Raw genomic sequence first — 57,179 nt, 5'->3', positions numbered from 1 at the left:
TCCTCTTCCAGGCACAACACCGACGGCATGAGGGGTGAGCCGGCGCTCAGCGGGACGGCCTCGGGACGGGTCCAGGTCGCGCCGCGTCGTCGTGCGACGGCGGCGGCCGTGTTGCTGCTTCCGATGTCTATCCCCAGGACGTACGGCATCGTCTCTGTCTCTCCCCGTGAGTCGGCCGGTCGGTGGCGATGGCGTCGGCTGCCCGACGACCCACCCCCGGCGAACCCCGCGGGCTCCTACGTTCGTACCAGAGATCAGTCCCTGGTCGGGACCCTAATCTCGCCGGGACGGTTTCCCCCTGTCCCCCTAACGTACGAGGTGGCGGTGCCCCTAGTTCAACCGGCCCGGATGCGGGCTCAGCCCCGATGCCCGGGGGCGGGCCCCCGCAATAGCGTCGTCACTGTCGACGTACGACACCCGCCAATGCCACATCCGAGGAGAACCGGCACATGGACTCGCAGCAGACGCTCCACGACTTCGTGCTCGACCTACTGACGAACCCGGACGCGCGGTCGGCCTTCGACCTCGACCCCGAGGGCGCGTTGCGGGGCGCCGGGCTCACCGACATCACCGCCGCGGACGTGCAGGACGTCGTGCCGCTGGTCGTCGACTACGCGCCGGGGGCGGGCCTCGCGCCGTTGGCCTCGCCGGTCGGGCAGCTCGGGTTGGACCCGCTGCTCACCGACACCACCGACGTGGTGAGTCAGTTGCAGAGCGTGGCGCAGCAGATCAGCGTCACCAGCTCGCCAAGCGGCGTGGACGTCAAGGCCGGCGTGCTCGGCGCCATCGCTGTCGACCCGTCGACCGCCGCCGCCGGGGTCACCGTGCTGCCGGGCATCGGTCTGGGTGTCGGCCCGTCCGGCCTCGACACCGACCTGGCCGGCGTTTCCGACGTGGCGCACACCCTCGACGCCGATGTGGTGCAGCCGGTGGACGCGATCGCGGACCCGGTGCTCGGTGACGTGACCGGTACCGTCGGCGACCCGAGCGGTCTGCTCGGCGTCACTGACTCGAACCTGATCGGCGGCGACCTGACCGGTGGTGTCCTCTCCGGCACCCACGGTCAGCTCGGCGGGGTCGTCAGCTCGCTGGGTGTCGACGACACCCTCAACGGGCTGGGCCTCGGGCACGGCGACGGTGTCGTCGGCGGGGTCCCGCCGCTCGACGTGCCGTCGACGGTGGGCGGCGTGACGCACCAGGTGGACAGCCTCCTCCCCGGTGTCACCGACACTGTCGGTGACGTGACCGGTGGGGTCACCGATGGTGTGCTCGGCGACTCACACGCCTCGTCCGATCACGGGCTGCTGGGTATCACCGGCGGTCTGCTCTGACCCGGATCTCCGGTCGGAGCGGAGGGTCGGATCGTCTCGGGCGATCCGGCCCTTCCCGGTTCCACATCCGGTCCCTCTTGATAATTGAGCCGAAATCCGCACACTTGGTGCGGTGATGGCCGGGATCTGGTTGGACGTGCTGGACGAGATCGCTCGCACGTGCACTGCACACGGTCGCGGTGACCTACTTCAGACGGTGCGGCAGAAGCGCGCGCAACTGCTGGACCCGACGCTGCGTGTCCTGGTCATCGGTGAGCCGAACCAGGGCAAGAGTCAGCTGATCAACGCGATCATCAACGCTCCGGCCTGCCCGGTCGGCGACGGCCGGACGACAGTCCTGCCGACCGTGGTGCGGCACGCCGAGGCCCCCACCGCGGCGGTGGCGCAGGCGCCCCCACCAGCGCCGGGGCACCCCACCGGCACCGCCGACGCGGTGGCCGTCGAGCGGACCCCGGTGGCGCTCAACCAGGTCGCGGCGGGCGTGGCCGGCCTGGTCGGACGTCGGCCGGGCGGCGGCCCGGCGTACGTCGAGATCGGACTGCCCCGTGCCCTGCTCGGTGCCGGGCTGGTGCTGGTGGACACTCCCGGCACCGACGAGGTCACCGGCATCGGCGCCGCCGCTCCGGTCGCCGTGCCGGCCCGCGCGGACACCGTGCTCCTGGTCTCCGACTCCACTCGGGAGTTGTCGGTCGCCGAGCTGAACATGCTGCTGCACATCACGCGTTCGCATCCGAACGTGGTGGTGGTGCAGAGCAAGACCGATCTGGTCGCGGACTGGCGTACGGTCGCCGAGCGCAACCGGCAGCACCTGGCCGAGGCGGGCGTTCCGGCGACGCTGATCCCGGTCTCGGCGGCGCTGCGACTGCGCGCGGCCGCGGCCGACGACCGTGGGCTCAACGCCGAGTCGGGTTTCCCCGCGCTGATCGCCCGCCTGCAACGCGACCTAGCCGGCAAGGCCGACCACCTGGCCCGGGCGGCGGTGCAGACGGTGGCCCGGACGGTGGTCGAGCAGTTGGCTGCGCCGCTGCGCGCCGAGTTGGCGACCCAGGAGGCCGAGGAGCAGTCCGGGCCGATCTCCCGGTTGCACGCGGCGCAGCGCGAGGTCGACGAGCTGCGCCGGTGCTCCACCCGGTGGCAGAACACGTTGACCGACGAGATCACCGACCTGCTCGCCGACCTTGAGTACGACCTGCGTGACCGGACCCGACAGATCCTGCGCGCGGTCGACGAGGCGTTCGACACCGCCGACCCTCTGGTCGCCTGGGACACCTTCCAGGACTGGCTGGAGCGGAGCCTGGTGGAGGCGGCGGAGGCGAACCACGAGTGGCTGATCCAGCGCTGTGACTGGATCGCCCGGCGGGTGGCCGCCAACTTCGACCGGTACGGATACGACGTACTGCCGCCCTGGTCGATGACGATGCCGGACGACATCGGCGAGCGACTGCCCGAGCTGCAACGGCCGACGATCGACCGGTTCACCACCGGCCAGAAGCTGTTCACCGGCATGAAGGGCTCGTACGGCGGCATGCTGATGTTCGGTCTGGCGACCACGCTGGCAGGCATGCCGATGATCAATCCGGTCTCGGTCGGCATCGGGGCGCTCTTCGGCGGCAAGAGCATCCGTGACGAGAGCAAGCAGTTGCTCCGTCGTCGCCAGGCGACGGTCAAGACGGCCATCCAGCGGCATGTCGACGACTTCTTCGTCCGGATCATCCGAGACTGTCGCGACGCCGCCCGGCAGGTGCAGCGGATGCTGCGGGACCACTTCACGGGGCTGACCGAGGAACTCCAGGAGGCCATCGTGCAGTCGTTCCGCAGCGCGAAGCAGGAGGCCGACACCGACGCCTCCCTGCGCGAGCAGCGGCAGCGCGAGATCCGTTTGAAGATGACCAGGTTGGCGGCGGTGTACGAGCAGGCTCAGCAGTTGACCGGTGCCCGTTCCGCTCCGCTGCTGCTGGAGCCGCAGGGATGACGGTGGGAGTGCGCCTGGACGAGGCGGCGTGGGGGTTGCTGCACCAGGCCATCGAGCTGTACCAGGACAATCCCCGGGCCGTCGCTGAGCTTCGGCAACAGGTGGCCCGGTTGGAGCAGCCGCTGCGGATCGCCATCGTCGGCCCGTGGCGATCGGGTAAGTCGACGGTGCTCAACGCGTTGATGGGTGAGGAGGTCGCGCCGGTCGAGCGGGCGGACGGGGCCTTCACCTGGTACGAGGACGGTGCCGCGCCGCGTGCCACCGCCTACCCAATCGGGCAGCCACCGCAGGAGTTGGCAGTGGTGAAGTCGGCGACCGGGCTGCGGGTGGATCTGGGCTGGGGTGCGGGGGAGGTGCGGGACATCGTGGTGCGGTGGCCGACGCGGGCGCTGCGCCAGATCACGCTGATCGACACCCCGGCGGTCACCGGCGGCGTCGAGCAGGGCCGGGCGCCGGTGTTGGAGCGGGTGCTGCGCGACTCGGACGCGGTGTTGTACCTGACCCGCGACGGTCGCGACAGTGACCTGCGGGTACTGGAGTCCGCACGGGACAGTGCCGTCGGACAGTCCGCTCCGGTCAACGTGATCATGGTGTTGTCCCGCGCGGACGAGACCGGCGGCGGCCGGATCGACGGTCTGCTCACGGCCCGCCAGCTCGCTCGTCGGCACTACCGCGACCCGAGGGTGAACGCGCTCAGTGTCAACGTCGTGGCGTGCAGCGGCATGATCGGCCTGGCCGGCCGGATGCTCGGTGAATCGGATTTCGCCGCGCTCGCGACCCTGGCTCAGGTGCCCCGGGCCGAACTGGACGCGCACCTCATCTCCGCCGACCGTTTCCTCCGTGGTGAGCTGCCGGTACGGCTGGACACCGAGGTGCGCGCCGCGCTGCTGGGCCGGTTCGGGGTCTTCGGTGTCCGGCTGGCGGCCACGCTGGTGCGCAGCGGGTTCGACAGCCGGGTGAAGCTCTCCGCGGAGTTGATTCGGCGGAGCGGCCTCACCGAGCTGCGCGAGTCGGTGACGCGTTGTTTCATCGATCGCCGCGACGCCCTGAAGGCGCGGGCCGCGCTGGCCGCGGTGGAGGCGCTGCTGCGGGCCGAGCCCGCCCGGGGGTCCACCGAGCTGGTCGGTGCGGTGGAGCAGATCCTCGCCGGTGCGCACGAGTTCCGGGAGCTGCGCCTGCTGGTGGCGCTGCGGAATACCCGGCTGGGGTTCGACGCGGAGTTGGCCGCTGAGGCGCAACGGCTGGTCGGCGGCGACGGGGTGGGCCTCGCGGCTCGGCTCGGTGTCGAGCATGAGGCCGACGTGCGGCAGCTCTGGGAGGTCGCCTCCGAGGCACAGTGGCGGTGGCGGGACCGGGCGGAGGATCCTCTGCTTCCGCTGGCGCAGCGGCGCGGCGCTCAGGTCGTGGTCCGCAGTTGCGAGGGGATGATCGCCGAGCTGGCCGCAGGCGGGCGCTGAGCGCCGACGACCGCCGCTGGCACAACGGTGGTTGGTGGCCCGAAAACCGTTATTCGATCTTACTCCACACGGTCGCCGCTGACCTGCGGAGATAACGCTCTCACGGATGGTGGGAGAGTGCTTGACGCGCCCGTGATCCGAACGCAACGATGCATTCACATGTCTCGTTCCACCACCGCCAGGCGTGATCGGCGCACGCCGTCCCTCGCACCGCGAAAGGACCCCACTGTGCGCAGATCCCTGAGATCGTGGCTCGGCCTCGCGCTGAGCACGATCCTCGTGGCGGGCGGCATCGTCGCCTCGCCACCCACGGCCAGCGCCGCACCGTTCACCGTGCTGATCTTCAGCAAGACCGCCGGGTTCCGGCACGGCTCCATCACCCCCGGCATCGCCGCGATCCAGCAACTCGGTGCGGCCAACGGCTTCACCGTCGAGGCCACCGAGGACGCCGCCCAGTTCACCGACGCCAACCTGGACCGGTTCGCCGCGGTGATCTGGCTCTCCACCACCGGCGACGTGCTCAACGCCGCCCAGCAGGCCGCGTTCGAGCGTTACATCACCGGCGGCGGCGGGTACGTGGGCGTGCACTCCGCCTCCGACACCGAGTACGACTGGCCCTGGTACGGCGGACTGGTCGGGGCGTACTTCGCCTCGCACCCGGCCGAGCAGAACGTCACAGTGAAGGTCGCCGACCAGGTGCACCCGTCCACCGCGACACTGCCGCAGCGGTGGAACCGGTTCGACGAGTTGTACAACTACCGCACCAACCCCCGCGGCAACGCGCACGTGCTGGCCACCCTGGACGAGAGCACCTACACCGGCGGGAGCATGGGCGCCGACCACCCGATCTCCTGGTGCCAGAACTACTCCGGCGGCCGAGCCTGGTACACGGGCCTGGGGCACACCGACGCGTCGTACACCGAGGCGAACTTCCGTCAGCACCTGCTCGGCGGCATCCGGACGGCCGCCGGCGCTGTCGACGCCGACTGTGGCCCCACCGTCACCAGCAGCTTCCAGCAGGTGGAGCTGGCCAAGGGCGCGGCCGAGACCGGTGAGCCGATGAGCCTCACCGTCCTGCCGGACCGGGGCGTGCTGCACACCTCGCGCAACGGCGTGATCCGGCACACCGACGCCGCCGGCAACACCAAGATCGCCGCAACCCTGCCGGTCTACACCGGCGACGAGGAGGGTTTGCAGGGCATCAAGGCCGACCCGAACTTCGCCACCAACCGCTGGGTGTACGCGTACTTCGCGCCACCACTGAGCACCCCCGGTGGCGGTGCGCCGGCCACCGGCACCCCGGCCGACTTCGCCGTCTGGGAGGGCGTCAACCGGCTGGCCCGGTTCACAGTCAACGCGGACAACACCATCAACCTGGCCAGCGAGACGTTGATCCTGAACGTGCCGACCAGCCGGGGCATGTGCTGCCACGTCGGCGGTGACATGGACTTCGACGCGGCCGGCAACCTCTACCTGTCCACCGGTGACGACACCAACCCGTTCGACTCGGCCGGCTTCACCCCGATCGACGAGCGGGCCGGGCGTAACCCGGCCTTCGACGCGCAGCGCACCTCGGCGAACAGCAACGACCTGCGCGGCAAGGTCCTCCGGATCAAGCCGAGCGCGGCCGGCGGCTACACCATCCCGGCCGGCAACATGTTCGCCCCGGGCACCGCGCGGACCCGCCCGGAGGTCTACGCGATGGGCTTCCGCAACCCCTTCCGGATGAGCGTGGACAAGGCCACCGGCATCGTCTACCTCGGCGACTACGGCCCCGACGCGGGCACCGCCGACCCGAACCGGGGGCCGGCGGGCAACGTCGAGTTCGCCCGCATCGACCGGCCCGGCTTCTACGGCTGGCCGTACTGCACCGCCCGCAACGACGCCTACAACGACTACACCTTCCCGTCCGGGCCGTCCGGGGCGAAGTTCAACTGCGCCGGTGGGCCGGTGAACAACTCGCCAAACAACACCGGCATCACCCAGCTGCCGCCGGCCGTCTCGGCCTGGTTGCCGTACGGCGGCTCCGGCTCGCCGCCGGAGTTCACCGGCGGTGGCCTGTCGCCGATGGGCGGGCCGGTCTACCGGTACGACCCGAACAACACCTCGCCCGTGGCGTTCCCCGAGTACTACGACGGGACCTACTTCGCCGGTGAGTTCGGTCGCCGCTGGATCAAGAACATCAAGCTCGACGCGTCCGGCCAACCACTGAAGATCAACCCGTTCCCGTGGACCGGCACCCAGGTCATGGACATGGAGTTCGGCCCGGACGGCGCGCTCTACGTGCTTGACTACGGCACCGGCTGGTTCAACGGCGACGCCAACTCGGCGCTCTACCGCATCGAGTACGCCCGCGAGGGCAGAGCACCCATCGCCAAGGTGTCCGCTACGCCGACCAGTGGCAACGCGCCGCTGACAGTGGCCTTCTCCTCGGCCGGCACCCTCGACCCGGACGGTGACCCGTTCACCTACGCCTGGGACTTCGACAACAACGGCACCACCGACTCGACAGCGGCGAACCCGAGCTTCACGTACACCACCAACGGGACCCGCAGCCCGACGCTGACGGTCCGGGACACCACCGGCAAGACGGCCACCGCGAGCGTGGTCGTCACGGTCGGCAACAGCGCACCGGTGGTCACCGTCAACACCCCGTTGAACGGGCAGACCTTCAATTTCGGGGACGCGGTGCCGTTCTCCGTCACCGTCACCGACGCCCAGGACGGCGCGATCAACTGCGCCCGGGTCAAGGTGAACTACGTCCTCGGCCACGACTCGCACGGCCACCAGCTCGGCAGTGTGCAGGGCTGCACCGGGGTCATCCAGACCTCGGCCGACGGCGAGCACGACTCGGCGGCGAACATCTTCGGCATCATCGACGCCGAGTACACCGACCTGGGTGGGGGCGGCCAGCCGGCGCTGACCACGCACACCCAGGCGGTGCTGCAACCTCGGGTACGCCAGGCCGAGCACTTCGGTGACTCGTCCGGCATCCAGATCGTCGCCGGGGCAGCCGGGCACGGCGGCGCGGCGGTCGGCTACGTCGACAACAACGACTGGATCTCGTTCCGCCCGTACAACCTGACCGGCGTCCAGTCGTTCAGCGCCCGGGTCGGTGCACCGGCCGGCGGTGGCGGCACGTTGGAGTTGCGGGTCGACTCGCCCACCGGGCCGCTGGTCGGTTCGGCCACCGTGGTGCCCACCGGCGGGTACGCCAATTTCGCCAGTGTCACCGGTGGGGTCACCGCCCCGACCGGCACGCGGACCCTGTTCCTGGTCTTCAAGGGCACCGGCCCGTACTTCGACATCGACGAGTTCACCCTCTCCACCAGCCCTGGCGGCCCCGGACCGGACCCCGACCCGGATCCCGAGCCGGGTGCCAACCTGGCCCGGGGCAAGCCGGCGCGCGCGTCCAGCTTCGAGGGCGCGTTCACCGCGGCCAACGCGTTCGACGGCGTGGCCGGCACCCGGTGGGGCAGCGCCTTCGGTGACCCACAGTGGATCGATGTGGACCTCGGCGCCACGTACGCCATCAACCGGGTCAAGCTGACCTGGGAGGCGGCGTACGGCAGTGGCTACCAGGTCCAGACCTCGCCGGACGGAGTCAACTTCACCACGATCCGTACGGTGACCGGTGGTGACGGCGGGGTGGACGACCTGACCGGGCTCAGCGGGTCCGGCCGGTACGTCCGGCTGCTCGGCACGACCCGGGGGACCGCCTGGGGCTACTCGCTGTTCGAGTTCGAGGTGTACGGCGGCACGGGAAGCCCGACCGGCGGCAACCTGCTGCTGAACAAGCCCACGTCGACGTCCAGCAACGAGGGGCCTGACGTGTCCGGCGCCCAGGCCGTCGACGGCAGCCTCACCACCCGCTGGTCGAGCACGTTCTCCGACCCGCAGTGGATTCGGGTCGACCTCGGCAGTCCCACCGCGATCGGTCGGGTCAAGCTGAGCTGGGAGGCGGCGTACAGCAGCGCGTACCAGATCCAGACCTCGAACGACGGCACCACCTGGACCACAGTGAAGACGGTGACCGGGGCCGACGGCGGCGTGGACGAGCACACCGCCCTCGGCGCCAACGGCCGCTACCTGCGGATCAACGGCACTGCCCGGGGCACCGGATATGGCCACTCGCTCTGGGAGTTGGAGGCGTACGCCAGCTGAACCACCACCTGAGTCCGCCCCCACCCCCGATCGGGCGGTGGGGGCGGACTCGCCTCGATCACGTGATGCCCAGTAGCTCCGGTGGCCCCCTGACAACTACTCCTCATCAAGTGATCACGGTGCCGCCCTGCGCGTGGTCCGCCCTGGTGGGCCGCTGATTCTGAGCAGCGCGCGGCTTAGTCGTCGGCGACGGCCACTGGCTCCGAGCCGATGCAGCGCACCTTCAACTCGTACTCCCGGGTCGCCCCCTGGAACGTGACCTCGACGTCGTCGTCCGGGCCCCGGTCCACGTCGCGGACCCGGTAACCCTGCGCGGGTGCCCAGGAGACGAGGCGTACGCCGCCGACGCCGCACTCGGCGACGGCCGTGCCGCCGTCGGTGGCGAACCCCCGGCGGACCCCGGAGCTGGCGCTCGGTGCGGTGCCTGTGGTGCCCGGCGCGGCCGAGGTGGTGCTCGTGGTGGGTGCCGGCTCCGGTGCGGCGAGCGCCCGCTCGATCTCGGCCTCGCTGCGCACCCCGCCCGGGGTGCCGGTGAGGCTCTCGCCCACCAACCGGATCGCGCCCAGGCCGATCACTGTGGCGATGGCGGCGGTGGCCACCCAACCGGTGGCGACGAGGATCGAACGACGGCCCATCTCCTGACTATCCCCGATCCGTCCTTGTCGTTTGCACATCCGAACGCTAAGGCGTGGTTAACGTGCGCCGCGCTGCCAGCCGCAGCGGTTAGCCTGCCAGCTGTGGCCCGCCTGTTGCTCATCGAGGACGACCTGACGATCCGTACCCCGTTGATCCGGGCCCTGCGCGAACGCGGCCACGCGGTGGCGGCGGCCTCGACCGCGATGGCCGGGCTCCGCGACGCGCTGGAGGACCGACCCGACCTCGTCGTGCTCGACCTGGGCCTGCCCGACCTGGACGGCCGCGAGCTGCTGCGGATGCTGCGCGCGGTCAGCTCGGTGCCCGTCATCGTGGCCACGGCGCGTGACGACGAGACCGAGATCGTCCGGGTGCTCGACGCGGGCGCCGACGACTACGTGGTCAAACCGTTCACCGCGGCGCAGCTCGACGCCCGCGTCCGGGCGGTACTGCGGCGTGGCCCCGCCGGCGCCGACGGGCAGGTCCCGGCGCTCGTCGTCGGCGGGCTCCGCGTCGACCCCCGGGCCCGGCAGGTGACCCTGGACGGGGTGGCGGTCGAGCTGACGCCCCGCGAGTTCGACCTGCTGCACCACCTCGCCGGCCGACCGGGCCAGGTGGTCACCAAACGTGAGCTGCTCACGGAGGTGTGGCAGATCCCGTACGGCGGTGCCGACAAGACCGTCGACGTGCACCTGTCCTGGTTGCGTCGCAAGTTGGGGGAGAACGCCCAACAGCCCCGCTACCTGCACACCGTGCGTGGTGTCGGGGTGCGTCTCGAAGCCCCGGCGGCGCAGCCGTGAGAGCGCGTCTCGCGCTGCTGGTCGCCGCGGTCAGCGTCCTCACCCTCATCGCGTTCCTGGTGCCGTTGGCGCTGCTGGTCCGCACCGTCGCCGAGGACCGGGCCACCGTTCGGGCCACCGCCGACGCGCAGAGCCTGGTGCCGGTGGTCGGCACCGCCGACGCGGCGACCATCCGGCTCACCGTCGAGCAACTCGCCGCGGAGTCCGGTCGACCGGTGAGCGTCTTCCTGCCCGACGGCACGGTGCTCGGCGCCCAGACACCGCGTACGCCAGCGGTGGCCCTCGCCGCGCGCGGACAGAGCCTCACCGGCGAGTCGGCGGCTGGCCGGGAGGTCGTCATCGCCGTGCAGGGTCGGGCGGACGGCACCGGGGTGATTCGGATCGCGGTGCCGCAGCACGAGCTGACCGCCGGGGTCACCCGCGCCTGGCTGGTGCTGGCGCTGCTCGGCGTGATCCTCGTGTTGATCGGGCTGCTGGTCGCCGACCGGCTGGCGCGCACCCTGGTCCGGCCGATCAGCGACCTCTCGGCCGTCTCACACCGGCTGGCCAACGCCGAGCTGGACGCCCGGGTCACGCCGGCCGGCCCGCCCGAGCTGCGTGAGGTGGCCGGCGCGCTCAACCATCTCGCCACCCGGATCCAGGTGCTGCTGGTGCAGGAGCGCGAGCAGGTCGCCGACCTGTCCCACCAGCTGCGTACTCCGCTGACGGCGTTGCGGCTGGAGGCCGAGTCGTTGCGTGACCCGGACGACGCCGCCCGGATCACGGCCGCCGCCGACGGGCTCGAACGCGCGGTCACCGGGCTGATCCGGCAGGCCCGGTGGCGGCACGCACCGGCGCAGCCGGCCTCCTCGGACGCGGCGGCGATCGTCGCCGACCGGGTCGCGTTCTGGTCGGTGCTGGCCGAGGACACCGGCCGGGCCGTCACCCTCGACCTGACGCCCGGCCCTCTTCCCGTCGGTGTGGCCGCCGACAACCTGACGGCGGCCGTGGACGCCCTGCTCGGCAACGTCTTCGCGCACACCCCCGACGGGACGCCGTTCGCCGTCCGGCTCGCCCGTGAGGCGGGCGAGGCGGGCGAGGTGGTCCTCACGGTCGCCGACGAGGGCCCGGGCATGCCCGCCGGGGCGATCCGGCGGGGCGCCAGCGCGGCCGGGTCCACCGGCCTCGGCCTGGACATCGCCCGGCGCGCCGCGCAGGCCGCCGGCGGTCGACTGGAGGTGCGGGCCGGCCCGCAGGGCGGTGCGCAGGTGCTGCTCCGGCTCGGGCCTCCGACGTCGCCGCGGGACGCATAGCCGCTGCGGTGCCGGGTAGCTGCCAGTCATGGCGCGGTATACGAAACCCGAGCTCAGAGAGCAGATCAAGGAAGAGGTCAAAGCTTCCGACAAGGGCGGCCGGCCGGGGCAGTGGTCGGCGCGCAAGTCGCAGCTGGTCACTCAGGAGTACAAGAAGCGCGGCGGCGGATTCCTGGGCGAAAAGGACGAGCGGCAGAAGTCCCTCCAGCGCTGGGGCAACGAGAAATGGCAGACGAAGGAGGGCGACACCCGTGCGCGCAAGGGCGCCACGACGAGTCGCTACCTGCCCAAGAAGGCCTGGGAGGAGATGTCGGAGAACCAGAAGCGCGCGACCGACACGAAGAAGCGCGAAGCGTCCCGATCCGGCAAGCAGTACGTCGCCAACACCGGGCCGGCCAAACGGGCGCGTCGGGACGCCACCACGGCCGGACGGATGACGGAGATGTCGGTCGCGGAGGCGGCCAAGCTGGTCCGTGGCCTCGACACGCGACAACTCAGGACCGCGCTGCGTAACGAGCGCGCCAGCAAGGACCGCAAGACGCTCGTCCAACGGCTGGAAGCGGAACTCAACCGGCGCGGCTGACCCGCCCCTGGACCGCCTTAACCCGCCCTTAGCGTCCGGACAGCGCGGTGCTATCCCGATCTGGCCGATCCTCGAAGTCGACAACCGAGGAAAGGTGGACACCACGATGAAGCGCACCAATCTGCTTCTGGCGTCGGTCGGCGGGTCGGCGGTGCTGGCGGTGGCCGGGGTCGCGCTCGGCGTCAACGCCGCGAACGACTCGCGGACCGGCGGCACGGCACTCGCCGCGGCAACCGTCGCGCCGACGGCCACCGACGCGCCGGTGGTCACCGGTTCGCCGTCGGCCGGCACCCCATCGGGTACGCCGTCGAGCGGAACGCCGTCCGGTACGCCGTCGACCGGCAGCGCGCCCGCGGGCAGCGCGGTCGACGAGAAGCGCGCCGGTGAGATCGCGCTCGCCAAGGCCGGTGGGGGTCAGATCGTCGAGGTCGAAGCCGAGCAGGAGAACGGCCGACCGGTGTGGAGCGTCGAGATCGTCGCCGGCGACACCGAGCACGAGGTGGACGTCGACCGGGACAACGGCTCGGTGGTCAAGGCCGAGCAGGAGCCGGTCGACGACGATGACAACGACGCCGACGACGCCGACGACAAGGACGACAAGGACGACGACGACAACGACGACGACTGACAGCGGTCGCCGCTCACCCCGGGTGCTTCCATGAGGTGAGCGGCGGCGCGCTGTTACGCGGTGGTCGGACTGTCCCTCGTGGGCGGACCGACCACCGCGTGCGTCATATGGCGACGCGTTGCTCCTGGACCGTCGGCTGGTCCTGGGCGAACTGGGTGCGGTACAACTCGTGGTAGCGGCCACCAGCCGCGAGCAGATCACTGTGTCGCCCGCGTTCGACGATGCGTCCCGCCTCCACGACGAGGATCTGGTCGGCCGCCCGAATGGTGGAGAGCCGGTGCGCGATGACCACGCTCGTCCGGCCGGTCAGCGCCTCGGCGAGGGCATCCTGAACCGCCGCCTCCGAGGTGGAGTCGAGATGCGCGGTGGCTTCGTCGAGGATGACCACGCGCGGACGAGCCAGCAGCAGTCGCGCGATGGTGAGTCGTTGCCGTTCCCCGCCGGACAGGCGGTATCCACGCTCGCCGACGACGGTGTCCAGCCCATCGGGAAGTGAGCGGATCAGGTCGTCGAGGCGGGCCCGCCGGAGCACCTCCCACATCTCGTCCTCGGTCGCGTCCGGCTGGGCGAACGCCAGGTTGGCGCGGATGCTCTCGTGGAAGAGGTGTCCGTCCTGGGTCACCACGCCCAACGCCGTCCGGATCGACTCGGCCGACAGCTCACGTACGTCGACCTCGGCCAACTTCACCGCGCCGTCCTCGACGTCGTACAGGCGAGGCACGAGCTGCGCGATCGTCGACTTGCCCGCCCCGGAGGAGCCGACGAGCGCCACCATCTGCCCCGCCTCGGCGCGGAACGACACCCCGTGCAGCACCTCCTCGCCGCCGCGGGTGTCGAGCTTCGCCACGTCTTCCAGGGACGCGAGCGACACCTTGTCCGCCGACGGGTAGCCGAACCTGACCCCGTCGAACTCGACCGCGACCGGCCCTTCCGGAAGGGGCCGGGCGTCGGACCTGTCGAGGATCAGCGGCTTGAGGTCGAGGACCTCGAACACCCGCTCGAAGCTCACCAGCGCGCTCATCACCTCGACCCGAGCACTGGCCAGTGAGGTCAACGGTGCGTAGAGCCGCGACAGGAGCAGCGCGAGGGCGACCACCGTCCCGGCGTCGAGGCTGCCCCGTAGGGCGTAGAGACCACCCAGCCCGTAGACCAGGGCCAGTGCCAGCGAGCCGACGACGGTGAGCGCGGTGATGAAGACCCACTGGAGCATCGCGGCGCGGATGCCGATGTCCCGGACCCGACGTGCCCGCGCCGCGAACTCGGCGGACTCCTCGGCGGGCCGCCCGTACAGCTTGACCAGCGTGGCGCCGGGTGCGGAGAAACGTTCCGTCATCCTGGTGCTCATGGCCGCGTTGTGCTCGGCCGCTTCACGCTGCAACTGAGCGAGCCTCGAACCCATCCGGCGAGCCGGGAGAACGAAAATGGGCAGCAGGACGAGCGCCAGCAGCGTGATCTGCCAGGAGAAGGTGAGCATCACGGCCAACGTCAGCATCAGCGTGACGGCGTTGCCGACCACACTCGACAGGGTGTCGCTGAAGGCCCGCTGCGCGCCGATCACGTCGTTGTTCAGGCGGCTGACCAGTGCACCCGTGCGGGTCCGTGTGAAGAACGCCACCGGCATGCGCTGAACGTGGTCGAAGACAGCCGTCCGCAGTTGGACGATGAGCCCCTCACCGATGCTGGCGGAGAGAAATCGCGTCACCAGACCCAGCCCGGCCTCGGCGAGGGCGATCACGGCGATCAGTACGGCCAGCCGGATCACCACGCCGCTGTCGGCGCCGTCGACGATCGCGTCGACCACCCGACCGGCGAGTACGGGCGCCGCCACCGTGAGGACCGCCGTCACCACACTCAACAACAGGAACCTGACGATCAGGGCCCGGTGCGGCCGCGCGAACTTCGCGATCCGCTTCAAGGTGTCGCGGGACAGCGGCCGCTCATCCTGCGCGTTCATCGCGTGGTGCAGGGACATCCACGCGGTAACTTCCATGCTCATGCGTAACCTCCGATACCGGAGGCTAGGACCTCACCCGAGCTTGAGGTCAAGTCGCCACGCGAGGCTGTACCTACGGGTTGTTCACGGTGCTCGTAGCCAAGGACCGCATCGATGCCGTCGACGGCATGCGGTACCGCGCTCAACGACGACGAGTCGCGTCCGTGAAGCACTGGCGCGGGGAGGTTGGTCGGCCCGGCGCAGGCCGTCGTGAGCTGCTGTGGGTCGCTGCGAGCAGCTCTTATCGCGACCCGGCCGGCATGCGCCCAAGACGTGCCGCTCAACGCTTCGGCCTTCGCGGTGGGTGCCTGGCCAACCAGCCTCCTAGGATGGCTTAGGCGGTGTGGGGTGGGCGACGGTGTCGACCCGACAGGTGGTGATCGTCTCGGCTGCCTGCCGCTATGTTCGTCTGTGGTAGTGGTTGCGGCGGGGGAGTTGTTCGGGGTCGAGCCAGGCGGGTGGCACGAATTCGGGGTGGCCGTCGCGGCCGAGTTGGACGGTCCAGTCGCTGTGGTGCAGGTGTCGGTGGTGGTGGCCGCAGAGGAGGACGGCGTTGCTGAGGCTGGTTGGGCCGCCGTCGGCCCAATGGTGGATGTGGTGGGCGTGGCACCAGCGCGGTGGTCGGTCGCAGCCGGGGAACGCGCAGCCGCGGTCGCGGAGTACGAGGGCGCGGCGCAGTGGCCCGGTGATGAGGCGGCGTTGTCGCCCGACGTCGAGGATCTGGCCGGTGCCGCCGAGGACGGTGGGCAGGATGGTGGCGTCGCAGGCGAGTCGGCGCACCGTTTCCGGGCTAAGGCTGAGGCCGGTGTCGAGGGTGCCACTGCTCAGCTGTCGAGTCAGCGCGTCGTAGGTGGTGGTGACGACGAGCTGAGCGGAATCGCCGCCGCTGTCGGGCAGTTCGCCGGTTCGGAGGGCGAGTCGGCACACCTCGGCGAGGGCGTCGTGGCGGCGTTGCCCGGGGGACCGGGAGTCGTCTGGTCCGGACGGGGCGGTCAGTGGGTCGATGGCGGCGCGGAGCAGGCCGGCGGTTTCGGTGTCGAGGGTGCCGGTGAGTCGCAGTCGGCCGTCGGTCTGCTCGGACAGGGTGAGGTGCCGGTCGCGGGCGGCGCGGCGTGCTTCGGCGTCGAGGGCGGCTTGAGCGGCGGCGTCGGCGATGTCAGGGGCGACGTGGTCGAGGATGCGGGTGCCGAGTTTGCGCAGGTGGGTGGGGTCGAACTGGCTGGCCCAGTCGGTGAGCAGGCTGACGGCCTTGTCGGCGGCCTGCGTGCCGGCGGTGGCCTGGACGGTGGCGGCGGTGTCGGTGATGACGCGGGCCTGGTCGAGGCTGAGGTGCCCGTCGGCTAGGGCTTGTCGTATCCCGGGGTTGCCGGTGTCGAGAACCGTGGCGAGGTCGACGAGGCGGCGGGCGGCCGGGACGGTGAGTCGCAGGCGTTCGCGCAGCCACACTGCGGTGCAGGAGGCGCCTTGGGTGCGGGCGGTGCCGCGGCCGTCGACCTCACGGATCAGGGTGAGGGTGACGGCGGCGAGGCGTTGCTGAAGACGGTGCGCGGCGTCGAGCGCGGCGATCAGCTCGTGCTCCGGCAGGGCCCAGGCGGCGGCGTCGACGCAGGCAGAGATCGCATCGTCTGCCTGCGCCAACTCCTCGACCATGACCCGACACTAGGACAGGTGTACGACACCTTCAGTTGCCATGATCGATGTGCCGGCTGGTCACCGGAGACTTGTCGGCACCCGCCCGGCGAGGACCCGTGCCGCCACCGTGAGGACCACCGTCGCCACGCTCAACAGCAGGAGGCGGCAGTCGACCGGCGGTGACGGTCACAGGCCGGCGTGCATGGTCAGGCTCTGCCGCAGGTGGAGTTTCGGCCTGGACCCGACGACCGAGCCGACGACCTCGCCCGCACGGAACACCAGCAGCGTCGGCAGGGACATGACTGCGTAGCGCCGCGTGGCCTGCGGGTTGTCGTCGGAGTTGAGCTTGGCGATGGTCATCCGGTCGCCGAATTCCCCTGCCAGCTCGACAAGGCTCTTCTCGATCATCTTGCACGGCGGGCACCACTCCGCCCAGAAGTCGACGACCACGGGCCGGTCGCTGGCCAGCACCAACTCGGCGAACGTTTCGTCGGTGACGGTGATCAGGGAGCTGACGCTCGTCTCCTGGGGCATGTTTCCTCCCGGTGCGCGATTGCGTGGGTGAGCTGGGTGTGCAACTGCTGACGGACCGCTCCGAGCCGATCGAGGTAGTCGTCGACCTCGGCGAGCTTGCGTCGCAGCACCAGCACTGAATCCGGACAGACGTTGCCGGACTCGTTGCCCGCTCGCAGGCAGGCGACGAACGGACGGACGTCGTCGAGGCCGAAGCCGACGTCGAGCAGCGCCCGGATCTCCTGGACGACCCGCAGCTCCGCCTCGTCGTAGACGCGGTAGCCGTTCGCCGAGCGCTGCGGGTGTACCAACCCGTGGGCCTCGTAGTAGCGCAGCGTTCGAGTGCTCGTGCCTGCTCGTTCCGCCAGCTCGCCGATCAGCATCAGACCTCCTCGACCAGCCTGTCGCGACCAGGCTAAACCTTGTCGTCAGCGTCAAGGCAAGGCTGCTCCCGGTCCCGAGCACGGCTCAGGGCGCCGCGAGGCGGCGCCCTGAGCGTCTGCGGGCTCCGAATTAGCCGATGCGGAACTGGTCGCCGTACACGGCGAACACCAGTGGCGTGTTCAGGTTGAAGTTGCCGTTGTTGAGGAACACCCGCTGGGCGGTGTCGACGCGGGAGGTGTCCGAGTGGGCCACCTCCTTCTTCATCTCGACCACCCGCTCGTCGAGGAACGCGTTGAGCCAGGTCCGCTCGTCACCGCCCTGGGCTGGCGGCTTGGCCCGGTTCAGGGCGCGGTTGCGGATCTGGCGCATGCCCTCGTACCCGTGCATGACCGCCGCGTCGTAGTAGGCGAACTGGCCGAGCGCCCGGACCTGGTCGTTCTTGCCGTCGCGTACGGATGGGTTGAAGTAGACCCGGTCGCGTTCAGCCTCCTGGGCGGCCTGGAACACCGAGTCGGTGGCTGCGGTCCGCCAGTCGCGGGGGAAGTTGGGGTCGAGGCCGGCGTGCGAAGAGGTGCCGTTGACGTTGCGCAGCGCCGGCAGGTAACCGGCGAGCACGTTGCCCGGCTTGGTGCGGGTGTACGCCTCGACCAGTTCGAGCATGTCGCCGGTGCCGGAGCAGAAGCCGATGATGCCGGCGGTGTAGCCGCGCCCGTCGCCGATGTCCTCGATGTAGGAGAACTGCGCGCGCCAGTCGAGCGAGGAGTTCTCCGCGGCCGAGACGAGTTGCATGGCGACGTTCTTCTTCGCCGGGTCGTCGAGGTTGGTCCCGCTCGGGTTGGTGGGGGTGGGCGTGGGGGTGCTGCCGCCGCCCGGCAGGGTCCACCGCTGGTTCGTGGTGCCGCCGCAGGTCCAGATCTGCAGCCGGGCGCCGTTCGCGGTGCTCCGGTCGGTGACGTCGAGGCACTTGCCGGAGCCGGAGTTGACGAGCGCGCCGTTGCTGGCGGTCCACTTCTGCGCGCCGGTGTTGTTGCAGTCGTACAGCTGCACCTTGGCGCCGTTGGCGGTCGACGCGGCGGTGACGTCGAGGCACTTGCCGAGTGCCCGGATCGAGTTGTCGGTGTTGCCGACGGTCCACGTCTGGGCCGCGCTGCCGTTGCAGTCGTAGAGCTGGACGGGCGCGCCGTTGGCCGAGCTGGCGCCGGCCACGTCGATGCACTTACCACCGAGGCCGGTGATCGGGCCGGCGGTCGCGGCGCTCGCCGACGGCAGGCCGTAGCCGACGGCGGCGACGCCGACCAGCAGGGTGCCCACGACGTAGGCGGCTGTTCTCTTGTGAACCATGGGTGTTCCTCGGGGAAGGGGCGGCGTGCCGCCAGCCGGTCGGTGGCCCGGCGCGGCGGTTCAGCCCCGGCGGGCACCGCGAGCATCAGGAAACTGTATTAACAGATACCAGTACGTCGATTCCTCGTCAATCGACGACCGCGAGGCGTGACGGCGTCTGTTCATCCCGTCGTTGGCGGGACGTACCCGCCGGTGGCTATCGTCGGGCCGTAACTGATCAAGGGGCCGGTCCGTCGGAACCAGCACCGTCCGACGGACAGAAGATGGTCATGGAGTCGAGTCTGCGCGCCCGGGTGCGCGCCGGGGACCCCGGCGCGTTCGCCGAGCTGTTCGACACGTACGCGCGCTCGGTGTACAACCACGCGTTCCGGCTGACCGCCGACTGGGCCACGGCGGAGGACGTCATGGCCGCCACGTACCTGCAGGCCTGGCGTTCCCGGGAGCGGGTCACCGAGGAGGGCGGGTCGTTGCGTCCCTGGCTGCTCGGCATCGCCACCAACGAGGCCCGCAACCACGCCCGCAGCAACCGTCGCTACCGCAGGGTGGCCGCCGCGCTGCTCGCCTCCGACTTCACAGTGCCCGACCACGCCGACGAGGTCGCCGGCCGACTCGACGACAGCCGACGCATCGCTGCCGCCATTGACGCGTTGGCCCGGCTGCGCCGAAACGAGCGCGAGGTGCTGACCCTGTGCTTGTGGGAGGGCCTCGACTACGAGTCCGCGGCGGAGGCGCTCGGTGTTCCGGTCGGCACGGTGCGCTCCCGTCTGTCGCGAGCCCGCGCCCGGCTCCGTACCCTCGTCGACGCCCCGCCGCGCGCCGCACGGCCGCCGGTCGTGGACGCCTCACTCGTGCGGGAGGGCGGCCAGTGAGCGCGCCGGACCCGGTCGAGTGGGCGAAGATCGCCCCCCACCCCGGTGACCACGACCTGCCGGCGGGTCGGCATGAGCTGCACCGCGGCCGCCTGCTGGCGGCGATCGCGCAGGAGCCGCGTACCCGAAGAAGGGCTTTCGTGTCGGTGCGGCCCGCGCTCGCGGCGGCTGCGTTGGTAGTGGTCGTGGCGGGGATCGGCGGAGGATTCGCGACCCGGTTCGGCGACGCGCCCCCGGCCGCGCTCCCGTCACCCGAGGCGTCCCGTCCGGCCGCTCGGCCGGCGCCGCCGGGCACGGCCGCCAAGAATCGTGGGTACGGCACGGTGCGCCAACTCACCGACACGGCCGACCTGGTGGTCCGCGGCGAGATGACGTCGGTGACGGATGGGCGGGCGGTCTACCGGGTGGCGGAGGTGCTCTACCGCGCTCCGGGCGCCTCGGTGCCCACCGAGATCATGGTGGCCGCGGAGCCAGCCGGGGCGGCAGCCCGCCCGACTGTCCTCTACCTGGGCCTCGTCGACCCGGGTGCGGGCGTCTACCACCCGCTCGGCGGCGAGTTCGGGATCTTCGACCTCGCCGGGGAGACGGCCACCAGCCGGTCACCGGCGATGTCGGTGACCGGTCTGCGTACCGAGGACGCCACCGCGGCGGGTCGCGCGTTCGTCACCACGTTGGCCGAGCTTCGTCAGCTCGCGCGCGAGCGGCGCTGAACCCGGAGAAGCTGAGCCCGGAAGAGCTGAGGCGCCCGGGGAAAAAGAATGGAACTCGGCGCTCGGGACGCACAGATAGAAGGCGTAAGCAGTGCCGCGTTCCGAGCGAGACGGCCCGGGACGGCACCGAGACGCGAGGAGCGTTCCATGGCAGTCGACAGTCGTCGTACCCGGGCTATGTGGGCCACGGCCGCCGCCGTGCTGTCCGCCGCGGCGTTGTCCGCCTGCGGCAGCGGCAGCGCGGACCCGGCGGCCGCGCCCGCCCCGAGCAGCGCCGCCCCGAGCAGCGCGGCCACGCCGACTGACGTCGCGGCACCACCGATCAAGGGCAAGCTGCGCGGGTACGCCACAGTGCGGCAGCTCAGCGACGCCGCGGACCTGGTCGTACGCGGTGAGGTCGAGGCGGCCGGATTCCGGGTCGACGAGGTGCTGCGCGCGACGACCGGATCGACAGTGCGGGCCGGGGCGCGGATCACGCTCGCCCCGCTGCCCGCCGGTGTGCCGGACATGGCGCACATGTCGAAGCTCGAGGCCGGCCAGGTCGTGGTGCTCTACCTGGCCCAGGACCCGGCTGCCCCGACGTTCCGGACGCTCAGCGGCGACTTCGGCGTGTTCGACCTGACCGGGTCCGGCGCGGAGGCCGTCGCCACGACCCGCTCGCAGGCCATGGCTGTCAGCGGTCTGAACGCCGAGGACCCGGCCGCGTCCGGCCACGGTTTCCGCACCACTCTCGGCCAGCTGCGGGCCGTCGCCGCCCAGGCCGAGTAGGACGAGTGGGCACGCGGACGGCACCCGCCGAGTGCCGTCCGCGCGGTCACTGTTCCCGGTAGGTGGCCAGGTCGAAGTCGGCGTGCACGCCGTCGCCGCCCAGGTCCTGTACCCACAGGCCGAGAAACGCCCCGGTGAAGCCCCACGCCGCCGGCTCACCGTCGATGATCAGCGCGGCGTGCTCGTCGGACAGGATGGTCGCGTCCAGCTCGACCGGTAGCCGCTGCCAACCGGCGCCGAGGTCGTAGTCGAAGCGCACCGCCGGTCCGTCGAAAACGGCCCGCAGACCGACCCGGGTGACGCCGTCGGCATCGACGGTCAGCTCGGGGTACGCGGTGCGCCGCCCGTTGTCGGAGCTGAGCAGCTCCAGCACCGTCCGGCCGTCGTCGGCCCGGGTCAGGTAGAGGTGGTGCCAGTTGAGCGTGTTGTAGTAGGCGGTGATCCCGGCGAGCTGACGGTGGTCGGCCGGTTCGAACTCCACAACGGTCTCCAGCGAGCACTCCCTTGCGCCGACGCGTCGCCCGACCAGGCTGGGTGCCTGTCGACCGACCGGCGACTGCCCGCCGTGGACCCGCAGGTACGACGGGCGGGTGTGCAGGTCGACCCAGTCCGGGGTGGCCGGCCGACGCAGCGTCGACCAGCACCGGCCCAGCTCGGGGGCGTCGAAGTGGTCCGTCTCGGGCTCCGCCGGCCAGGGGTGGGCGGGCAGGTCGGGTGCGACGACGTCGTCCGCGGGCACCCCGCCGGCGATCCGCGGCCAGCCGCCCGACGGCCACTCGACCCGCTGGATCGCGGTTTCCCGACCCAGCACGCAGTTGCCCAGCGGGGAGTACGGGCGACCGACCAGGTGGGCCAGGTACCACTCGCCGTTCTGCGTGTGGACCAGGCTGCCGTGACCGGCCTTCTGCAACCGCAGGTCGGGCCGGCCGAAGGAGGTGAGCAGTGGCCCGTCCGGGTCCACCTCGTACGGTCCGAACAGCTCCCGGGACCGCGCCACGGTGACCTGGTGCTCCCAACTGGTGCCGCCCTCGGCGGTGATCAGCCAGTACCAGCCGTCGTGGCGGTACAGGTGCGGACCCTCGGTGACCCCGACCGGGGAGCCGGTGAACAGGATGCGAGGGCTGCCGACCAGACGGCGTGCGGCCCGGTCGTACTGCTGGATCTCGATGCCACCGAAGCGGTCGCGGCCGGGCCGCCAGTCCGCGCTCATGCCGAGCAGCCAGGTGGTGCCGTCGTCGTCGTGGAACAGCGCCGCATCGAACCCGCGCCCGTGCAGTTTCACCGGATCGGACCAGGGGCCGGTGATGTCCTCGGCGGTGACCAGGAAGTTCTGCGGATCCCAGTAGCCGCTGGCGAAGCTGGCCACGTCGCTGTAGACGAGGTGGAACTGACCGTCGTGGTATGTCAGGTCGGGCGCCCACACCCCGTTGGAGTCGCCGCATCCGCGCAGATCGAGCAGGCGCCGGTCGGTGATGATCCCACCCAGGCTGCGCCAGTTCACCAGATCACGGGAGTGGTGCACGAGGACGCCCGGGTACCACTCGAAGGTCGAGGTGGCCAGGTAGTAGTCGTCGCCGACGCGCAGGATCGACGGGTCCGGGTGGAACCCGGCAAGGACGGGATTGCGGATCGACCGGGTAGCGGTCGCCACGTTAGCGATGTCGGTCGACACGAGCACTCCTCTGGACGGGCTGTCTGGAACTTCCGGAAAATCGTGGTCCCGGATCACTGGAAGCCCTGCTTACGCTAGCCGGTCTTTTCGCAATAGGACAGAGGTCTTGACCGCTGGGACAACAGCTCGTAGCGTGCCGGCCATCGATCGGCATTACCGGCGAAGCATCGAAAGTTTCGGAGATCCATAGCTCCGCAGGGGGGACCGTGGGCACGGAGAACGGCCGAAACGTCACCATCGCCATGATCGCGCGGTTGGCCGGAGTCTCCGTGCCCACCGTCTCCCGGGTCATCAACGGCCGCTCCGACGTCGCCCCCGACACCCGCGAGCGCGTCGAAGCGCTACTCAACCGGCACGGCTACCGCCGCCGCTCACCGGCCCGGCGCACGGACGCCGCCCTCATCGACCTGGTCTTCAACGATCTGGACAGCCCGTGGGCCGTGGAGATCATCCGTGGGGTGGAGGACGTCGGCCAGACCAGCGGCGTCGGCACCGTCGTGTCGGCCATCCACTGGCGCATCTCCTCGGCCAAGCAGTGGCTCGACAACATGCGTACGCGCTCCACCGAGGGAATCATCTTCGTGACCTCGATGGTGAACCCACCGTTGCAGGCCGAGCTGCGCCGGCTCCACCTGCCGGTCGTCATCATCGACCCGGCCGGGGTCGACCCGCAGGAGTCACCCACCATCGGTGCCACCAACTGGGCGGGCAGCCTCAGCGCCAACCAGTACCTGATCAGCCTCGGCCACCGCCGCATCGGCTTCATCGCCGGCCCGCCGCACCTGATGTGCAGCCGGGCCCGGATGGACGGCTACCGGGCCGCCCTCGGCGCCGCCGGGATCCCCATCGACGACGCCCTGATCCGCCCCGGCAACTTCTACCACGAGGCCGGCTTCACAGCGGGTACGCAACTGCTGGCCCTGGCCGACCCGCCCACCGCCATCTGCGCCTCCAGCGATCAGATGGCACTCGGCGTGTACGAGGCGGTCCGCAAACGGGGTCTGCGGGTGCCCGACGACATCAGCGTGGTCGGCTTCGACGATCTGCCGGAGGTGCGATGGTGCTCGCCACCGTTGACCACCGTCCGGCAACCCCTGGCCGAGATGGGAATGCTGGCCGCGCGGACCGTGCTGCGCCTCGCCGGCGGCGAGAGGACCGAGAGCCCCCGGGTCGAACTCGCCACCGAACTCATCGTCCGCGACAGCGCCGCACCACCACGCCAGTGACCTTCCTCAGCCGACGCGCAGAGCGTCGTCGACGCCCGTCTCCCGGCGGCCGAGGTGCGCCGGATCCCGACCGGAGAGCAGATCCAGCGCGGCCTTCAGGCAGGCGCCGTTCTCCCGGGACGAACTGAACCACCACGTCTGGGCGTACCGCTTCGCGCTGTCGTCGCCCACGCCGTTGGCGTCGATGCCGAGGCGCCGGCACAGCGCCACGGCGCGCGGTAGGTGGAAGGTCTGGGTCACCACAGTTGCTTGCCGCACCCCGAAGATCCGCTCGGCGCGCGCACACGAGTCGTACGTGTCGAAGCCGGCGTAGTCCGGCACCACCTTGTGCGCTGGTACACCCCGCTCCACGAGCCAGTTCCGCATCGCGGCGGGCTCGTTGTAGTCGGCGTTCATGTTGTCGCCCGACACGAGGATCGCCCGTACTTTGCCGGCGTCGAACAGCCGCCGTGCGATCTCCAACCGGGCGGTGAGGACGGGTGAGGGCGTGCCGTCGGCGTCCACCTTGGTGCCCAGGACCAGGGCGACCGGGGCGTCCGGCACCTCGGCCTCGCCGTAGAGGTGGCCCTCCGCGGTGTCGCGGATCCACGTCACGCTGGCCACCGTGCCGCCGGTCAGCACCACGATCCCCACCGCGAGCGCGAGGACCGTACGGCGGACCAACCGCCGGTGCTCCCCGTACCACCGCCCGGCCGCGCCGAATCGTCCCCGCATGCCGCAAGGCTATTCCGCCCGCGCTCCCGACTGTCGTCGGCGTCCCCGCGACCGTCCCGAGCAGCAGACGAAGGTCGTTGTCTATGGACAATCGCTCACTGTTAGCGCTAACGTGACGGACAGTTGTCGATCCTCGACCGACCTCGGGCCGCTGTGACGGAGCTGTCGCCATTGGCCCGGGGCGTGCTGGACGACGATCGTGGCGTGGGGCGGGTGGCACGTGGCCGGCGCGAGACGGCCCGAGACCACCACTGGGCGACCCGCGCGCCACGCGGCCGAGGCAGGAACGGCCACCGGGATTCCAGGGCACCGCAGCAGCCGGACAGTCGTGCGACGACAACCGGTCCGCTCTCCTGCCCAGCGGCCGCCGCTGGGAAGGAGCCCGCACCTGGGCTGCCCTGATGGCGACCGTCGGCCCCAACCCTGGCCGCCGGGTCGCGTCCCGCTGCTCGGAGTCCGGGCCCGAGCAGCGGGGCGCACACCCGCACAAGCAACCGACGGAGTACGCCGGCGTCGGTCACCCGTCAGCTTCGGGTCCACCGCTGACTGTTCGTGCCGTTGCAGCTCGACAGAACCGCAGGGGTGCCGTTGGCGGTCCCGGCGGCATTGGGCGTCAGGCACAGGCCGGACTGCACGCCGGTCACCGTGCCATCGGTGTTGACGTTCCACTGCTGGTTGGTGCCGCCATTGCAGTCCCAGATGATCACCCGGGTGCCCGGCGAGGTCCCGGCGCCCTCGGCGTCCAGGCACTTCGTGCCGTACACCTGGAGTTGTTTCGCGGCGGTCGACGTCCACTGCTGGTTGGTGCCGCCGTTGCAGTCCCACAACGTCAACTGGGTGCCGTTGGTCTGCGACCGCGACGGAACGTCGAGGCAGCGGTTGGCACCGGTGTTGCGCAGCGGCGCCGACGTGCCGCCGGGTGGTGGGGTGGTGGGGCTCGTGGTGTCGAAGCCGAGGAACCGGACGGCCTGCGCGGCGTCGAACGGGATGGAGTGGCCGTAACCCTGGAAGCTGATCGCCTCGACGGGCGCCGTGCCGCCGGTGCCCCCGTACCGGGTGCGGGTGGCGCTGGTCTGCGGCGAGTCGGTGAAGCTGGGGGTCTGCGACACGCCCAGCACGTTGGTCCACTGCTTGATCTGCTCGCCGAAGTTGACGTAGCTCAGCGTGGTGTCCGTGGTGCCGTGCCAGATCTGGAACCGGGGACGCTTGCCGGAGTAACCGGGGTAGGCGTTGCGGACCAGGTCACCCCACTGCTGCCCGGTCCTGACGATGCGTCCGCCGGAGCACTCGCTGTTCCACTCCGCGCCGTTGGTGGTGGCGAAGCACCCGAACGGGACCCCGGAGGAGCTGAACCCGGCGTTGAACAGGTCCGGGTAGAGGCCGACCATGACGTTGGTCATCATGGCGCCGGAGGAGAACCCACCCACGCCGATCCGGTTGGCGTCGACCGGGTAGCGGCTCCGGACGTGGTCGACCATGGACTTGAGGCCCACCGGATCGCTGCCGCCGTCACGCCGTAGGGCCTGCGGTGACGAGACGTCCCAACACTTGCTGCTCCGGGTCACCGACGGGTAGATCACGATGAAGCCGTAGCGGTCGGCGAGGGTGCTCAGCCCGAAGCCGCTGTGCACCGCCGGGCCGCTGCCGGTGCAGTAGTGCAGGGCGAGGAGCAGGGCCGGCTGGGCCGCGACCCGATCCGGCACGTACAGGTGCATCTGGAGGTTCGTCGGGTTGGTGCCGAAGTTGGTCACCTGGGTGAGCGTCGCGGCGGATGCCGGGGTGGCGACCGTGACCACGGCCGTCGCCGTCGCCAGGGCCGTCGCCAGCGCGGCGGCCAGCAGTGCGATCCTTGATCTCATCGGCGGTTCCTCTTGTCGTGAGTCGGGGACCCGGCGGCAGCACGGCGGTCCGGCGCAGGCGGTCGACGGCGGCGTCCGGGCGGTCCCGAGGCGTGCGACGTCCGCCGCGCGTCACCGGCGGCTGCGGACAAATCCTGATGCGACGTCCACCTGCCCAGGGACGTCCTGACCACTGAGGTCAGATCAGCGAGGGGGCCTCCCGGTGAGCCGCGGACACTGATCGCCTCGCATCGACTGTGAGCGATAACATGCCGTTCGTCAAGCTGTAACGTATGACGTCTATCGATCTCCCATCGAGCGTTCACGTCTTCCGCTCGGTGGAGAGTGGGTGCCACAATGAGGGCGGCGCTCAAGCGGTCACCGCTGGGCCCGGGGGAGGGCCTTCCGCAGGAAGCGGACGGCGGGCACGAACCCGGAGGCCGTCTCATGACCCATCTGCCAGACGCTACTGCCATCTCCGGCGTGGTCGATCTGCTCGGCAGCGTGCTGCAACTGGCCGCCGCGGTCGTCACTCTGCTGGCTGCCGTGAGTGTCCGTGGGCGTCGTTCAGGGCGCGGCGAGCGCGGCGAAGACGACGTCTGACGCACCTTGAGATTGTCGAACCGACAGTGCCATTGTGGTACGTCGATGAAGAGCCGCGCGCGGGGCTGACGCCCGTCCACTGGGCAGCCGGGATCCAGATGTGATCTCCGGGGGACGGTGACACAAGCGATGGACCAACCAGAGTCTGCCGTCCACGAGATCGCCCGTCCCCGCGTCGCACGCTGACCGGTCGGGCGGCTCATCTGCGTGAAGGAACCCCGCCCATGCGTAAACCGAAGACCCGAGCAGCACTCCTGGCGGGCCTGCTGCTCGCCGCGAGCGCGCTCGCGGGCGTCAACCCGCCCACCGCCAGCGCGGCGGCCGACCCGGTCACCGTGACCGTCAACACCCGCGCGGGACTGGCGACCGTGCCGGACACCGCTCTCGGCGTCAACCACGCCATCTGGGACACGAACCTCGGCACCGCCGAGACGTCGGACCTGCTCAGAGATGCCGGCGTGCAGATGATGCGCTACCCCGGCGGCTCGTACGCCGACATCTACCACTGGAAGGACCACACCGCGCCCGGCGGTTACGTCGCGCCGGGGACCGACTTCGACACCTTCATGGCGGCGGTCCGGCGCGTCGGCGCGCAGCCGATGATCATCGCGAACTACGGCACCGGTACGCCCGCCGAGGCCGCCGACTGGGTGCGGTACGCCAACGTGACAAAGGGCTACGACGCGCGTTACTGGACCGTCGGCAACGAGAACTACGGCAACGGCCACTACGGGTCCGCGTGGGAGGCCGACGACCACCCCGACAAGAGCGCGACACAGTACGCGAGGCTGGTCGTCGAGTACGCCGACGCGATGAAGGCGGTCGACCCGAGCATCAAGGTCGGAGCGGTGCTGACCATGCCGGGGAACTGGCCGGACGGGATCACCGCCGGCAGCGACCCGGGCCCGTGGAACCAGACGCTGCTCTCCATCGCCGGCCCGAAGATCGACTTCGTGGACGTGCACTGGTACCCGGGCGGCACCGCGGCCGAGTCGCTGGCCCGCGTCAACCACCTACCCGATGCCACCTACCTGCTGCGGCAGCAGCTCGCCCGGTACGCCGGCCCGAACGCCGACCGCATCGGCATCAGCTTCACCGAGCTGAACGTCGACGCCGGCCGCAACACCCAACCGGCCGCGCTGTTCCTCGCCGACGTCTACAGCGGTCTGCTGGAGAACGGCGTCTTCACCGCCCACTGGTGGAACGTGCACAACGGCATGGGCACCGTGACGCAGGTGGCCGGTCAGACCGACTACGGCGACTTCGGGATGCTCTCCAGCGGGGCCTGCACCGAGGACGGCTCGGTCTGCCAACCGCCGTTGAACACACCGTTCGCGCCGTACCACGGGCTGAGCATGATGAAGCTCTTCGCGAAGACCGGCGACCAGTTCGTTCGCGCCGGCACCGACGAGCCCCTGGTCACCGCCCACGCCGTCCGCCGGAGCAACGGGGACCTCGCCGTGCTGCTGGTGAACAAGGACCCGGACAACGACCACCCGGTCACCATCGACTACGCGGGGTTCACCCCGTCGGCCGTCGCGCCGACGGTGTCCACGCTCACCAACGGCGCCACCGGCATCGTCACCAGCCAGGCCGGCTCGGCGACCAGCCGGACGCTGCCCGCGTACTCGTTGACCACGCTCGTGCTGCGCCCGGCCGGCGCGACCGCCGGACGGCCGGCGGCACCGGGCCAGCCGACCGCGAGCGGCGTCACCGACCGCGCCGCGACGATCACCTGGCCGGCGTCCATCCCGGGCGGCAGCCCGATCGCCAAGTACGAGGTGCACCGGCAGAACGGCGCGGTCAGCGAGCAACTCGGCGAGACGGCGTCCACCTCGTTCACTGTCGGCAACCTCGTGCCGGGCAGCAGGTACACCGTCAACGTGCTGGCCCGCGACACCGCCGGACGGGTCTCCTGGGCCTCACCGCCGCTCACCTTCGCCACCGGCAGCCCCGCCGCCAGTACGTGCACCGTCCGTTTCAGCGCCAACAACGACTGGGGCAACGGTTACATCGGCGGCGTCGAGATCATCAACAACGGGTCCCGCCCGATCAACGGCTGGACGCTCACCTGGACCTGGCCCACCGGCTGGCAGCAGGTGAGCAGTGGTTGGAGCGCCACCTGGGAGCAGGTCGGCACCGCGGTGCGGGTCACGCCCACCACCGACAACCGGCAGATCGCCGCCGGCGGCACCGTGAGCGCCGGCTTCGTCGGCGCGTACGGCGGACCGAACGTGCTGCCCACGGCGTTCAGCCTCAACGGCACCATCTGCGCCACCGGCTGACACCACAGTGGTGGTCCGGCCGACCCGCTCGCCTGGTCGGCCGGACCACCACCTGCCACATCCGGAGTTGTGGTCGGGGTGTCACGGCGAGCCGGCACTGTCGAGTCGATGGCGCAGCTCGGCGATCTCCACCGGATTGTCCTCGTTGAGCTGGCGCAATGCCCGCAGCCAGTTGCTCCGGGCAGCCTCGACGTCACCCGCGTCGTGCAGGACGTCGCCCAGCCGGGTCAACGTCTCGGCCACGCCCCACCGGTCATCGGACTGCTCGTAGAGCTCCAGCGCCCTCCGATAGCAGACGCAGGCCTTGTCGGAGTCACCCCGCTGGTGGTGGACGTAGCCGAGGCTGTCCCAGGTCTTGGCCGCCCCGGTCACGTTGCCGACCTCCTCGTGCAGAGCGAGGGCGCGCCGGCAGTGGTCGGCGGCCCGGTGATGGTCGCCTAGGCGGGCATGGTCCCAGCCGATGGCGTTGAGGGCCTTCGCCCGTCCGACCAGGTGGCCGACCTCGCCGAAGAGGACGAGGGCCCGCTCGTCGCACTCCAGCGCCTCCCGGTGCTGCCCCTGCCCCTCGTGCACCCAGCCCAGGTAGAGCGCGACGTACGCCTCGCCGGCGCGGTCGCCAAGCCGCCCGAACAGTTCGCCGGCCCGCCGAAGGTGGTCAAGCCCGTTGGCCAGCTCGCCGAGCTGGTGCAGCGCCAGGCCGAGATCGCGGTGGCCGTGTGCCTCCCCGACGAGGTCACCCGCCCGCCGCGCCGCGGTCACGGCGGCGCGCTGGGCCGAGGCCAGATCCGTCCATCGGGACAGCCTGCTGAGGTAGGTGGCGACGGCCCAGGCCAGCCGCCAGGCGTGACCGTCCAAGCCGAATTCGGCGGCCTGGTCGATGGCGGCGAGGAGCACGAGTCGTTCGGCGTCGAGCCAAAGTTGTGCCTGCTCGCTGTCGGTGAACGACGCGACGGCTGTCCCCGCGGCCGGCGGCGGCAGATCGATGTGGTCTCGATGCGGCTCGATCGTCAGTGCGGCAGCGTGAGCCCCGTGCAGCCAATGGTCGTACAGTCGGCGCGTCGCGAGTGCCCGTTCGCTGTCGTCAAGCAGCTCGCCGGCGTACGCCCGCAGCAGGTCGTGGCACGCGTAACGATCCGGACCGGTCAGGTCCACCAGGTGGGCCCCGAGTAACTCGTCGAGCGGTTCACGTACCTGCTGGACGGGAAGCCCGACGAGGCCGGCCACGGCCGGCAGGCTGACGTCCGGGCCGGCGTACAGCGCGAGAAGGCGGAACAGCGCGGCCGCCGGCGCGCTGAGCGCCCGATAGGAAGCGGCGATGACCGACCGCACGTCGGCAACGGCGTCGCGGTCGGCAAGAGCGTCCAATCCATGCTGTTGGTCGGCGAGTTCGTCGGCCAGGTCCTGGAGTGACAGGGCCGGATTCGTGGCGGCTCGGGCCGCCACGATCGACAGGGCGAGCGGTAGGCCCGCGCAAGCCCCGACGATGCTGCCCGCCGCGTCGGCCTCCGTCGAGAGCCGGTCCCGGCCGAGCCGGCCGGCGAGGAGGTGAAGGGCCTCGTCCCGGCTCAGACAGCCGAGCGGCAGCGGACGGAGCCCTTCGGTCGCCACCAGGCCCGACATCTGATTCCGGCTGGTCACCACTACCGCGCAACTGGCCGAGCCGGGCAGCAGCGGGCGGACCTGATCGGGGTCCCGGGCGTCATCGAGCACGATCAGCATCCGTCGGTCGGCCACCAGGCTCCGATACAAGCCGATCTGGGAGTCGAGGTCCGCGGGCACGGCGTTCGGGGCGACGTCGAGCGCGTCCAGAATCGCGCGTACCGCGCCAGCCGGGGTCATCGGCGGTTCGGTGGGGTGAAAGCCGCTGAGGTTGACGAAGAGCTGACCATCCGGGTACCGGTCCAGGTGGGTAGCTGCCCAGTGCAGCGCGAGCCAGGTCTTGCCGATCCCGCCGGTGCCGCTCACGGCCACTGCGGTACCGGTCGTTTCGCCGTACGTCAGCAGGGCCGCGTCGAGCTGCGCCAGGTCGTCGGACCGGCCGGTGAACGACCCGGACGGCATGGGCAGTTGTCGGGGGACAGGCGATCCGGTCTGAGGCGGGTCCGCAGCGACATCCGGCGCCAGGATCGACCGGTGCAGCTGCTGGAGATGCGGGCTCGGCTCCACGCCGAGTTCCTCGACCAACAGGTTCCGAAAACGCCGGTAGTGCTCCAGCGCCTCGGCCGAGCGGCCGGCGCCGGAGAGCGCGAGCATCATCTGGCCGGCCAGGCGCTCGTTCAGCGGTTGCCCCGACACGAGCCGCGACAGGTCGGCTAGTACGCCGTCGTGGTGGCCGAGGCTCAGCGCCGCGTCGACGCGTTCGAGTTCCGCTGTCAGCTTCTCCTGCTCCAGATCCGTCCGCACGGTGTCGAGCCAGAACGCGTCCAGCCCGGAGAACGGGTCACCGCGCCAGAGCCCGAGTGCCTGGTCGAACAGCGCGAGGCGGTCGTCCTCGGACCGCTCGGCGCGTGCCTCGTCACGCAGATGGCGGAAGCGGTGCAGGTCCACCGCCATCTCGTCGGCGGCCATCAGGTAGCCACCGGACCGGCGCGTGATCGCCGCGTCGGGAACGTCGGCGAGGCTGCGGCGCAGGCGGTACAGGTAGCTGTAGAGGGTGTCGCGGGCGCGTTGCGGTGGGCTCTGGCCCCAGACCCGGTCGATGAGCTGGTCGACGGAGACCGCCCGGTTGACGTCGACGAGCAGCGCGGCCAGGACGCATTGCTGTCGGGCATGCCCGAGGGCGACAGGGCGGTCGTCGACAGTCGCCACGACGTCCCCGAGCAAGCCGAATCGCACTGCCACCCGCATCTCCTCACCGAGGCGCCGTCCATGTCTTACCCCGGTTCCACCAGCGGATACCAGGTCCGTCCCAGACCGACCCCAGACCCGACGCCGATAGTCGATCGGGACAGCCCAGGACGGGCTGGCACCGAGATGGAGGAGAACCGACATGGGATGGCTGAAACGACCACTCGTCGTCGTCGCCACGACCGCGGCGGTCCTGGTGGGCACGGGCGGCATCGCACAGGCCGGCACCGACCGGGTTGCCACGGTGTCCGGCGCGAAGGTGACGTTCACCAGTTACGGCGACTCATTCTCGGTCTGCGACACCGAGACCGACGGGTTGAACGTCTACAACGAGTACAAGTACATCCGCAAGGACGGCACTGTCCAGCGCGACATCGAGTACAACGGCCTCGGAAGCGGGACCTGCGCCTCGTACGACCACAACTTCGGCGAGGGCCGCAGCGTCACCTTCCGTGCCTGCCTCGACATGCCGGGAATCATCCCGGATCCCTGCAGCAACTGGGCGGTGGGTGTCGCATGAGGACGTTTGCAAAGCTCAGTGTAGTAGCCGCCGCCGCGACGGCGACGATCCTCGCGACCGGGACCAGCGCATACGCCGGGACTGACGCGGTGTCCGAGGTCACCGGCTCGTCGTCGCGGTTCATCAGCTACGGAGACAAATTCGAGAACTGCGACACGTCCTCGGACGGCCTCATCTCGTACGTCGCGTTCGAGTACGTCCGCATCGACGGATCCCTACAGACCGGCTCGCACTACAACCCGGGAAGCAGCGGCGACTGCACCCAGTGGAACCACAATTTCGGTGAGGGACGCACCGTCCGGTTCCGCTCCTGTGTGGACCAGCCGGCCTGGGCCACCGACACCTGTGACCGGTGGCGGAGCGGAGTCGCCTAGCGCCGGGTGACCTGGGCGCCGACCACAACAACAGGTCACTGCCCCGCGTGAAGGACGCTCGACGCCCGTCCCCGACCGATGCCCGGTCGGGGACGGGCTGGCGGGGTGGCAGGCAGAGGCAGTTCAACCGACCTGGCGGACGGTGACCGTCGCCGACCCGGTCTCGTCCACCCAGGGGTCGAGCACCAGGGCGTACGTGTCGCCGGTGGGCAGCGGGCGCATCTCGAACCGCCCGGCACCGCCGATGACGCAGCCACTGCCCAGCCGACCCGAGGGCGGGCACTGCCACATCCGGTGCCCGCCCTCCGGCTACCGTCAGCCGTCCACGCTGCGGAAGGTCCTGCTGGCGCACGGGTAGCCCAAGTAGTCTTCCGGGCCGTTCGCCGTGCAGATATCCATCCGGACCACGTCGTTCGCGTAGACCTGCGCCGGATCCCAGATGACCGACGACCCGGATCCGCCGCCGTTGTAGCGGGTGTCGATCAGGACGCCATTGACGTAGACGCGACCCAGGACCCCGTCACCATTCGCGCACGTGTCCGACACGATGAAGTAGTCGTCGTTCATGCCGCCGCCGGGCGCGCCTTCGCCATAGTCGACGAATGCGATACGACCAGCCTGGCACGATGCATTGTCGTCCCAGAGCGTCATGTCACTGTTGTCGTTGTGAGCGGCGAAGGCTGGTGAGCCTGTGGCAACGAGGGCGGCGGTTACCGCGAACACCATCGACAGCTTGAGTCCAAAACGCCGGACCTTCATGCGTGACCTCCATGACCGGTGGTATCGGCTTGATGAATCCTTCGAAGCGTATTGATGAATCTGAAAGGATTGCTACCGCTACGATCTGTTCCGCACAACACGCCGATGTCCGGCCTGGTCAATGGCGTGTTCGGTCTTGTCCCGAACAGACAAACCGACTCGCCACCGCCGCACGCCGGACGGCTTCCGCCGTCGAGCGCCGCCTCACCACCAGATCTTGGACAGTTTCCGTTCCGCCGTAACGGAAACTGTCCAAGATCTGCACGGGCTCCGGTACGAACGCGGCCGCTACGTTTCGGGTCCTCCCACCAGCCGCGCCTGCCGGGCATCGTGGGCGTACGGGACTCGAAGGACCCCGAAGGGCCGGCGCTGGTCTTCGGGCCGGTGGCCTGGCGGGCGTTCGTCACCGAGGTCGCCCAGCGGTCGTAGCCGATCCCCGAACGCGCCGAAGCGCCCGCCCCCAAGTAGAGGGGACGGGCGCTTCGCTGTGCGGCCTCCGTCAGCCCACCACCGACCGCAGTGGCACCTTGGCGGCATTCAGCGCGCGTACCAGATCACGCGCGAACGGGTGTTCGTCCACCTGGAGCCCCTGCGGGTTCGGGATCACGACGTACGCCGAACCGTTCTTCTCGGACGCCTGCGCGTCGGCGGTGAAGCGTTCGACGATCGCCCTGGTGCGGGCCAAATCGCCGGCCGCCACCTGGATGGTGATCGGCCGCCAGCCGCCGCCCAGGTCCGGCGGCACCGGCGCGGCGGCGGCGCTGGCGCGCGCCGCGTCGACGCCGGCCGGACGCCGGGCGTCGGGCGCGGCGGTCGCCGGGTAGAGCAGCGCGTTGGCGACCAGGTGCAGGCCATTTTCGTTGTACGCGCGGAAGAGCGGATTGAACGCGAACAGCACCGCCCGACCGGCGCCGGTCGGCTCGTCGACGACGGCTGCCGTGCCCTTCAGCGTCTCCGCCCCGACTGTGAAACCGTTGGCCCAGAAGGTGTCACCCGTCGGGTAGGTGAGCACGTTCGTCCCGGTGGTGCTCGGTGTGAGGATCGGGTCGCTGTTGTTGAACTCGAAGTCCTCCGCCGGGCGACCCAGCGCCACCGGGCTGTCCTGGTCGACGTCGACGCGCAGGTGCGAGCCGATCACCAAATAGTCCGCCGGCTTGGTCTTCTCAGTGGTCGAGGTGAGCCCGGCCGCCCGGGCCACCCGGGTGCCCTCGTTGCGCAGCCCGAGGTAGGTGTGGCCCTGGCTGATCCAGTTGCGCAGGTTGGCCTGCCCGGTGGCGGTGAGACCGCCGGTGGCGCTGCTGCCGTCCGGCACCAGCAGCACGGTACGCCCGGTGAACGTCTCGGTGTTGTCGTTGATGTCGGCAGTGGTGACCGGTGTGAGGTCGAGCCCCCACCGCTTGCCGAGCACGTAACGGGCCTCGCCGTGCGAGCCGGAGGTGGTGGAGATGCCGGTGCCCTGGAACAGCCCCACGTCGGGCAGGTCGAGGCGGGTGCCGGAGGGCCGACCACCCGGGGTGAGGCTGACCCCGAGGGATTCGGCCAGCCCGTCCACGGTCCGGCTCACAGTGGTGGCCGGGATGGCGACAGTGCTGGTCGTGAGGTCACGGACCAGGGGTACGCCACGGCCGAGCAGGCTGAAGGTGAACTCCGCGGCGGCGGCCGAGTCGAGCGGGTACGTGTACGAGCCCCAGGGCCACGCCGCACCGGTGCGACCGCCGGCGACCTTGCGCACCAGTTCGGCCCTCGGCCGGACGGTGTCTCCGGTGTAGATGGCGTTGATGCCCATCAGCAGCGGGTTGCTCCAGGACGACACGTCGTAGAAGTAGGGGAACGGGACGTACGGGTCCTCGCCCATGATGGCCTGGATCCAGTGCTTCTGCGGTTGGTCCATCGGAATCCAGTACGCGCCCTTGGGCACTGTCACGTTGGTGGCGCTGCGCCCACCGAAGACCCGCGCGGTGGGCACCCGGGTCGCCTTCTGCACCTCGTACACCTCGACGTCCATCCGGCGCAGCCGCTCGACGAGTTGGCGGACGTCGGCGAGCTGCCGGTCGGGCAGCAGGAAGTACGAGCGGATGGTGAGGTCCGGCACCGGGAACTGGACCTCGTTGGTGGGCTGCACCACCTCGTTCGGTTCGAGGGTGCCCGCCCTGCCCTGGGCGAGCGCGTCGGTCCAGATGTCGAAGTAGCCGTCCAGCACCTCGCGCTTGTTCGCGGCGGCCCAGCCGAGCGTCGACCACTGGGTGTGGAACTGCTGCTGGACCCGGTCGGCCACCGCCGACGCGCTGCCCTTCTCGTACGTCATGCCGGCCGCGCCGAAGCCGGTGGTCGGCACCGTGTCGCCGTAGCCCATGAAGAACATGTCGTACGTGTCGTAGTTGAAGTAGCACTCGGTGAAGGCGGTCTCGTCGCAGGCCCCGTTGAAGCCGAAGCCGGCCTTGTTGGCCTCGCCGATGCGGTTGATCCAGTCCACCGCCTCGCCGGCGATCTCGTGGTGGATCGGGTCGGCGTTGGGCGGGAAGAAGTACTGCCGGCCGCCCATCTCGTGTGCGTCGATGAACACCTGCGGCGGGTAGCGGCGCAGCAGTTCGAGCTTGCCGTCGGTCTCCTGCTGGGTGCGGGCGAACCAGTCCCGGTTCAGGTCGAAGCCGAACTCGTTCTGCCGGCGGGTCGCGTCGCGGCCGTCCGGGTTCTGGGTGGGGACGATGATGGTGACCAGGTTGTCGTTGCGCTGGGCGACCGCGCAGGACAGGCCCGCCGCCAACTCGTACAGCGTCTTGAGCGCCGCGTCGGCACCGCTCTTCTCGCCGCCGTGCACGTTCGCGGTGACCCAGACGATGGCTGGGCTGTCCTTCGCCGTCCGGGCGGCCGTTCGCGCGCTGGTCCGGCGCGGGTCGCGCAGGTCCCGGATGTCGTCGGCGATCTCGCGTAACGCGGCGGGCCGCACGTGGCGTTCGTTGGACACCACCGCGTACGGCAACGGCTGGCCGAGCACGCTGGTGGTCATCACGCCGGTGACGACCCGGTTGGAGGCGCGGTCGACCGCCCCGAGGTAGGTCCGGACCTCGTCGTTGGTGACGACCCGCTCCTGCCCGGCGCCGAGCGGGAAGCCGAGCAAATTCTCCGGAGTGGGCACCGTGCCCAACCGGGCGGTCGGGTCGTCGCTGCACCGGGAGGGCGGGGCGGCGCTCGCGGTCGATGTGCCGCCGAGCAGGGGGACCATGCCGAGCAGGAGGGCGATCGTGGCGGCACTTGCCAGCCGCCTGGCGGGGACCATCCGGAACGGACGTGTCGATGGGGCCATGAGTCGTGTTTCCCTTCTCGGGAACAACCTCGCAGTGGCCGGAGCCTATGAACCGCCGATACGGCGGTCAAGGGTAGATCGATATTGCCGACTACTCGGCGTGCCGGTTCCGACGCGGACTGGCAGGATGGTGGCGTGGGCTTGTCGTCGTCTGGGAGGAGGAGCCGTGCCGGAGATGATCACGCTCTCGGTCTATCCGGATCTTCCGTCCGCCGATGCTCGGCGTTCGCTGGCGTCCTGGCTGCGCGCTGAGGATCGGCTGCGGGAGGGGGTGACCACGACGTCCCCCGACGGGATGTCGGCGGACACCACTGACGTCCTGCGGGTGGCGGCCAGCGACGCGGGCGCCGCCATGGTGTTGGTGCAGGCGATCGCCGGCTGGCTGACCCACCGCCGCGACGATGTGACGGTGAGACTCACCCGGCCCGACGGATGGTCGGCCGAGGTGGACGTGCACCGGGCTCGGGACATGGACCAGGTGACAGCGCTCATCGAGGCCGCGGTGCGCGCGGTGACACCCGCCCAACGGTGAACGACCCGCCGCCGGCCGAGAGGTCGGCCGGCGACGGGTCGGGTGGCGCAGGTACGGCTACCAGGTGGTCAGGCCGAGGCCGATCGTCTTGGTCAGCGTGGCGTTGTCGTCGTCGCCGTCGAGCGACCAGATCATGGCGCCGGCCAGGCCGGCCCGTCGGATGTAGAGCATCTTCTGCATCACGACCGCCGGATCGTCGTACGTCCACAACGTCGTACCGTCGAACAACCAGGCGTGCCCGGCGCGCAGGTCGCGGTGCACTGTGTAGCCGTTACCGGCCAGGGTCTTCAGCTTCTTGTAGTCCTCGTACCCGGCCTCGAAGGTGGCCGGCGCGGGCCCGGTGGCCGGCTGGAACAGGCCGTTGCCGCCGCCGGTGATGCCGGTCCAGCCGCGACCGTAGTAGGGGATGCCGAGCACGAGCTTGTCCCGCGGCGCGCCGCGGGCGATCCACCCGTCGATGGCCACCTCGACGGAGAAGTCCGGGTTGTCCGGGGCGCCCGCCGGAACACGCAGCGCCGACTGCTGGTTGGCCCGCGCGTCCCAGCCGCCGTGGAAGTCGTACCCCTGCACTGTGGCGAAGTCCAGGTACTTGAAGATCTTGCGGCCCTCGTAGCCGGCGTCCATGGTGGCCGGGCTGGCCGGCAGGAACGCGGTCAGCGGGTGGTGCGCGCGGGTCGTGCGACCGTACGCGTCGAGCTGCCGGCGGAACTCGGCGAGCAGTTTGGTGAAGTTCTCCCGGTCCTCCGGGCGGATGACGTTGCCGGGCTCACCCTCCCAGTTGGGCCACTCCCAGTCGAGGTCGATGCCGTCGAAGACGCCGGCCCCGGCGCCCGGGCCACCGGCGGCGCCGTCACCGCCGGGCAGGTTCCCCTTGAGGTAGAGGTCGATGCAGGACGTGACGAACGCCTTGCGGGAGGCGTCGGTGCGGGCCGCGTTCGAGAAGTACGTCGACCAGCTCCAGCCGCCCAGCGAGATCAGCACCTTCAGTTTGGGGTGCTTGGCCTTGAGCTTGGCGAGCTGGCCGAAGTTGCCGTTGAGCGCCTGGCCCGGTGCGTCCGCGACGCCGTCGACGCTCTCCTCGGCCGGGACGGGACGCTGGTAGTCGGCCCAGGCGTCGCCCTCGCCCGGCCCACCGTCCACGTAGCAGCGGCCGTCCTCGCTGACGTTGCCGAAGGCGTAGTTGAGGTGGGTGAGGCGGCTCGCCGCCCCGGAGGTTTCGAGCTTCTTGACCGGGAAGGCCCGGCCGTAGATGCCCCACTGGGTGAAGTAGCCGACCCGGTGGTAACCGGTGCGGCGCTGCTGGTTGTCGCCCGCGCTGGCGGCGCTGGGCGGGGCGGCGGTGAACAGCAGGGCCGCCAGGGTGACCACGGCGGTGAGACGGCGGTGGCGGAATGGTCGCATCGGCACACTCCCACGAGGCATCAAGCAGAATTAGTAAAGAGACTTATCTGATTGATGAAGTTAAGCCGATCACCGTCCGGGGTCAAGAGCGTCCAGCCACATGGGGGATTGTTGCGGCGTTACCCGGTGGTAACGATGTTGTGCCATGGACTCCGCCCTGACTCTGATCGGCCTGCCCATCGCCCTCGGCATCATCATGCTCGGTCTGGGTCTCGGACTGACAATGGCGGACTTCCGCCGGGTGGCCCAGCATCCACGCGCCGCCGTCATCGCCCTGGTGTGCCAGGTGCTGGTGCTGCCGGCGCTCTGCTTCTGCCTCGTCCTCGCGTTCGACCTGGCACCCGAGCTGGCCGTCGGCATGATGCTGCTGGCCGCCTCACCGGGCGGCACCACTGCCAACCTCTACAGCCACCTGTTCGGCGGGCACGTGGCCCTGAACATCACCCTGACCGCCATCAACTCGGTGCTCGCCGTGTTCACCCTGCCGATCCTGGTCAACCTGTCGGCGGCGTACTTCCTGCCCGACGGCAGGAGTATCGGCCTACAGTTCGACAAGGTGCTCCAGGTCTTCGCCATCGTGCTCGTCCCGGTCGCGATCGGCATGCTCATCCGGGCCCGGCTGCCGCACCTGGCCGAGCGGCTGAACCGCCCGGTCCGGATCCTCTCCGTCGTCGTGCTCGTCGCGGTGATCGCCGGGGCCGTGCTCGGTGAGCGGGAGAACATCGCCGACTACTTCGTCTCGGTCGGCCTGGCAGTCCTCGCGTTCAACCTGCTCAGCCTCGCCATCGGGTACGGGGTGCCGCGGCTCGCCGGTATCGACCGGAGCGCCGCGACGGCGGCCGGTTTCGAGATCGGCATCCACAACAGCACCCTCGCCATCACGATCGCGCTCAGCCCGGCGCTGCTCAACAGCACCCAGATGGCGATCCCGGGCGCCGTCTACGGCATCGTCATGTTCTTCACCGCGGCGGCCTTCGGCTACCTGGTGACCCGCGTCGGCGCCCGGTCCACCACCGCCCTGACGCCCTGACGGCTGGTGCCCCTGTCGCCCCGACGGCAGCCGTCAGGGCGACAGGTCGGGCGGCAACGGTCAGCCGACCTGGTTGTTGTCCTTCTGCGCGCCCCAACCGTGCCAGCGGTCGATCTCGATCAGGGCACTGACCCGGGCACGTTCCCGGCGTGGGTACGCGTTGCCCGTGTAATGCTTCGACAGCCGGTCGATGTCCGCGAGACCCTCGTCGGGGCGCAGCTCGGTGACGTGCCCGATGATGCTGACGTGGGTGTACCAGCCGGCCTCGTCGAGCACGGTGAGAGACACCCGGGGGTCGTTGCGGACATGCTCCAGCCGGCGGCGGCTCTCGTCCATGTTCACCAGGATCCGGCCGTCCTCCCACAGGTACCAGGTGGCGGCGGACACCGGCTGGCCACCATTGCGAAGGGTGGTCATGACGGCGGGGTTCGGCTTCTGGAGCATGGCGACCGCGGCCTCGGGAAGCGGTGGCTTGGACATGAAGTCTCCTCGTCGCGACAACGTTTACCCCTGCACGTTACGCACCCGCCCGCCCCGATCATGGTGCTACAGGTACATCGCGCGGTCAGCCGAGCCAGCGGCCGTCACGCATGACGACGCGTCCCTTCAGCTCGTTCGCCTCCCGCCAGGCCTGGATGCGCTGCGGTCGGATCAGAAAGTACTGGTAGGGCTCGTCGAGACCGCTCGGGTCGAAGCCCGTCTTGGTCGCGAACGCATCACCCGTATCCGGGCCGAGGTCGGCGATGTCCACCGGCTCGGCGATGCCGTCGACGATGACGACGTCGCGCGTCGGCCCGAGGCTGAGTCGTACCCGGCCATCCGCCACCAGGTTGCGGCCGGTGACCGAGGCGCGCGGCGTTGAGACGAGGAAGGAGGTCCCGTCCCAGAGAAACGAGAGTGGGATGAGGTGTACGCCCCCGGGGGAGCCCGCCGTCGCGACCCAGAGGTCGATGTCGCTCTCCAGTCTGGCGCGAGTGTCCCGAAGCCTCTGCTCAAGCCCACGCGGCGCAACGTCCGTCATGCTTCCTCCGGTCACTTCGCGGTCGCCAGCGATGCGGCTTCCCAGGCGAACCCGTCCGGGTCGGTGAAATGCCCGCCGTCGCCGCCGATCGTGAGTCGGTGCGACCCGGTGCCGTCGGGGGCGACGCCGACGTCCTTGGCGAGGGCACGACGTCGGTACAGCGCCAGCTTCACGGGGCTGGACCCGGCAACGAACTCGACGTACATGCGGCCGAAGCTCTTCGCCACGGCAAGGCCGCGCTCGACGTAGAACCGCTTGCTCGCAGCCACGTCCGCGACTCCGAGCAGGAGCACGATCTCGTCGATCTGCCGGGTAGCCGGGCCGCTGTCCTTCTTCGCCGAGGTTGCGATCTTCCAGATCGTTCCGTCCGGGGCTTGCACGACACCGCCGTAGCCCCAGAGCGACTTCGCGGCAGGCTTCAGCGACGTGGCACCGGCGTCCAGGGCGGCGCCGATGAGGCCGTTGACGGTGGCCGGCTGGGACACCGTGAGCGCCAGCGTGAACCCACGGAAGCCGCTTGTCGGTGCGTCCGAGGCCCGCAGGCGAATCTGCTTGTCCAGACCGAAGGCGGCGGTGTAGAAGCGCTGGGCAGCTGCGGGGTCGGCCACGTCGAGGGTGACGGATGCGATGGATGTCATGCCGATCACGCTATTTGCGGCCGGGCGACCGGCGCTTCTTGATTCCTGACCGGTCTCGTCAGCTGTCCCGAACGGCGCACACGAGGACCGGGCGGCTCAGGGAAGCTCTTGGATGCGGACCAGGTTGCCGGCGGGGTCGCGGAAGGCGCAGTCGCGGATGCCGTACGGCTGTTCGGTCGGCTCCTGGACGACCTCGGCGTCGCCGGCCTGCACCTTCTCGAAGGTGGTGTCGAGGTCCCGCGTGGCCAGCAGGATCCAGCCGTAGGTGCCCTTGGCCATCATCTCGGTGATGGTGCGGCGCTCGTCCTCGGTGGCCCCGGGGTCCGCGGCCGGCGGCGCCAGGAGGATGGACGTGCCGGGCTGGTCGGCGGGGCCGACCGTGATCCAGCGCATCGTGCCCTGACCGACGTCGCTACGGACCTCGAAGCCGAGGGCGTCGCGGTAGAAGGCCAGGGAGGCGTCCGGGTCGGTGTGCGGCAGGGAGCACGTGTGAATCGTGATGTCCATGTCGATCATGCTAGGGGTAACGCCGTACCCGCGTGTGCGTGCCCGTTTGCCCCCGGCGAAGATGTGGTCATGAGCAATTCCGCACTGCCCAGGCGTGTCGTCGTCACCGGTGCCACCGGCAAGCTCGGCCGTGCCGTTGTCGCCCACCTGCGCGCCGTGGGCGTCGACGTGCTGGCGGTGGACCGCGCCGGTGGCCGCGACCCACGCGACGTGAACGGCGAGTTCCTGCTGGTCGACCTGACCGACTACGGGCAGGTGGTGGAGGCGTTCACCGGGGGTGCCGACGAGCACGCGGGTGACGTCGACGCGGTCGTGCATCTCGCGGCGGTTCCGGCCCCCGGGCTGATGTCGAACGCGGCCACCTTCGCGAACAACTCCGCCGCCACGTACAACGTGTTCGCCGCGGCCCGGGCGGCCGGAATCAAGCGGGTCGTGTGGGCGTCGAGCGAGACGGTGCTCGGGCTGCCGTTCGACAACCCGCCGCCGTACGCGCCGGTCGACGAGGAGTACGCGCCACGGCCCGAGTCGACGTACTCGTTGAACAAGGCCCTGGAGGAGGAGATGGCCCGGCACTTCTGCCGGTGGGACCCGGAGCTGGTCATGGTGGGGTTGCGTTTCTCCAACGTCATGGACGTCGAGGACTACGCGCCGTTTCCCTCGTTCGACGCCGACCCGCAGCTGCGGCGGTGGAACCTGTGGGGCTACATCGACGCCCGCGACGGGGCCCAGGCGGTCGAGCGCGCCCTCGCGCACGACCAGCCCGGTGCCGACGTCTTCGTCATCGCCAACGCCGACACCGTCATGAGCAGGTCCAGCGCCAGCTTGATGGCCGAGGTCTACCCGGGCGTCGAGATCCGTAAGGAGCTGGGTGAGCACGAGACGCTGCTCAGCATCGACAAGGCCCGCCGGGTGCTGGGGTACGAGCCGCAGCACTCCTGGCGGGACCACGTCGACGTGCTGTAGGTCAGCGCGCCGCCTGGTAGGCGCGGCCGACGGCGGTGGCCGTGCTGCCGGTACGGAACAGGCCGGTCTGGTCCTTGTCCGTGGCGGGCAGGCCGAACCACGCGTACCGCTGTAGCCAGGACAGGCCACCCAGCATCCGGGTCGCCGCGGTGAGGAACGCGGCCTGCTGTGCCTGGGTGGGGAAGCGGACGCCGTTGGAGAAGTCGATCAGGGCGAACTCGGTGAGCCAGATCGGCAGCTCGTACCGGTCGTGCACGGCCTGGAGGTACGACCCGAGCTGGTTGACGGCGTTGGCGGTGGTGAAGTCGCCGCCGTACCAGTGCAGGGCGATGAAGTCGACGCGGTAGCCGCGTTGCTTCGCCCCGGCCATGAACCGGTCGAGCCATTCGCCCGGCCGGTCGCCGCCCCAGGCCACCGCCGGGCTACCCAGCGGAAGGCCGGTGGCCTGCAACTGCGGCCACAGCTCCAACGCCTGCTCGACGGTCATCTCCGCCTGACCCTTCAGGTCCGGCTCGTTGAACCCGAGCAGGTGGCGGCCGTTCTTCTTGGCCTGTTGCAGGTTGGTGGCGGTGACGCTCTTCGCCCCCCAGATCATCGGGACGAACTCGGCGCCCTTCGGGCTGGTGACGCCCGGGTGGGCCACGTCCCAGGTGTAGTACCAACTCGCCCCGGAGTTGGCCAGCGCCTGGCTGACGCCGTCGAAGGTCCACACCCCGACGCCCTTGCGCTTCGAGGTCGCCGTCGGGGCCGCCGGGGCGACCGGACGTCCCGTTGTCGGCTTCGCCGTCGGCGTCGGCGTCGGGGTCGCTACCGCCGGGCTCGTCGTGGCGGCGGGCGTGGTCGCGCTGGGTGCGCCGGGCTGCGGGCTCGTGGGCGGCGGTGCGTCGAGCGCCTGCGTCGCCGCCGGGGCGGGCGTCGGCCCGGTGGGCTGCACCACGACGATCACACCGGTCACCAGCACGGCGACCACGGCGGCCACGAGGAGCGGCCACAGCAGACGCTGCGCAGCGATCGGAAGGCGGGCGAGCAGACCGCGTCGGGGTTCCGCGTGGGCGCCTCGGGTGACCCCTGGTGTGACGGCTCCATCCGGCCCGGTTCCGCGCATCGTCTCGACTCCTCGTGTGGTCGTACCGCTACCGTCGTGGGACTGGCGGAAAGATCCGCTACAGCCTCCCCTCAGGAGACTGACCGGTCGTACCGGGATAACAGTTTCCACCGCTGGTGTTGGCCGTCGATCACCACACGTTCGCCGGGATCGGATTCATAGTCGTCAACGTCTTCACTTGACCACAACGAGCGCGTAGCCTACCTGAAACGATTCATCAACCCGGAGGCCGACCCCTGCCGCCACACCGTGCAGAGAAGAATGAGGGCCAGGAATGATGCGCATGTCGCGGCGTCACGCCGCACTTTCCGCACTTCTCGTGCTGCTGCTTGGCCTGACACCGATGGTGGCACCGCACTCGTCGGCCGCCGCACCGGCCGCCGCAGCGTTGACGGCGACCGACCTGACCGCCGAACGGGCCACCGTGCCGATCGGCCTGGACGTGGCGCGACCCCGACTCGGCTGGCGGATCGACGCCACCACCCGGAGCGTCGTCCAGGAGTCCTACCAGGTACGTGTCGCCACCAGCGCGGACCGCCTCGGTGCCCCCGACGTCTGGGACAGCGGCCGGGTCCGGTCGCGGCAGAGCACCCTCGTCCCGTACGCCGGGCCGGCCCTGCGGCCACGGACCCGCTACGCCTGGCAGGTCCAGGTCTGGGACACCGCCGGCAACGCCTCCGGGTGGAGCACGCCGACATTCTGGGAAACCGGCGTGCAGGGTGGCGCGGGCTGGCAGGCCGACTGGATCGGGCTGCCCTCGCCCACCGAATCCTGGGCCGACTACACGGTGCAGACGACGGTCCGACTGGAACGCGACGCGGCCGGGATCTTCCTGCGTGCCCGGGGCGCGGGCAACGCGTACATGTGGCAGTTCTCCATCACCGGCGGCAGCGCCAAGCTGCGCCCGCACGTACGGGTCAACGGTGCCTGGACCGTGCTCAAGGAGGTACCGCTCGGCGGTGTCGTACCGGCCGACAGGCTGACGACGCCGCACACAGTGCGCATCACGGCGGCCGGGAACACCATCACCACCTGGGTCGACGGGACCCAGGTCGACGTCACCACCAGCACCGCGCACCAGGCCGGCTCGGTCGGCCTGCGGACCAACGGGCTGGAATCCGGTGTCTTCTCCGCCTTCTCGGTGACCAGCGGCGGTCAGACGCTCTTCGCGGCTCCGCTCACCGACGGAGTGAACCCGTTCGGGGCCGGCACGGCCACCGCGGCCGGGCTGCGGGTCGGCGGCGACACCGAGGCCATGCTCGTCGCGCTGGACGCGAACCCGCTGCTGCGCCGGGGCTTCCGGGTCGACGGTACGGTCGCCCGGGCCAGGATCTACGCCACCGCGCTCGGTGTCTACCAGCTCTCCCTCAACGGCCAGCGGGTCGGCGACCACGAGCTGGCACCCGGCTGGACCGACTACCACAAGCGGGTGCAGTACCAGACGTACGACGTGACCGGCCAGCTCCGCCCGGGCGACAACGCCCTCGGCGCCCTGCTCGGCGATGGTTGGTACGCGGGCAGCATCGCCTGGTTCGGCACCGACAACTACGGCTCCCGGCCGCACCTGAGCGCGCAACTGCGCATCGACTACACCGACGGTCGCAGCGCGACGGTCAACACCGACGGTTCGTGGCGCGCCACGGCCGGGCCGTTCCTGCAGAGCGACCTGATCCACGGCGAGACCTACGACGCGCGGCGGTTGCCGGCCGGCTGGAACCAGCCCGGGTTCAACGACTCCGGCTGGAAGCCCGCCACCGTCGACGCCGTCGACGCCACCGACAAGATCGTTGCCCAGGTCGACCCACCGGTGCGGGTCACGCAGGAGTTGCCGGCCCGGGTGCTGACCCAGCCCACCCCCGGCACCTGGATCTTCGACCTCGGCCAGAACATGGTCGGCAAGGTGCGGCTGAGGGTCAACGGCCCGGCCGGTACGACGGTCCGGGTCCGGCACGCCGAGGTGCTCAACCCGAACGGCACCGCGTACACCGCCAACCTGCGTACGGCCCGAGCCACCGACCTCTACACAGTGCGCGGCGGCGGTGCCGAGGTCTACGAGCCGACCTTCACCTTCCACGGCTTCCGGTACGTCGAGCTGACCGGCTATCCGGGCACCCCCGACCTGTCCTCGGTCACGGGCCTGGTGATGCACACCGACGGGGAGCTGACCAGCGAGTTCCAAACCTCCAACGCCATGGTGAACCGGCTGCACAGCAACATCACCTGGGGACAGCGCGGCAACTTCCTGTCCATCCCGACCGACACCCCGGCCCGCGACGAGCGGCTCGGCTGGACCGGCGACATCAACGTCTTCGCCAACACCGCGACGTTCAACATGGACAGCCTGACGTTCCTCAGCAAGTGGTTGCAGGACCTGCGTGACGCGCAGTCGGCAAACGGCGCGTACCCCGACGTCGCGCCGCGCGCCTGCTGCGGGGACGGTGCGACGGGCTGGGCGGACGCCGGGATCACCGTGCCGTACGCGTTGTGGCAGCGCTACGGCGACACCCGGGTGGTCGAGGAGCACTACGCGTCGATGGTGCGGTACGCGTCCTGGCTGGAGAGCACCAGCTCGGGCAACCTGCGGACCAACGCCGGCCCGTACCTCGACTGGCTCAACCTCGACGATCCGACACCGGCCGGGGTGGTCGGCACCGCCTACTACGCGTACAGCATCCGGCTGCTGGGGGAGTTGGCCGCCGCCATCGGGCGCGAGGCCGACGCGACCCGCTACGCGGCGCTGTCCAGGGCCATCGCCCAGGCGTTCGTCAACACCTACGTCGCGGCCGACGGCACCGTGCAGGGCGACAGCCAGACCGGCTACGTGCTGGCCATCGGCATGGGCCTGCTGACCGACCCGCTGCGGGCCAGGGCCGCCGACCGGCTGGTCGCCAACGTGCAACGGCACGACTGGCACCTCTCCACCGGCTTCCTCGGCACTCCGGACCTGCTGCCGGCGCTGACCGCCACCGGACATCTCGACGTCGCCTACCGGCTGCTGCTCAACGACACCTACCCGTCCTGGGGTTACGAGATCGCCAGAGGTGCGACCACGATCTGGGAGCGCTGGGACTCGATCAGACCCGACGGCAGCTTCGGCGACGTGGGGATGAACTCCTTCAACCACTACGCGTACGGCGCTGTGGGCGACTGGATGTACCGGACGGTGGCCGGCATCCAGCCCGACGCCGCCAACCCGGGATACGCGCACGTCACCTTCGCCCCCCAGCCGGGTGGCAACCTCACCTCTGCCAAGGCGTCGTACCGCTCGGCGTACGGGACGATCGGCAGCGACTGGGACCTCGACGCGCGCGGTGACATGCGGCTGCGGGTCACAGTGCCGGCGAACACCACGGCGACGGTGCGCTTCCCGGCGCCCGGACGCGAGGCGGTCACCGAGGGCGGCCGGCCGGCGGAGCAGGCCGACGGGGTGCGGTTCGTGCGGATGGACGGCGCGGTCGCCGTGTACGAGATCGGGTCTGGTTCGTACTCCTTCGCGGTCGTCCCACCGACGGGCGCCTCCGATCACGTCGACCTCGGCGTCGCGGCGTCCGAGCAGGCGCACCGCCTCACCGCCTCCACCTACTCGGGCACCAGCACCGAGGCCGGGCTGACCCGCCGGTACACCGACGTGACCCGCCCGGGCGGTTGGTTCGAGTTCGATCTCGCGGTCCGGCCCGGTGAGCCGTTCGCGCTGCGCCAGGTCGAGACGTACGACGGGCCTCAGCTCAAGGACTACCAGGTGATCGTGGACGGGGTGGTGGCGCACACCCGCTCGTGGCAGCGCACGGCAGGCGGCCCCGGCACTGTCAGCTACCAGTTCGTCGTCAACCTGCCGGACGCCACCCGGGACGGCGTCGTGCGGGTGCGGTACCAGGACACCGGCACCGGCTACGACCCGTCGATCGCCGACGTCTGGGCGATGCCCGGCCCGGCGGCCTGAGCCGGCCGGGCACCCGCGGGTTCGTGAATCAGCGTCGGGTGCGTCGGGGCTGGTCGCTGGATCGGCGGACGACCAGCTCGGGCTGGAAGACCACGTGCCGGTGCCGGTGCGTGTCGCCGGAATCGGCCTCGTCCAGCAGTAGCTCCGCCGCGGTGCGGCCGAGCTGGTCGCGCGGCTGGCGTACCGACGACAGCGGCACCGCCGCCGCGTCGGCGAACTCGATGTCGTCGTAGCCGACGATGGCCACGTCGGCCGGCACCCGCAGCCCACGCGCGGTCAGTTCCTGGAGTACGCCGAGAGCGAGCAGGTCGTTGGCGCAGAACACGGCGGTGGGGCGCTGCCGGGCCGGTAGGGCCAGCAGCTCCTCGGCGGCACGTCGGCCGGCGGCGACGGTCAGGCTGCCGGTGACAGCCACCAGGAGTTCTGCGGTGCCGCCGCGTTCCTTCAGCGCTGCGGCGGCTCCGGCGTGCCGGTCGGCGACCTGGGCGATGGAGACCGGGCCACCGAGGTAGGCGATGCGCTGGTGCCCCTGGTCCAGCAGGTGGTCCATGGCGAGTCGGCCACCGAGGACGTCGTCGACCGCCACCGAGCAGCGGTTCGCGCGGCCCGTGCCCCGGTCCACCAGCACCACCGGGATGCCCCTGTCGATGAGCTTGTCCAGGTTGGGCTGGGGGCCGTGACCGACCGGGGTGATGAGGACGCCCCGGACCCGCTGCTCCTCCAGCAACTCGAGGTGGCGGCGTTCCCGGGCGCTGTCCTCGCCACTGTTGCAGACGACGAGCATGGCGCCGGCTTCCTCGATCACCTGTTCGGCGCCCCGCACGACGTCGGTGAAGAACGGGTTGGCCACGTCCAGCACCACTATGGCGACGGTGCGACTGTGCCCGGCACGTAGTTGACGCGCGGAGTCGTTGCGGACGTAACCGAGGGTGGTGATGGCGTCGAGCACCCGCTGGCGGGTGGCGGGGGCGACCGTGTCGGGCCGGTTGAGCACGTTGCTCACGGTGCCGAGGGAGACGCCGGCGTGCCGGGCGACCTCCTTGATGTTCGCCGTTGCCATGACTCCCTCGATGCCTGGTGCGGTGGTCGCGGCCCGCGCCGACCGGTCCGCCCGGCAGTCTATAGCGGCTAAAACGGTTCATCTATTCGCCTCGGTGTGGCAACAAGCAAGAAATGACAGTGAAACTCTTGACGCTCTCGAAGACCGGCCCATACGGTCCATGTCGATGCGTGAAACGATTCAGGAGGAGGTCGCATGACCGCCGAAGCACCGGACACGGACCGCGCTCCGCTGCTGGTACTCGACGGCGTGACGAAGTCCTTCGGGGCCGTCGCCGCGCTGCGCGGGGTGCACCTGGCGCTGCACTCCGGCGAGGCGCACGCCCTGGTCGGTGAGAACGGAGCCGGCAAGTCCACACTGGTGAAGATCCTGGCCGGCGCGCACGACCGAGACTCCGGCGAGATGACCCTCGACGGGCAGCCGCTGCGCCTACGCGGCCCCGGCGACGCCCGGGCCGCCGGCATCGCCGTCATCTACCAGGAGCCGACGCTCTTCCCGGACCTGTCGGTGGCGGAGAACATCTTCATGGGCCGGCAACCGCTTCGCGGTCTACGCCGCATCGACACCGCGACGATGAACCGCGACGCGGCGGCGCTCTTCCAACGGCTGGGCGTCCGGATCGACCCGACCCGACCCGCTCGCGGGCTCTCCATCGCCGACCAGCAACTCGTGGAGATCGCCAAGGCGATCTCCTTCGATGCCCGGGTCCTGGTCATGGACGAGCCCACCGCAGCGCTGTCCGGTGTGGAGGTCGAGCGTCTGTTCGCGGTCACCCGGTCGCTCTGCGAGCGCGGGGCCGCGGTGCTGTTCATCTCGCACCGGTTCGACGAGGTGTTCGACCTGTGCCACCGCATCACAGTGCTCCGTGACGGCGCCTGGGTCTCCAGCGACGCCGCCACCGACCTCACCGTCGACGAGGTGGTGCGGCGCATGGTCGGTCGGGACGTCTCCTCGCTCTACCCGAAGCAGGACGCCGAGTTGCGGGACACGCTGCTGGAGGTCCGTGGGCTGACCCGGACCGGGGTCTTCGCCGACGTGTCGTTCTCCGTCCGGGGTGGGGAGATCGTCGCCCTCGCCGGGCTGGTCGGTGCCGGGCGCAGCGAGGTCGCCCGGGCCGTGTTCGGCGTCGACCGCTACGACACGGGTGCGGTGCTGGTGGCCGGCCGGGCCGTACCGGCCGGGAACCCGGGCCGGGCGATCGCCGCCGGCATGGCGCTGGTCCCCGAGGACCGTCGACAGCAGGGCCTGGTGATGGAGTTGTCGGTGGAACGCAACACCACCCTGGCCCGCCGCCGGGCACTGAGTCGGCTGGGTCTCCTGCTCGGTGGCGCCGAGCGGTCCGAGGCCCACCGCTGGACCCGGCGGCTACAGGTGAAGGGCGGCCGGCTCGGGGCCCCCGTGGCGACCCTCTCCGGAGGCAACCAGCAGAAGGTCGTACTCGCCAAGTGGCTGGCCACCGAACCACGGGTCCTGATCGTCGACGAACCCACCCGTGGCATCGACGTCGGGACCAAGGCCGAGGTGCACCGCCTGCTCTCCGAGTTGGCCGGCGAAGGTCTGGCCATCGTGATGATCAGCAGTGAACTGCCCGAGGTGCTCGGGATGGCCGACCGGGTTCTCGTCATGCACGAGGGGCGGCTGGTCCGCGAGCTGTCCCGGGCCGAGGCGGACGAAACCTCGATCATGTTCGCCGCCACCGGTCAAGGAGCAGTCGCGTGAGCCCCACCGACGCCGAAGCGCCAGTCCAGACCGCCGGGCGCGCCCCGACCGACCCCGGCCGGCGGCGCCGTGGCCTCACCGAGCGGCTGCTGGCCGTACGCGAGCTGAGCCTGCTGATCGCGCTCGGCCTGCTGGTACTGGTCACGACGCTGCGCAACGACCGATTCCTGAGCGGTCAGAGCGTCAAGGACCTCCTGCTGGGCTGCGCGATCCTGGTGATCCTGGCGGTCGGCCAGACCCTGGTCATCGTCACCCGCAACGTCGACCTCTCCGTCGGCTCGATCCTGGGCCTGGTCGCCTTCGCCACCGGCACGCTGTTCGTCTCCGCCCCCGGCACCCCGTGGCCGGTGGCGCTCGTCCTGGGTATCGCGTTGGGCGCGCTGTGCGGGGTCGTCAACGGCGGCCTGATCGCGGTGGCCCGGGTGCCCGCGCTGGTCATCACCCTCGGCACCCTCTACGCCTTCCGGGGCATCGACTACTACTGGGCGTCCGGGCGGCAGATCAACGCCGCCGACATGCCACAGTCGTTCCTGCGGCTGGGCAACCAGACGGTGCTCGGCGTACCCGTGCTCTTCCTCGTCGCAGTGGGCGTCGTGGCCGTCATCGGTTTCTACCTGCGGTCCTACCGGAGCGGCCGGGAGCTCTACGCGATCGGTTCCGAACCGGCCGCGGCGCGCCTCTCCGGCATCCCGGTGGGGCGGCGGGTCTTCGCCGTCTTCGTGGCCAACGGCGCCCTCGCTGGCCTCGCCGGCGTCCTGTACGCGGCCCGGTTCGGCACCCTGGACGCGGCCGCCGGGACCGGGCTGGAGCTCCAGGTCGTCGCCGCTGCCGTGGTTGGCGGAGTGGCGATCTTCGGCGGCAGCGGCAGCGCGTACGGCGCGGCGCTCGGCGCCGTGCTGCTGACCACGATCGGCAGCTCGCTCGCCGTTCTGCGCATCGACCCGTTCTGGCAGCAGGCCGTGGTCGGCGCACTCATCCTTGCCGCCATCGGGTTGGACCGGCTCCTGGCCCTGCGGGTGGCGGCCCGGCTCCGAGGGAGAAGCGCCCATGGCGCATGACAGCCTGTACGCGGCACCGCCCACCACCGAGGCCGAGCCCGGCGCGGGCCGCATCGCCAGCCTGCGCGGGCTGCTCGGGTCCTGGGACGCGGTGATCGTCGCCGCTCTCGTGGTTGTCGTGCTGCTCGCCGGCCTGACCGTGGAAAATTTCGCCACCGGCCGCAATGCCCAGTTCCTGCTGCTGGACCTGGTGCCGCTGGCGCTCATCGCGCTACCGATGACCCTGATCGTGATCACCGGCGAGATCGACCTCTCAGTCGCCAGCATGGTGGGCCTGAGCAGCACCCTGATGGGTCAGCTCTGGCTCTCCAGCGGGCTGTCCCTGGAGTTGATCTGCGTCCTCGTGGTGCTGCTCGGCGCCGTGCTCGGCGCGGTGAACGGCCTCTTCGTCACCGGCTTCGGCCTGCCGTCGCTGGCGGTCACCATCGGCACGCTCGCCCTCTACCGCGGCCTGTCCTTCGTCGTGCTCGGCGACCAGGCCGTCGCAGACTTCCCCGCCGACTGGACGACCGCCATGGTGCGCGCCATCCCCGGCACCTCCGTTCCGGTCGTCATCGTGCCGCTGCTGCTGCTCGCGGTGGTGTTCGCGGTCGTGCTGCACGCCACACCGGCCGGCCGTGCGCTCTACGCCATGGGCAACAACGACCAGGCCGCCACGTTCACCGGCGTCTCGGTCGCCCGGACGAAGTTCTGGCTCTTCGTGGTCTCGGGTGCCGTCTGTGGGCTGGTCGGCATCTTCTGGACCCTGCGCTACGCCAGCGCCCGGGGCGACAACGCCACCGGCCTGGAGTTGACAGTGGTGACCGCTGTCCTGCTCGGCGGTGTGTCGATCTTCGGGGGTCGGGGTGGTCTGCTCGGTGTGCTGGCCGGCGTGCTGCTCCTCGGAGTCCTGCGCAACGCGCTGCAACTAGCCGACGTCGACGCCAACGCGCTGACGATCGTCACCGGCACTCTGCTCATCGCATCCGTCGTACTGCCCAACGCCGTCGCGGACCTCCGCGTCCGGCTGCACCGTCGACGACAGCGGCAGCCCGCCGGGTCGTGACGTTCCCCCGCGCACCAACCACCCCCGGAAGGATGACGATGTCCGCGTACCGCAGAGGGCTCCGCGTCGGGGCCACCAGCCTCACTCTCGTCGCACTGCTGCTCAGCGCCACGGCCTGTGGCGGCACCACCCGGGACGACACCGACAACGACGCCGGTGCCGGCAACCAGGCCGGGGGCGCCGCCAATCCCAACGCCGCTCTCCGGGAAGGACTCAAGATCGCCTTCCTGCCGAAGCAGCTCAACAACCCGTACTTCACGGTCTCGGACAACGGCGGCAAGGACGCGGTCACCGAGATCAAGGGTGAGTTCAAGGAGGTCGGTCCCTCCGAGGCCAGCGCCTCGTCCCAGGTCAGCTACATCAACACCCTGTCCCAGCAGGGCATGGACGTGATCGTCACCTCGGCCAACGACCCGAACGCGATCTGCGGGGCGCTGAACCAGGCGAAGGCGGCCGGCGCGAAGATCGTCACCTTCGACTCGGACACCAAGCCGGAGTGCCGCCAGGTCTTCGTCAACCAGGTCACCGCCGAGGGCATCGCCGAGAACCAGGTCAAGCTCATCTCGGAGCAGATCGGTGGTGCCGGCGAGATCGCGATCCTCTCCGCCACCGCCAACGCGACCAACCAGAACGCCTGGATCGCGTTGATGAAGACCGAGCTGGCGAAGCCCGAGTACAGCAAGATCAAGCTGGTCACCGTGGCGTACGGCAACGACGACGACCAGAAGTCCTTCCAGGAGACCCAGGGCCTGCTGCAGTCGTACCCGAACCTCAAGGGCATCATCTCGCCCACCACCGTCGGTGTCGCCGCCGCCGCCCGCTACCTCAGCGGGTCGCAGTACAAGGGCAAGGTCAAGCTGACCGGCCTGGGCACGCCGAACCAGATGCGCCAGTACGTCAAGGACGGCACTGTCGACGCGTTCGCCCTGTGGAGCCCGGCCGACCTCGGCTACCTCGCCGCGTACACCGGTGCGGCCCTGGCCTCCGGTCAGATCACCGGCGCCGAGGGCGACAAGTTCAAGGCCGGCAAGCTCGGCGAGTTCACCGTCGCCAAGGACGGGGTGGTCATCCTCGGCCCGCCCACCGTGTTCGACAAGAACAACATCGACCAGTTCCAGTTCTGAGCGCCCTTCCGGTCGGTGCCGGCGCACGCCGTGCACCGACCGGGGAGCCGACGGGAGAGACACCATGACGCTGCCCGACACGCAGACCCTCGAACGGGTCAGGCAGGCCCTGCGGTCCCAGCGGATCGAGACGCCATCCTGGGCGTACGCCAACTCTGGAACCCGGTTCAAGGTCTTCCCGCAGGAGGGGGTGCCGCGTAACCCGTACGAGAAGGTCGCCGACGCGGCGGTCGTACACCAGCTCACCGGCATCGCACCCACTGTGGCGCTGCACATCCCGTGGGACCGGGTCGACGACTACGCCGAGCTGGCCGCGTACGCGGCGGAGCGCGGCGTCGCCCTGGGCGCGATCAACGCCAACGTCTTTCAGGACAACGACTACAAGCTGGGCAGCGTCACCAACCCCGATCCGGGGGTACGCCGCAAGGCCGTCGACCACCTGCTCGAGTGTGTGGACATCATGGACCGCACCGGATCCCGCGACCTGAAGCTCTGGTTCTCCGACGGCACCAACTACCCGGGCCAGGACGACATCCGCACCCGGCAGGACCGGCTCGCGGCGGCGCTGCGCGAGACGTACGACCGGCTCGGCGACGACCAGCGGCTGCTGCTGGAGTACAAGCTGTTCGAGCCGGCGTTCTACAGCACCGACGTGCCGGACTGGGGCACCGCGTACGCGCACTGCCTGGAACTGGGGCCGAAGGCGCAGGTGGTCATCGACACCGGGCACCACGCCCCCGGTACGAACATCGAGTTCATCGTCGCGTTCCTACTGCGGGCCGGCAAGCTCGGCGCGTTCGACTTCAACTCACGCTTCTACGCCGACGACGATCTGATGGTCGGTTCGGCGGACCCGTTCCAGCTGTTCCGGATCATGTACGAGATCGTCCGTGGCGACGCACTGGCGCCGGAAGCCGGCATCGCCTTCATGCTCGACCAGTGCCACAACATCGAGGCGAAGATCCCCGCCATCATCCGCTCGGTGCTCAACGTGCAGGAGGCCACGGCGAAGGCCCTCCTCGTCGACGCGAACGCGTTGGCCGCCGCACAGCGCAGCGGCGACGTGCTCGCCGCGAACGCCGTGCTGATGGACGCGTACAACAGCGACGTCCGACCGCTGCTCGCCGACCTGCGCGCGGAGGTTGGCCTGGATCCGGACCCGATGGCCGCGTACGCCCGCTCCGGCTACTTCGAGCGGATCCGCGCCGAACGCGCTGGCGGCCAACAGGCCGGCTGGGGCGCCTGATCGCCACCCAGATTCGCAGACTGAGGACGTGAGGACCATGCAATCCGAGGTTCAGGCGCTGATCGCGCGCAGCAACCGGCTCGGCGCGGACCCGACCACGACGAACTACGCCGGGGGCAACACCTCGGCCAAGGGTGCGGTCACCGACCCGGCCACCGGCGGTCCGGTCGAGCTGCTCTGGGTCAAGGGCTCCGGCGGTGACCTCGGCACGCTCACCGCGTCCGGGTTGGCCGCGCTGCGGCTGGACCGCCTCCGCGCCCTCGTCGACGTCTACCCCGGCGTGGAGCGCGAGGACGAGATGGTCGCCGCGTTCGACTACTGCCTGCACGGCCGGGGCGGTGCCGCGCCGTCCATCGACACCGCCATGCACGGCCTCGTCGACGCCGCGCACGTCGACCACCTGCACCCCGACGCCGGAATCGCGATCGCCACCGCCGAGGACGGGCAGAAGCTGACCAAGGAGATCTTCGGCGACCGGGTGCTGTGGATTCCCTGGCGACGACCGGGTTTCCAACTCGGCCTCGACATCGCCGCGGCGGCGCGGGCCAACCCACGCGCGATCGGTGTGATCCTCGGCGGGCACGGCATCACGGCCTGGGGCGCGACCAGCGACGAGTGCGAACGCAACTCGCTGGAGATGATCCGGGACGCACAGGCGTTCCTCGACGAGCGGGGCCAGGCTGAACCGTTCGGCCCGGTCATCGCCGGCTACCAGCCGCTGCCACCGGACGAACGTCGGCGTCGGGCGGCGGCGCTGTTCCCGGTACTGCGGGGTCTGGCGTCCACCGACAGGCCGCAGGTGGGCCACTTCGATGACAGTGACGTGGTGCTCGACTTCGTCGCGCGGGAGAAGCACCGCGCACTCGCCGCCCTGGGCACCTCCTGCCCGGACCACTTCCTGCGTACCAAAGTCCGTCCGATGGTGCTCGACCTGCCGCCCACCGCCCCCGTCGAGGCCGTGCTCACCCGCCTCAGCGAGTTGCACGCCGCCTACCGTGACGACTACCGCGCGTACTACGAGCGGCACGCCGGTCCGGACAGCCCCGCGATGCGTGGTGCCGATCCGGCGGTCGTGCTGGTGCCGGGCGTGGGCATGTTCAGTTTCGGTGCCACCAAGCAGACCGCCCGGGTCGCCGGCGAGTTCTACGTCAACGCCATCAACGTGATGCGCGGCGCGGAGTCCGTGTCCCGCTACGCGCCGATCGACGAGGCCGAGAAGTTTCGGATCGAGTACTGGGCGTTGGAGGAGGCGAAGCTTCAGCGGATGCCGAAGCCGAAGGCCCTCGCCACGCGGATCGCGTTCGTCACCGGCGGTGGCTCCGGCATCGGCCGGGCCATCGCCCACCGGCTCGCCGCGGAGGGCGCCTGCGTCGTGGTCGCCGACCGCGACGCCGAGGCGGCCGGCGCCGTCGCCACGGAGATCGGCGGCACCGACGCGGCGGTCGCCGTCGCCGTCGATGTCAGCGACGGTACGGCCGTCGCGAACGCCCTGCGCGACGCGGTGCTCGCCTTCGGTGGAGTGGACCTGGTCGTGAACAATGCCGGGCTCTCGCTGTCCAGGTCGCTGCTGGAGACGAC

47 protein-coding genes and 1 pseudogene (2 of these 48 only partly in view) are annotated in these 57,179 nt (G+C 70.4%); 27 read left to right on the top strand and 21 right to left on the bottom strand.

Annotated elements, in window-relative coordinates:
* Positions 1-149 carry the 5' portion of an Hsp70 family protein gene (locus MED15_RS02660; protein WP_112734711.1) on the bottom strand. It extends 1,111 nt beyond the left edge of the window, so the window shows 149 of its 1,260 coding nt (coding positions 1-149); the start codon lies at positions 147-149; its stop codon lies off the left edge, out of view.
* Between the two features lie 300 nt (positions 150-449).
* Here MED15_RS02660 and MED15_RS02655 point away from each other — a divergent pair, with 300 nt between their 5' ends.
* The 4 genes from MED15_RS02655 to MED15_RS02640 all read left to right on the top strand — a co-directional run bounded on the left by MED15_RS02655 (position 450) and on the right by MED15_RS02640 (position 8,924).
* On the top strand, positions 450-1,331 hold the full coding sequence (locus MED15_RS02655; RefSeq protein ID WP_112734710.1) for an IniB N-terminal domain-containing protein: 882 nt from the start codon (positions 450-452) through the stop codon (positions 1,329-1,331).
* A gap of 115 nt (positions 1,332-1,446) precedes the next feature.
* Entirely contained in the window at positions 1,447-3,303 is a 1,857-nt protein-coding gene (locus MED15_RS02650) for a dynamin family protein (RefSeq protein ID WP_112725508.1), read from the top strand.
* Positions 3,300-4,760, top strand: coding sequence for a P-loop NTPase family protein (locus MED15_RS02645; RefSeq protein WP_112734709.1), 1,461 nt, complete (start codon positions 3,300-3,302; stop codon positions 4,758-4,760). The genes MED15_RS02650 and MED15_RS02645 overlap by 4 nt, the downstream gene beginning before the upstream one ends.
* A 228-nt stretch (positions 4,761-4,988) precedes the next feature.
* Complete coding sequence (locus MED15_RS02640; RefSeq protein WP_208646456.1) at positions 4,989-8,924, top strand: ThuA domain-containing protein; 3,936 nt, start codon at positions 4,989-4,991, stop codon at positions 8,922-8,924.
* Positions 8,925-9,100: 176 nt separating this feature from the next.
* On the opposite strand, the gene MED15_RS02635 is transcribed toward MED15_RS02640, so the two are convergent.
* Entirely contained in the window at positions 9,101-9,559 is a 459-nt protein-coding gene (locus MED15_RS02635) for a septum formation initiator (RefSeq protein WP_112734708.1), read from the bottom strand.
* 102 nt (positions 9,560-9,661) lie between these two features.
* On the opposite strand from MED15_RS02635, the gene MED15_RS02630 reads away from it, so the two are divergent.
* From MED15_RS02630 to MED15_RS02615, 4 genes are all read left to right on the top strand, one after another.
* On the top strand, positions 9,662-10,357 hold the full coding sequence (locus tag MED15_RS02630) for a response regulator transcription factor (protein WP_112602976.1): 696 nt from the start codon (positions 9,662-9,664) through the stop codon (positions 10,355-10,357).
* Complete coding sequence (locus tag MED15_RS02625) at positions 10,354-11,649, top strand: sensor histidine kinase (RefSeq protein ID WP_112602974.1); 1,296 nt, start codon at positions 10,354-10,356, stop codon at positions 11,647-11,649. The genes MED15_RS02630 and MED15_RS02625 overlap by 4 nt, the downstream gene beginning before the upstream one ends.
* Before the next feature lie 28 nt (positions 11,650-11,677).
* The gene (locus MED15_RS02620) at positions 11,678-12,232 is read left to right on the top strand and encodes a DUF5872 domain-containing protein (protein ID WP_112588923.1); all 555 of its coding nucleotides are present in this window, start codon (positions 11,678-11,680) and stop codon (positions 12,230-12,232) included.
* 106 nt (positions 12,233-12,338) lie between these two features.
* Positions 12,339-12,860 carry a PepSY domain-containing protein gene (locus tag MED15_RS02615; protein ID WP_112734928.1) on the top strand — a complete coding sequence of 174 codons (522 nt, stop codon included), beginning with the start codon at positions 12,339-12,341 and terminating at the stop codon, positions 12,858-12,860.
* A 103-nt stretch (positions 12,861-12,963) separates the two neighbouring features.
* Here MED15_RS02615 and MED15_RS02610 read toward each other — a convergent pair whose 3' ends face one another.
* The 5 genes from MED15_RS02610 to MED15_RS34480 all read right to left on the bottom strand — a co-directional run bounded on the left by MED15_RS02610 (position 12,964) and on the right by MED15_RS34480 (position 18,723).
* The gene (locus MED15_RS02610; RefSeq protein WP_112734707.1) at positions 12,964-14,856 is read right to left on the bottom strand and encodes an ABC transporter ATP-binding protein; all 1,893 of its coding nucleotides are present in this window, start codon (positions 14,854-14,856) and stop codon (positions 12,964-12,966) included.
* A 396-nt stretch (positions 14,857-15,252) separates the two neighbouring features.
* Positions 15,253-16,503: an HNH endonuclease signature motif containing protein gene (locus MED15_RS02605; protein ID WP_112734706.1), complete on the bottom strand. Its 1,251-nt coding sequence runs from the start codon at positions 16,501-16,503 to the stop codon at positions 15,253-15,255.
* A gap of 168 nt (positions 16,504-16,671) precedes the next feature.
* Positions 16,672-17,019 carry a thioredoxin gene (gene trxA / locus MED15_RS02600; RefSeq protein ID WP_112734705.1) on the bottom strand — a complete coding sequence of 116 codons (348 nt, stop codon included), beginning with the start codon at positions 17,017-17,019 and terminating at the stop codon, positions 16,672-16,674.
* A complete protein-coding gene (locus MED15_RS02595) occupies positions 16,989-17,381 on the bottom strand; it encodes a MerR family transcriptional regulator (protein WP_112588930.1) in 393 nt (130 codons plus the stop codon). Before MED15_RS02595 ends, trxA begins: the two co-directional genes overlap by 31 nt.
* Before the next feature lie 130 nt (positions 17,382-17,511).
* The gene (locus tag MED15_RS34480; protein ID WP_167457554.1) at positions 17,512-18,723 is read right to left on the bottom strand and encodes a chitosanase; all 1,212 of its coding nucleotides are present in this window, start codon (positions 18,721-18,723) and stop codon (positions 17,512-17,514) included.
* A 269-nt stretch (positions 18,724-18,992) separates the two neighbouring features.
* On the opposite strand from MED15_RS34480, the gene MED15_RS02585 reads away from it, so the two are divergent.
* The 3 genes from MED15_RS02585 (at position 18,993) to MED15_RS02575 (ending at position 21,070) form a co-directional block, all read left to right on the top strand.
* On the top strand, positions 18,993-19,592 hold the full coding sequence (locus MED15_RS02585; RefSeq protein ID WP_112725544.1) for an RNA polymerase sigma factor: 600 nt from the start codon (positions 18,993-18,995) through the stop codon (positions 19,590-19,592).
* Positions 19,589-20,302 carry a hypothetical protein gene (locus MED15_RS02580; RefSeq protein WP_112725503.1) on the top strand — a complete coding sequence of 238 codons (714 nt, stop codon included), beginning with the start codon at positions 19,589-19,591 and terminating at the stop codon, positions 20,300-20,302. Before MED15_RS02585 ends, MED15_RS02580 begins: the two co-directional genes overlap by 4 nt.
* Before the next feature lie 147 nt (positions 20,303-20,449).
* Positions 20,450-21,070: a hypothetical protein gene (locus tag MED15_RS02575; RefSeq protein ID WP_146763012.1), complete on the top strand. Its 621-nt coding sequence runs from the start codon at positions 20,450-20,452 to the stop codon at positions 21,068-21,070.
* A 46-nt stretch (positions 21,071-21,116) separates the two neighbouring features.
* Here the strand turns inward: MED15_RS02575 and MED15_RS02570 are convergent, their stop codons facing one another.
* On the bottom strand, positions 21,117-22,742 hold the full coding sequence (locus tag MED15_RS02570; protein ID WP_112603142.1) for a glycoside hydrolase family 43 protein: 1,626 nt from the start codon (positions 22,740-22,742) through the stop codon (positions 21,117-21,119).
* A gap of 242 nt (positions 22,743-22,984) precedes the next feature.
* Here MED15_RS02570 and MED15_RS02565 point away from each other — a divergent pair, with 242 nt between their 5' ends.
* Positions 22,985-23,968 (top strand): LacI family DNA-binding transcriptional regulator, encoded by a 984-nt coding sequence (locus tag MED15_RS02565; RefSeq protein WP_373861178.1) that lies wholly within the window; start codon positions 22,985-22,987, stop codon positions 23,966-23,968.
* Positions 23,969-23,974: 6 nt separating this feature from the next.
* Here the strand turns inward: MED15_RS02565 and MED15_RS02560 are convergent, their stop codons facing one another.
* Positions 23,975-24,682 (bottom strand): SanA/YdcF family protein, encoded by a 708-nt coding sequence (locus tag MED15_RS02560; protein ID WP_112725501.1) that lies wholly within the window; start codon positions 24,680-24,682, stop codon positions 23,975-23,977.
* Positions 24,683-25,206: 524 nt separating this feature from the next.
* On the bottom strand, positions 25,207-26,541 hold the full coding sequence (locus MED15_RS02555; RefSeq protein WP_112588942.1) for an extracellular catalytic domain type 1 short-chain-length polyhydroxyalkanoate depolymerase: 1,335 nt from the start codon (positions 26,539-26,541) through the stop codon (positions 25,207-25,209).
* A gap of 426 nt (positions 26,542-26,967) precedes the next feature.
* Here MED15_RS02555 and MED15_RS33345 point away from each other — a divergent pair, with 426 nt between their 5' ends.
* Positions 26,968-27,123 (top strand): hypothetical protein, encoded by a 156-nt coding sequence (locus MED15_RS33345; protein WP_167457553.1) that lies wholly within the window; start codon positions 26,968-26,970, stop codon positions 27,121-27,123.
* A 224-nt stretch (positions 27,124-27,347) separates the two neighbouring features.
* Positions 27,348-29,408 (top strand): cellulose binding domain-containing protein, encoded by a 2,061-nt coding sequence (locus MED15_RS02550; RefSeq protein ID WP_112725500.1) that lies wholly within the window; start codon positions 27,348-27,350, stop codon positions 29,406-29,408.
* Positions 29,409-29,489: 81 nt separating this feature from the next.
* Here MED15_RS02550 and MED15_RS02545 read toward each other — a convergent pair whose 3' ends face one another.
* Positions 29,490-32,249, bottom strand: a complete 2,760-nt coding sequence (locus tag MED15_RS02545) for an AfsR/SARP family transcriptional regulator (protein WP_167457552.1) — start codon at positions 32,247-32,249, stop codon at positions 29,490-29,492.
* 148 nt (positions 32,250-32,397) lie between these two features.
* Between MED15_RS02545 and MED15_RS02540 the strand changes: the two genes are divergently transcribed.
* Both MED15_RS02540 and MED15_RS02535 read left to right on the top strand, forming a co-directional pair.
* A complete protein-coding gene (locus MED15_RS02540; protein WP_167457551.1) occupies positions 32,398-32,775 on the top strand; it encodes a hypothetical protein in 378 nt (125 codons plus the stop codon).
* Positions 32,772-33,149, top strand: a complete 378-nt coding sequence (locus tag MED15_RS02535; protein ID WP_146763010.1) for a hypothetical protein — start codon at positions 32,772-32,774, stop codon at positions 33,147-33,149. The genes MED15_RS02540 and MED15_RS02535 overlap by 4 nt, the downstream gene beginning before the upstream one ends.
* Positions 33,150-33,272: 123 nt before the next feature.
* On the opposite strand, the gene MED15_RS33340 is transcribed toward MED15_RS02535, so the two are convergent.
* Both MED15_RS33340 and MED15_RS02530 read right to left on the bottom strand, forming a co-directional pair.
* Positions 33,273-33,440 carry a hypothetical protein gene (locus tag MED15_RS33340; protein WP_167457550.1) on the bottom strand — a complete coding sequence of 56 codons (168 nt, stop codon included), beginning with the start codon at positions 33,438-33,440 and terminating at the stop codon, positions 33,273-33,275.
* A gap of 24 nt (positions 33,441-33,464) precedes the next feature.
* A complete protein-coding gene (locus MED15_RS02530) occupies positions 33,465-33,908 on the bottom strand; it encodes a hypothetical protein (RefSeq protein WP_112588949.1) in 444 nt (147 codons plus the stop codon).
* Positions 33,909-34,226: 318 nt separating this feature from the next.
* Here MED15_RS02530 and MED15_RS02525 point away from each other — a divergent pair.
* A pseudogene (locus MED15_RS02525) lies at positions 34,227-34,337 on the top strand (DUF397 domain-containing protein); the annotation flags it as partial.
* 70 nt (positions 34,338-34,407) lie between these two features.
* On the opposite strand, the gene MED15_RS34475 reads toward MED15_RS02525, so the two are convergent.
* Positions 34,408-37,212 (bottom strand): M14 family zinc carboxypeptidase, encoded by a 2,805-nt coding sequence (locus MED15_RS34475; RefSeq protein WP_112734704.1) that lies wholly within the window; start codon positions 37,210-37,212, stop codon positions 34,408-34,410.
* A 175-nt stretch (positions 37,213-37,387) separates the two neighbouring features.
* Between MED15_RS34475 and MED15_RS02515 the strand changes: the two genes are divergently transcribed.
* Positions 37,388-37,744: an effector-associated constant component EACC1 gene (locus tag MED15_RS02515; protein WP_244220380.1), complete on the top strand. Its 357-nt coding sequence runs from the start codon at positions 37,388-37,390 to the stop codon at positions 37,742-37,744.
* Between the two features lie 57 nt (positions 37,745-37,801).
* Here MED15_RS02515 and MED15_RS02510 read toward each other — a convergent pair whose 3' ends face one another.
* Entirely contained in the window at positions 37,802-39,145 is a 1,344-nt protein-coding gene (locus tag MED15_RS02510) for a glycoside hydrolase family 18 protein (RefSeq protein ID WP_112734702.1), read from the bottom strand.
* Between the two features lie 145 nt (positions 39,146-39,290).
* Here MED15_RS02510 and MED15_RS02505 point away from each other — a divergent pair, with 145 nt between their 5' ends.
* Positions 39,291-40,175 carry a bile acid:sodium symporter family protein gene (locus MED15_RS02505; protein ID WP_112605335.1) on the top strand — a complete coding sequence of 295 codons (885 nt, stop codon included), beginning with the start codon at positions 39,291-39,293 and terminating at the stop codon, positions 40,173-40,175.
* Positions 40,176-40,235: 60 nt separating this feature from the next.
* Here MED15_RS02505 and MED15_RS02500 read toward each other — a convergent pair whose 3' ends face one another.
* The 4 genes from MED15_RS02500 to MED15_RS02485 all read right to left on the bottom strand — a co-directional run bounded on the left by MED15_RS02500 (position 40,236) and on the right by MED15_RS02485 (position 42,341).
* Entirely contained in the window at positions 40,236-40,655 is a 420-nt protein-coding gene (locus tag MED15_RS02500) for a PPOX class F420-dependent oxidoreductase (RefSeq protein ID WP_030337921.1), read from the bottom strand.
* Positions 40,656-40,740: 85 nt separating this feature from the next.
* Positions 40,741-41,196, bottom strand: a complete 456-nt coding sequence (locus tag MED15_RS02495; RefSeq protein ID WP_112605332.1) for a pyridoxamine 5'-phosphate oxidase family protein — start codon at positions 41,194-41,196, stop codon at positions 40,741-40,743.
* 11 nt (positions 41,197-41,207) lie between these two features.
* Positions 41,208-41,834: a VOC family protein gene (locus MED15_RS02490; RefSeq protein WP_112605356.1), complete on the bottom strand. Its 627-nt coding sequence runs from the start codon at positions 41,832-41,834 to the stop codon at positions 41,208-41,210.
* A 96-nt stretch (positions 41,835-41,930) separates the two neighbouring features.
* On the bottom strand, positions 41,931-42,341 hold the full coding sequence (locus tag MED15_RS02485) for a VOC family protein (protein WP_112605330.1): 411 nt from the start codon (positions 42,339-42,341) through the stop codon (positions 41,931-41,933).
* Positions 42,342-42,410: 69 nt separating this feature from the next.
* On the opposite strand from MED15_RS02485, the gene MED15_RS02480 reads away from it, so the two are divergent.
* The gene (locus MED15_RS02480; protein WP_112605327.1) at positions 42,411-43,304 is read left to right on the top strand and encodes an NAD-dependent epimerase/dehydratase family protein; all 894 of its coding nucleotides are present in this window, start codon (positions 42,411-42,413) and stop codon (positions 43,302-43,304) included.
* A 1-nt stretch (position 43,305) separates the two neighbouring features.
* On the opposite strand, the gene MED15_RS34470 is transcribed toward MED15_RS02480, so the two are convergent.
* Positions 43,306-44,409 (bottom strand): glycoside hydrolase family protein, encoded by a 1,104-nt coding sequence (locus MED15_RS34470; protein WP_112605324.1) that lies wholly within the window; start codon positions 44,407-44,409, stop codon positions 43,306-43,308.
* Positions 44,410-44,692: 283 nt separating this feature from the next.
* Here MED15_RS34470 and MED15_RS02470 point away from each other — a divergent pair, with 283 nt between their 5' ends.
* Positions 44,693-48,349: an alpha-L-rhamnosidase gene (locus MED15_RS02470; protein WP_112734701.1), complete on the top strand. Its 3,657-nt coding sequence runs from the start codon at positions 44,693-44,695 to the stop codon at positions 48,347-48,349.
* A gap of 28 nt (positions 48,350-48,377) precedes the next feature.
* Here MED15_RS02470 and MED15_RS02465 read toward each other — a convergent pair whose 3' ends face one another.
* Complete coding sequence (locus MED15_RS02465; protein WP_112734700.1) at positions 48,378-49,409, bottom strand: LacI family DNA-binding transcriptional regulator; 1,032 nt, start codon at positions 49,407-49,409, stop codon at positions 48,378-48,380.
* Positions 49,410-49,604: 195 nt separating this feature from the next.
* Between MED15_RS02465 and MED15_RS02460 the strand changes: the two genes are divergently transcribed.
* From MED15_RS02460 to MED15_RS02435, 6 genes are all read left to right on the top strand, one after another.
* Positions 49,605-51,128, top strand: coding sequence for a sugar ABC transporter ATP-binding protein (locus tag MED15_RS02460; protein WP_112734699.1), 1,524 nt, complete (start codon positions 49,605-49,607; stop codon positions 51,126-51,128).
* On the top strand, positions 51,125-52,186 hold the full coding sequence (locus tag MED15_RS02455; RefSeq protein ID WP_112605312.1) for an ABC transporter permease: 1,062 nt from the start codon (positions 51,125-51,127) through the stop codon (positions 52,184-52,186). Before MED15_RS02460 ends, MED15_RS02455 begins: the two co-directional genes overlap by 4 nt.
* Positions 52,176-53,231: an ABC transporter permease gene (locus MED15_RS02450; RefSeq protein WP_112734698.1), complete on the top strand. Its 1,056-nt coding sequence runs from the start codon at positions 52,176-52,178 to the stop codon at positions 53,229-53,231. Before MED15_RS02455 ends, MED15_RS02450 begins: the two co-directional genes overlap by 11 nt.
* Before the next feature lie 38 nt (positions 53,232-53,269).
* A complete protein-coding gene (rhaS, locus tag MED15_RS02445) occupies positions 53,270-54,355 on the top strand; it encodes a rhamnose ABC transporter substrate-binding protein (protein ID WP_112730572.1) in 1,086 nt (361 codons plus the stop codon).
* Positions 54,356-54,419: 64 nt separating this feature from the next.
* On the top strand, positions 54,420-55,601 hold the full coding sequence (rhaI, locus tag MED15_RS02440; protein ID WP_112730574.1) for an L-rhamnose isomerase: 1,182 nt from the start codon (positions 54,420-54,422) through the stop codon (positions 55,599-55,601).
* A 37-nt stretch (positions 55,602-55,638) separates the two neighbouring features.
* Positions 55,639-57,179, top strand: partial view of a bifunctional aldolase/short-chain dehydrogenase gene (locus MED15_RS02435; protein ID WP_112730576.1) — the 5' portion only. 493 nt of this gene lie beyond the right edge of the window; the window shows 1,541 of its 2,034 coding nt (coding positions 1-1,541); its start codon is at positions 55,639-55,641; its stop codon lies off the right edge, out of view.

Origin of the sequence: Micromonospora noduli (genome assembly GCF_003264475.1) — a bacterium.
GTDB lineage: Bacteria > Actinomycetota > Actinomycetes > Mycobacteriales > Micromonosporaceae > Micromonospora > Micromonospora noduli.
This window is presented reverse-complemented; position numbering and strand designations above follow the sequence as displayed.

What these genes read in the sequence shown, in the direction of transcription:
- MED15_RS02655 (WP_112734710.1), top strand. Translation starts at nt 450, where the DNA reads ATGGACTCGCAGCAGACGCTCCACGACTTCGTGCTCGACCTACTGACG.
- MED15_RS02650 (WP_112725508.1), top strand. Translation starts at nt 1,447, where the DNA reads ATGGCCGGGATCTGGTTGGACGTGCTGGACGAGATCGCTCGCACGTGC.
- MED15_RS02645 (WP_112734709.1), top strand. Translation starts at nt 3,300, where the DNA reads ATGACGGTGGGAGTGCGCCTGGACGAGGCGGCGTGGGGGTTGCTGCAC.
- MED15_RS02635 (WP_112734708.1), bottom strand. Translation starts at nt 9,559, where the DNA reads ATGGGCCGTCGTTCGATCCTCGTCGCCACCGGTTGGGTGGCCACCGCC.
- MED15_RS02620 (WP_112588923.1), top strand. Translation starts at nt 11,678, where the DNA reads ATGGCGCGGTATACGAAACCCGAGCTCAGAGAGCAGATCAAGGAAGAG.
- MED15_RS02615 (WP_112734928.1), top strand. Translation starts at nt 12,339, where the DNA reads ATGAAGCGCACCAATCTGCTTCTGGCGTCGGTCGGCGGGTCGGCGGTG.
- MED15_RS02610 (WP_112734707.1), bottom strand. Translation starts at nt 14,856, where the DNA reads ATGAGCATGGAAGTTACCGCGTGGATGTCCCTGCACCACGCGATGAAC.
- MED15_RS02605 (WP_112734706.1), bottom strand. Translation starts at nt 16,503, where the DNA reads ATGGTCGAGGAGTTGGCGCAGGCAGACGATGCGATCTCTGCCTGCGTC.
- trxA (WP_112734705.1), bottom strand. Translation starts at nt 17,019, where the DNA reads ATGCCCCAGGAGACGAGCGTCAGCTCCCTGATCACCGTCACCGACGAA.
- MED15_RS02595 (WP_112588930.1), bottom strand. Translation starts at nt 17,381, where the DNA reads ATGCTGATCGGCGAGCTGGCGGAACGAGCAGGCACGAGCACTCGAACG.
- MED15_RS34480 (WP_167457554.1), bottom strand. Translation starts at nt 18,723, where the DNA reads ATGGTTCACAAGAGAACAGCCGCCTACGTCGTGGGCACCCTGCTGGTC.
- MED15_RS02585 (WP_112725544.1), top strand. Translation starts at nt 18,993, where the DNA reads ATGGAGTCGAGTCTGCGCGCCCGGGTGCGCGCCGGGGACCCCGGCGCG.
- MED15_RS02575 (WP_146763012.1), top strand. Translation starts at nt 20,450, where the DNA reads ATGGCAGTCGACAGTCGTCGTACCCGGGCTATGTGGGCCACGGCCGCC.
- MED15_RS02565 (WP_373861178.1), top strand. Translation starts at nt 22,985, where the DNA reads ATGATCGCGCGGTTGGCCGGAGTCTCCGTGCCCACCGTCTCCCGGGTC.
- MED15_RS02560 (WP_112725501.1), bottom strand. Translation starts at nt 24,682, where the DNA reads ATGCGGGGACGATTCGGCGCGGCCGGGCGGTGGTACGGGGAGCACCGG.
- MED15_RS02555 (WP_112588942.1), bottom strand. Translation starts at nt 26,541, where the DNA reads ATGAGATCAAGGATCGCACTGCTGGCCGCCGCGCTGGCGACGGCCCTG.
- MED15_RS33345 (WP_167457553.1), top strand. Translation starts at nt 26,968, where the DNA reads ATGACCCATCTGCCAGACGCTACTGCCATCTCCGGCGTGGTCGATCTG.
- MED15_RS02550 (WP_112725500.1), top strand. Translation starts at nt 27,348, where the DNA reads ATGCGTAAACCGAAGACCCGAGCAGCACTCCTGGCGGGCCTGCTGCTC.
- MED15_RS02540 (WP_167457551.1), top strand. Translation starts at nt 32,398, where the DNA reads ATGGGATGGCTGAAACGACCACTCGTCGTCGTCGCCACGACCGCGGCG.
- MED15_RS02535 (WP_146763010.1), top strand. Translation starts at nt 32,772, where the DNA reads ATGAGGACGTTTGCAAAGCTCAGTGTAGTAGCCGCCGCCGCGACGGCG.
- MED15_RS33340 (WP_167457550.1), bottom strand. Translation starts at nt 33,440, where the DNA reads ATGTGGCAGTGCCCGCCCTCGGGTCGGCTGGGCAGTGGCTGCGTCATC.
- MED15_RS02530 (WP_112588949.1), bottom strand. Translation starts at nt 33,908, where the DNA reads ATGAAGGTCCGGCGTTTTGGACTCAAGCTGTCGATGGTGTTCGCGGTA.
- MED15_RS34475 (WP_112734704.1), bottom strand. Translation starts at nt 37,212, where the DNA reads ATGGCCCCATCGACACGTCCGTTCCGGATGGTCCCCGCCAGGCGGCTG.
- MED15_RS02515 (WP_244220380.1), top strand. Translation starts at nt 37,388, where the DNA reads ATGATCACGCTCTCGGTCTATCCGGATCTTCCGTCCGCCGATGCTCGG.
- MED15_RS02510 (WP_112734702.1), bottom strand. Translation starts at nt 39,145, where the DNA reads ATGCGACCATTCCGCCACCGCCGTCTCACCGCCGTGGTCACCCTGGCG.
- MED15_RS02505 (WP_112605335.1), top strand. Translation starts at nt 39,291, where the DNA reads ATGGACTCCGCCCTGACTCTGATCGGCCTGCCCATCGCCCTCGGCATC.
- MED15_RS02500 (WP_030337921.1), bottom strand. Translation starts at nt 40,655, where the DNA reads ATGTCCAAGCCACCGCTTCCCGAGGCCGCGGTCGCCATGCTCCAGAAG.
- MED15_RS02495 (WP_112605332.1), bottom strand. Translation starts at nt 41,196, where the DNA reads ATGACGGACGTTGCGCCGCGTGGGCTTGAGCAGAGGCTTCGGGACACT.
- MED15_RS02490 (WP_112605356.1), bottom strand. Translation starts at nt 41,834, where the DNA reads ATGACATCCATCGCATCCGTCACCCTCGACGTGGCCGACCCCGCAGCT.
- MED15_RS02485 (WP_112605330.1), bottom strand. Translation starts at nt 42,341, where the DNA reads ATGGACATCACGATTCACACGTGCTCCCTGCCGCACACCGACCCGGAC.
- MED15_RS02480 (WP_112605327.1), top strand. Translation starts at nt 42,411, where the DNA reads ATGAGCAATTCCGCACTGCCCAGGCGTGTCGTCGTCACCGGTGCCACC.
- MED15_RS34470 (WP_112605324.1), bottom strand. Translation starts at nt 44,409, where the DNA reads ATGCGCGGAACCGGGCCGGATGGAGCCGTCACACCAGGGGTCACCCGA.
- MED15_RS02470 (WP_112734701.1), top strand. Translation starts at nt 44,693, where the DNA reads ATGTCGCGGCGTCACGCCGCACTTTCCGCACTTCTCGTGCTGCTGCTT.
- MED15_RS02465 (WP_112734700.1), bottom strand. Translation starts at nt 49,409, where the DNA reads ATGGCAACGGCGAACATCAAGGAGGTCGCCCGGCACGCCGGCGTCTCC.
- MED15_RS02460 (WP_112734699.1), top strand. Translation starts at nt 49,605, where the DNA reads ATGACCGCCGAAGCACCGGACACGGACCGCGCTCCGCTGCTGGTACTC.
- MED15_RS02450 (WP_112734698.1), top strand. Translation starts at nt 52,176, where the DNA reads ATGGCGCATGACAGCCTGTACGCGGCACCGCCCACCACCGAGGCCGAG.
- rhaS (WP_112730572.1), top strand. Translation starts at nt 53,270, where the DNA reads ATGTCCGCGTACCGCAGAGGGCTCCGCGTCGGGGCCACCAGCCTCACT.
- rhaI (WP_112730574.1), top strand. Translation starts at nt 54,420, where the DNA reads ATGACGCTGCCCGACACGCAGACCCTCGAACGGGTCAGGCAGGCCCTG.